At 56.9% G+C, this 52,022-nt stretch carries 59 protein-coding genes and 1 tRNA gene (1 of these 60 only partly in view); 41 read left to right on the top strand and 19 right to left on the bottom strand.

The window, feature by feature from the left end; translation table 11 throughout:
- Nucleotides 1–234: 234 nt before the first annotated feature.
- From EI185_RS18500 to EI185_RS01085, 8 genes are all read left to right on the top strand, one after another.
- Nucleotides 235–459 (top strand): helix-turn-helix domain-containing protein, encoded by a 225-nt coding sequence (locus EI185_RS18500; RefSeq protein ID WP_124703260.1) that lies wholly within the window; start codon nucleotides 235–237, stop codon nucleotides 457–459.
- On the top strand, nucleotides 456–644 hold the full coding sequence (locus EI185_RS01115) for a hypothetical protein (protein WP_124703259.1): 189 nt from the start codon (nucleotides 456–458) through the stop codon (nucleotides 642–644). The genes EI185_RS18500 and EI185_RS01115 overlap by 4 nt, the downstream gene beginning before the upstream one ends.
- A 22-nt stretch (nucleotides 645–666) precedes the next feature.
- Nucleotides 667–1,311, top strand: a complete 645-nt coding sequence (locus tag EI185_RS01110) for an LvrA C-terminal domain-related protein (RefSeq protein ID WP_124703258.1) — start codon at nucleotides 667–669, stop codon at nucleotides 1,309–1,311.
- Entirely contained in the window at nucleotides 1,308–1,691 is a 384-nt protein-coding gene (locus EI185_RS01105; protein WP_124703257.1) for a hypothetical protein, read from the top strand. The genes EI185_RS01110 and EI185_RS01105 overlap by 4 nt, the downstream gene beginning before the upstream one ends.
- Nucleotides 1,688–2,611 carry an AAA family ATPase gene (locus tag EI185_RS01100; RefSeq protein ID WP_124703256.1) on the top strand — a complete coding sequence of 308 codons (924 nt, stop codon included), beginning with the start codon at nucleotides 1,688–1,690 and terminating at the stop codon, nucleotides 2,609–2,611. The genes EI185_RS01105 and EI185_RS01100 overlap by 4 nt, the downstream gene beginning before the upstream one ends.
- 152 nt (nucleotides 2,612–2,763) lie before the next feature.
- On the top strand, nucleotides 2,764–3,864 hold the full coding sequence (locus EI185_RS01095; protein WP_124703255.1) for a phage baseplate assembly protein: 1,101 nt from the start codon (nucleotides 2,764–2,766) through the stop codon (nucleotides 3,862–3,864).
- Between the two features lie 24 nt (nucleotides 3,865–3,888).
- Entirely contained in the window at nucleotides 3,889–5,442 is a 1,554-nt protein-coding gene (locus tag EI185_RS01090) for a hypothetical protein (RefSeq protein WP_124703254.1), read from the top strand.
- A 255-nt stretch (nucleotides 5,443–5,697) separates the two neighbouring features.
- A complete protein-coding gene (locus EI185_RS01085; RefSeq protein WP_124703253.1) occupies nucleotides 5,698–6,573 on the top strand; it encodes a hypothetical protein in 876 nt (291 codons plus the stop codon).
- Between the two features lie 116 nt (nucleotides 6,574–6,689).
- Here EI185_RS01085 and EI185_RS01080 read toward each other — a convergent pair.
- From EI185_RS01080 to groES, 5 genes are all read right to left on the bottom strand, one after another.
- A tRNA-Phe gene (locus EI185_RS01080) sits at nucleotides 6,690–6,765 on the bottom strand.
- Nucleotides 6,766–6,888: 123 nt separating this feature from the next.
- Entirely contained in the window at nucleotides 6,889–8,916 is a 2,028-nt protein-coding gene (locus EI185_RS01075; protein WP_124703252.1) for a solute symporter family protein, read from the bottom strand.
- A 4-nt stretch (nucleotides 8,917–8,920) separates the two neighbouring features.
- Nucleotides 8,921–9,241: a DUF485 domain-containing protein gene (locus EI185_RS01070; RefSeq protein ID WP_124703251.1), complete on the bottom strand. Its 321-nt coding sequence runs from the start codon at nucleotides 9,239–9,241 to the stop codon at nucleotides 8,921–8,923.
- Between the two features lie 172 nt (nucleotides 9,242–9,413).
- Nucleotides 9,414–11,069, bottom strand: a complete 1,656-nt coding sequence (groL, locus tag EI185_RS01065; protein WP_124703250.1) for a chaperonin GroEL — start codon at nucleotides 11,067–11,069, stop codon at nucleotides 9,414–9,416.
- A gap of 50 nt (nucleotides 11,070–11,119) precedes the next feature.
- Nucleotides 11,120–11,407, bottom strand: coding sequence for a co-chaperone GroES (gene groES, locus EI185_RS01060; protein ID WP_124703249.1), 288 nt, complete (start codon nucleotides 11,405–11,407; stop codon nucleotides 11,120–11,122).
- Nucleotides 11,408–11,565: 158 nt separating this feature from the next.
- Here groES and bioA point away from each other — a divergent pair, with 158 nt between their 5' ends.
- The 4 genes from bioA (at nucleotide 11,566) to EI185_RS01040 (ending at nucleotide 16,439) form a co-directional block, all read left to right on the top strand.
- Nucleotides 11,566–12,870: an adenosylmethionine--8-amino-7-oxononanoate transaminase gene (gene bioA, locus EI185_RS01055; RefSeq protein ID WP_124703248.1), complete on the top strand. Its 1,305-nt coding sequence runs from the start codon at nucleotides 11,566–11,568 to the stop codon at nucleotides 12,868–12,870.
- A 219-nt stretch (nucleotides 12,871–13,089) separates the two neighbouring features.
- Nucleotides 13,090–14,496 (top strand): MBL fold metallo-hydrolase RNA specificity domain-containing protein, encoded by a 1,407-nt coding sequence (locus tag EI185_RS01050; protein WP_124703247.1) that lies wholly within the window; start codon nucleotides 13,090–13,092, stop codon nucleotides 14,494–14,496.
- 34 nt (nucleotides 14,497–14,530) lie between these two features.
- Nucleotides 14,531–15,280 carry an MBL fold metallo-hydrolase gene (locus EI185_RS01045; RefSeq protein ID WP_124703246.1) on the top strand — a complete coding sequence of 250 codons (750 nt, stop codon included), beginning with the start codon at nucleotides 14,531–14,533 and terminating at the stop codon, nucleotides 15,278–15,280.
- An 82-nt stretch (nucleotides 15,281–15,362) separates the two neighbouring features.
- Nucleotides 15,363–16,439, top strand: coding sequence for a phospholipase A (locus EI185_RS01040; protein ID WP_124703245.1), 1,077 nt, complete (start codon nucleotides 15,363–15,365; stop codon nucleotides 16,437–16,439).
- 21 nt (nucleotides 16,440–16,460) lie between these two features.
- On the opposite strand, the gene EI185_RS01035 is transcribed toward EI185_RS01040, so the two are convergent.
- Nucleotides 16,461–17,252: a S1 family peptidase gene (locus EI185_RS01035; RefSeq protein ID WP_124703244.1), complete on the bottom strand. Its 792-nt coding sequence runs from the start codon at nucleotides 17,250–17,252 to the stop codon at nucleotides 16,461–16,463.
- Between the two features lie 149 nt (nucleotides 17,253–17,401).
- Here EI185_RS01035 and EI185_RS01030 point away from each other — a divergent pair, with 149 nt between their 5' ends.
- The 5 genes from EI185_RS01030 (at nucleotide 17,402) to EI185_RS01010 (ending at nucleotide 21,759) form a co-directional block, all read left to right on the top strand.
- Nucleotides 17,402–18,682 carry a nucleotide sugar dehydrogenase gene (locus EI185_RS01030; protein ID WP_124703243.1) on the top strand — a complete coding sequence of 427 codons (1,281 nt, stop codon included), beginning with the start codon at nucleotides 17,402–17,404 and terminating at the stop codon, nucleotides 18,680–18,682.
- Between the two features lies 1 nt (nucleotide 18,683).
- Complete coding sequence (locus tag EI185_RS01025; RefSeq protein WP_124703242.1) at nucleotides 18,684–19,718, top strand: NAD-dependent epimerase/dehydratase family protein; 1,035 nt, start codon at nucleotides 18,684–18,686, stop codon at nucleotides 19,716–19,718.
- Between the two features lie 61 nt (nucleotides 19,719–19,779).
- The gene (locus EI185_RS01020; RefSeq protein ID WP_223247595.1) at nucleotides 19,780–20,427 is read left to right on the top strand and encodes a DarT ssDNA thymidine ADP-ribosyltransferase family protein; all 648 of its coding nucleotides are present in this window, start codon (nucleotides 19,780–19,782) and stop codon (nucleotides 20,425–20,427) included.
- 26 nt (nucleotides 20,428–20,453) lie between these two features.
- Entirely contained in the window at nucleotides 20,454–21,158 is a 705-nt protein-coding gene (locus tag EI185_RS01015; protein ID WP_124703241.1) for a DarT1-associated NADAR antitoxin family protein, read from the top strand.
- Nucleotides 21,159–21,309: 151 nt separating this feature from the next.
- Nucleotides 21,310–21,759, top strand: a complete 450-nt coding sequence (locus tag EI185_RS01010) for a J domain-containing protein (protein WP_124703240.1) — start codon at nucleotides 21,310–21,312, stop codon at nucleotides 21,757–21,759.
- A gap of 541 nt (nucleotides 21,760–22,300) precedes the next feature.
- On the opposite strand, the gene EI185_RS01005 is transcribed toward EI185_RS01010, so the two are convergent.
- The 3 genes from EI185_RS01005 to EI185_RS00995 all read right to left on the bottom strand — a co-directional run bounded on the left by EI185_RS01005 (nucleotide 22,301) and on the right by EI185_RS00995 (nucleotide 24,778).
- Nucleotides 22,301–22,720: a DUF3761 domain-containing protein gene (locus EI185_RS01005; RefSeq protein ID WP_124703239.1), complete on the bottom strand. Its 420-nt coding sequence runs from the start codon at nucleotides 22,718–22,720 to the stop codon at nucleotides 22,301–22,303.
- Nucleotides 22,721–23,297: 577 nt separating this feature from the next.
- On the bottom strand, nucleotides 23,298–23,711 hold the full coding sequence (locus EI185_RS01000) for a hypothetical protein (protein WP_124703238.1): 414 nt from the start codon (nucleotides 23,709–23,711) through the stop codon (nucleotides 23,298–23,300).
- Between the two features lie 323 nt (nucleotides 23,712–24,034).
- The gene (locus tag EI185_RS00995; RefSeq protein WP_124703237.1) at nucleotides 24,035–24,778 is read right to left on the bottom strand and encodes an SDR family oxidoreductase; all 744 of its coding nucleotides are present in this window, start codon (nucleotides 24,776–24,778) and stop codon (nucleotides 24,035–24,037) included.
- Nucleotides 24,779–25,020: 242 nt separating this feature from the next.
- Between EI185_RS00995 and EI185_RS00990 the strand changes: the two genes are divergently transcribed.
- The 13 genes from EI185_RS00990 to EI185_RS00935 all read left to right on the top strand — a co-directional run bounded on the left by EI185_RS00990 (nucleotide 25,021) and on the right by EI185_RS00935 (nucleotide 33,723).
- Entirely contained in the window at nucleotides 25,021–25,926 is a 906-nt protein-coding gene (locus tag EI185_RS00990) for a sulfotransferase domain-containing protein (protein WP_124703236.1), read from the top strand.
- Nucleotides 25,927–26,144: 218 nt separating this feature from the next.
- Complete coding sequence (locus EI185_RS17910; protein ID WP_189836223.1) at nucleotides 26,145–26,825, top strand: PEP-CTERM sorting domain-containing protein; 681 nt, start codon at nucleotides 26,145–26,147, stop codon at nucleotides 26,823–26,825.
- A gap of 226 nt (nucleotides 26,826–27,051) precedes the next feature.
- Complete coding sequence (gene ahr, locus EI185_RS00980; RefSeq protein ID WP_124703235.1) at nucleotides 27,052–28,053, top strand: NADPH-dependent aldehyde reductase Ahr; 1,002 nt, start codon at nucleotides 27,052–27,054, stop codon at nucleotides 28,051–28,053.
- Nucleotides 28,054–28,175: 122 nt separating this feature from the next.
- Entirely contained in the window at nucleotides 28,176–28,430 is a 255-nt protein-coding gene (locus tag EI185_RS00975) for a DUF504 domain-containing protein (RefSeq protein WP_124703234.1), read from the top strand.
- 157 nt (nucleotides 28,431–28,587) lie between these two features.
- Complete coding sequence (locus EI185_RS00970; RefSeq protein WP_124703233.1) at nucleotides 28,588–28,971, top strand: Crp/Fnr family transcriptional regulator; 384 nt, start codon at nucleotides 28,588–28,590, stop codon at nucleotides 28,969–28,971.
- Between the two features lie 50 nt (nucleotides 28,972–29,021).
- The gene (locus EI185_RS00965) at nucleotides 29,022–29,684 is read left to right on the top strand and encodes a DUF1614 domain-containing protein (protein ID WP_124703232.1); all 663 of its coding nucleotides are present in this window, start codon (nucleotides 29,022–29,024) and stop codon (nucleotides 29,682–29,684) included.
- 136 nt (nucleotides 29,685–29,820) lie between these two features.
- Nucleotides 29,821–30,102, top strand: coding sequence for a DUF4389 domain-containing protein (locus EI185_RS00960; protein WP_124703231.1), 282 nt, complete (start codon nucleotides 29,821–29,823; stop codon nucleotides 30,100–30,102).
- A gap of 286 nt (nucleotides 30,103–30,388) precedes the next feature.
- On the top strand, nucleotides 30,389–30,907 hold the full coding sequence (locus EI185_RS00955) for a cupin domain-containing protein (protein ID WP_124703230.1): 519 nt from the start codon (nucleotides 30,389–30,391) through the stop codon (nucleotides 30,905–30,907).
- Nucleotides 30,908–31,018: 111 nt separating this feature from the next.
- Nucleotides 31,019–31,453: a VOC family protein gene (locus EI185_RS00950; RefSeq protein WP_124703229.1), complete on the top strand. Its 435-nt coding sequence runs from the start codon at nucleotides 31,019–31,021 to the stop codon at nucleotides 31,451–31,453.
- The gene (locus EI185_RS17905; protein ID WP_189836222.1) at nucleotides 31,437–31,670 is read left to right on the top strand and encodes a hypothetical protein; all 234 of its coding nucleotides are present in this window, start codon (nucleotides 31,437–31,439) and stop codon (nucleotides 31,668–31,670) included. Before EI185_RS00950 ends, EI185_RS17905 begins: the two co-directional genes overlap by 17 nt.
- Entirely contained in the window at nucleotides 31,624–31,968 is a 345-nt protein-coding gene (locus EI185_RS00945; protein WP_124703228.1) for a type 1 pili tip component, read from the top strand. Before EI185_RS17905 ends, EI185_RS00945 begins: the two co-directional genes overlap by 47 nt.
- Nucleotides 31,969–32,282: 314 nt before the next feature.
- Nucleotides 32,283–33,218: a PDC sensor domain-containing protein gene (locus EI185_RS00940; protein ID WP_124703227.1), complete on the top strand. Its 936-nt coding sequence runs from the start codon at nucleotides 32,283–32,285 to the stop codon at nucleotides 33,216–33,218.
- 196 nt (nucleotides 33,219–33,414) lie between these two features.
- Nucleotides 33,415–33,723, top strand: a complete 309-nt coding sequence (locus tag EI185_RS00935; protein ID WP_124703226.1) for a DUF202 domain-containing protein — start codon at nucleotides 33,415–33,417, stop codon at nucleotides 33,721–33,723.
- A gap of 73 nt (nucleotides 33,724–33,796) precedes the next feature.
- On the opposite strand, the gene EI185_RS00930 is transcribed toward EI185_RS00935, so the two are convergent.
- A complete protein-coding gene (locus EI185_RS00930; RefSeq protein ID WP_124703225.1) occupies nucleotides 33,797–35,011 on the bottom strand; it encodes an IS256 family transposase in 1,215 nt (404 codons plus the stop codon).
- 298 nt (nucleotides 35,012–35,309) lie between these two features.
- On the opposite strand from EI185_RS00930, the gene EI185_RS00925 reads away from it, so the two are divergent.
- From EI185_RS00925 to dacB, 7 genes are all read left to right on the top strand, one after another.
- Nucleotides 35,310–35,585 (top strand): glutathione S-transferase N-terminal domain-containing protein, encoded by a 276-nt coding sequence (locus tag EI185_RS00925; RefSeq protein ID WP_124703224.1) that lies wholly within the window; start codon nucleotides 35,310–35,312, stop codon nucleotides 35,583–35,585.
- Between the two features lie 5 nt (nucleotides 35,586–35,590).
- The gene (locus EI185_RS00920; RefSeq protein WP_124703223.1) at nucleotides 35,591–36,193 is read left to right on the top strand and encodes an SGNH/GDSL hydrolase family protein; all 603 of its coding nucleotides are present in this window, start codon (nucleotides 35,591–35,593) and stop codon (nucleotides 36,191–36,193) included.
- A gap of 104 nt (nucleotides 36,194–36,297) precedes the next feature.
- Nucleotides 36,298–36,525 (top strand): hypothetical protein, encoded by a 228-nt coding sequence (locus tag EI185_RS00915; RefSeq protein WP_124703222.1) that lies wholly within the window; start codon nucleotides 36,298–36,300, stop codon nucleotides 36,523–36,525.
- Nucleotides 36,526–36,816: 291 nt separating this feature from the next.
- Nucleotides 36,817–37,332, top strand: a complete 516-nt coding sequence (locus EI185_RS00910) for a DNA-deoxyinosine glycosylase (protein ID WP_124703221.1) — start codon at nucleotides 36,817–36,819, stop codon at nucleotides 37,330–37,332.
- Between the two features lie 70 nt (nucleotides 37,333–37,402).
- Nucleotides 37,403–37,702 (top strand): DUF1840 domain-containing protein, encoded by a 300-nt coding sequence (locus tag EI185_RS00905; protein ID WP_124703220.1) that lies wholly within the window; start codon nucleotides 37,403–37,405, stop codon nucleotides 37,700–37,702.
- Nucleotides 37,703–37,753: 51 nt separating this feature from the next.
- Nucleotides 37,754–38,710, top strand: coding sequence for a DMT family transporter (locus EI185_RS00900; protein ID WP_223247593.1), 957 nt, complete (start codon nucleotides 37,754–37,756; stop codon nucleotides 38,708–38,710).
- Between the two features lie 52 nt (nucleotides 38,711–38,762).
- Nucleotides 38,763–40,184 (top strand): D-alanyl-D-alanine carboxypeptidase/D-alanyl-D-alanine endopeptidase, encoded by a 1,422-nt coding sequence (gene dacB / locus EI185_RS00895; RefSeq protein WP_223247592.1) that lies wholly within the window; start codon nucleotides 38,763–38,765, stop codon nucleotides 40,182–40,184.
- Here dacB and EI185_RS00890 read toward each other — a convergent pair whose 3' ends face one another.
- From EI185_RS00890 to EI185_RS00855, 8 genes are all read right to left on the bottom strand, one after another.
- The gene (locus tag EI185_RS00890) at nucleotides 40,185–42,020 is read right to left on the bottom strand and encodes a DEAD/DEAH box helicase (protein WP_223247591.1); all 1,836 of its coding nucleotides are present in this window, start codon (nucleotides 42,018–42,020) and stop codon (nucleotides 40,185–40,187) included.
- Between the two features lie 76 nt (nucleotides 42,021–42,096).
- Nucleotides 42,097–42,597 (bottom strand): hypothetical protein, encoded by a 501-nt coding sequence (locus EI185_RS00885; RefSeq protein WP_124703219.1) that lies wholly within the window; start codon nucleotides 42,595–42,597, stop codon nucleotides 42,097–42,099.
- Between the two features lie 148 nt (nucleotides 42,598–42,745).
- Complete coding sequence (locus EI185_RS00880; protein WP_124703218.1) at nucleotides 42,746–43,315, bottom strand: bifunctional pyr operon transcriptional regulator/uracil phosphoribosyltransferase PyrR; 570 nt, start codon at nucleotides 43,313–43,315, stop codon at nucleotides 42,746–42,748.
- Entirely contained in the window at nucleotides 43,315–44,778 is a 1,464-nt protein-coding gene (ubiD, locus tag EI185_RS00875; protein ID WP_124703217.1) for a 4-hydroxy-3-polyprenylbenzoate decarboxylase, read from the bottom strand. Before ubiD ends, EI185_RS00880 begins: the two co-directional genes overlap by 1 nt.
- The gene (rfaE2, locus tag EI185_RS00870) at nucleotides 44,775–45,272 is read right to left on the bottom strand and encodes a D-glycero-beta-D-manno-heptose 1-phosphate adenylyltransferase (RefSeq protein ID WP_124703216.1); all 498 of its coding nucleotides are present in this window, start codon (nucleotides 45,270–45,272) and stop codon (nucleotides 44,775–44,777) included. The genes ubiD and rfaE2 overlap by 4 nt, the downstream gene beginning before the upstream one ends.
- Nucleotides 45,273–45,277: 5 nt before the next feature.
- Nucleotides 45,278–45,847, bottom strand: coding sequence for a BON domain-containing protein (locus EI185_RS00865; protein WP_124703215.1), 570 nt, complete (start codon nucleotides 45,845–45,847; stop codon nucleotides 45,278–45,280).
- The gene (locus tag EI185_RS00860) at nucleotides 45,847–46,437 is read right to left on the bottom strand and encodes a phosphoheptose isomerase (RefSeq protein ID WP_124703214.1); all 591 of its coding nucleotides are present in this window, start codon (nucleotides 46,435–46,437) and stop codon (nucleotides 45,847–45,849) included. The genes EI185_RS00865 and EI185_RS00860 overlap by 1 nt, the downstream gene beginning before the upstream one ends.
- A 239-nt stretch (nucleotides 46,438–46,676) precedes the next feature.
- On the bottom strand, nucleotides 46,677–47,012 hold the full coding sequence (locus EI185_RS00855) for a YraN family protein (RefSeq protein WP_124703280.1): 336 nt from the start codon (nucleotides 47,010–47,012) through the stop codon (nucleotides 46,677–46,679).
- A gap of 88 nt (nucleotides 47,013–47,100) precedes the next feature.
- On the opposite strand from EI185_RS00855, the gene rsmI reads away from it, so the two are divergent.
- From rsmI to cydB, 4 genes are all read left to right on the top strand, one after another.
- Nucleotides 47,101–47,934 carry a 16S rRNA (cytidine(1402)-2'-O)-methyltransferase gene (rsmI, locus tag EI185_RS00850; protein WP_306308267.1) on the top strand — a complete coding sequence of 278 codons (834 nt, stop codon included), beginning with the start codon at nucleotides 47,101–47,103 and terminating at the stop codon, nucleotides 47,932–47,934.
- 88 nt (nucleotides 47,935–48,022) lie between these two features.
- On the top strand, nucleotides 48,023–49,066 hold the full coding sequence (gene pyrC / locus EI185_RS00845) for a dihydroorotase (RefSeq protein ID WP_124703212.1): 1,044 nt from the start codon (nucleotides 48,023–48,025) through the stop codon (nucleotides 49,064–49,066).
- A 165-nt stretch (nucleotides 49,067–49,231) separates the two neighbouring features.
- Nucleotides 49,232–50,650, top strand: a complete 1,419-nt coding sequence (locus EI185_RS00840) for a cytochrome ubiquinol oxidase subunit I (protein WP_124703211.1) — start codon at nucleotides 49,232–49,234, stop codon at nucleotides 50,648–50,650.
- A complete protein-coding gene (cydB, locus tag EI185_RS00835; protein ID WP_124703210.1) occupies nucleotides 50,650–51,678 on the top strand; it encodes a cytochrome d ubiquinol oxidase subunit II in 1,029 nt (342 codons plus the stop codon). The genes EI185_RS00840 and cydB overlap by 1 nt, the downstream gene beginning before the upstream one ends.
- A gap of 58 nt (nucleotides 51,679–51,736) precedes the next feature.
- Here cydB and EI185_RS00830 read toward each other — a convergent pair whose 3' ends face one another.
- Nucleotides 51,737–52,022: the 3' end of a GGDEF domain-containing protein gene (locus EI185_RS00830; RefSeq protein WP_124703209.1), read on the bottom strand. Its footprint extends 344 nt past the window's final position; only the last 286 of its 630 coding nucleotides appear in the window; its start codon lies beyond the right edge, outside the window; it ends in the stop codon at nucleotides 51,737–51,739.

The following is a 52,022-nucleotide window of genomic DNA, read 5'->3' as shown; positions in this document are numbered from 1 at the left end:
GAGATGTCATGTCGTTGATAGGCATCAGCCATTCGCGTCCACCGCAGTTTATGTAAAAAACTATTTTAACATATCACGTGACGACACTGTCTAGATTTGCTAAAAAAATATTTAAGCAACACCTAAAACACTAGATGATTTTGGTGATGTATCGTGAGTGTCTTATGTTGATTATTGCGTCATTGCGATGCCGCGCACACCAGCGCTACCGCAATCCGAAAGGAATGACGCACTATGAACAGCGCCAAAATCACATCAGCTCTGGATCTCATTGCGGAAGGTAGAGATACCCTTTCGACCGACGAAGCAGCGCGATACCTGAATCGCAAACCCCAAACCCTTAGAAAATGGGCCGCATTCGGGGTCGGGCCGATCCGCCCAATCCGAATTTATAGACGACTCGCATGGCCGGTCCGTGACCTTCAATCCCTGGCATCAGGCGAGGCGGTGGGGCGTTGATCGTGGTGGTAAAAAAAGCCTATCACCAACGCTCCGTGCGCACGGCCACAAAGAGTCGTCATTTCGGCAGCAAAGATGCGCTCTACGAAAGCCTCAAGCGCGACTGGATTGCTCGAAATCCAAACGCCAGCAGCGCCGATTACCAAGCGGCGATGATCAAAATCGCGCGGAATGTCGGTTTTTAACGTGGCCGATCCAGCCTTCTCCATGGTCCCAACCGAAGCCTTTAGCGACAGACGCCTATCGCTCGAGCAGCTGCGCGTCCTGGGTGCGCTGTGCTCATGGCGCAAAAGCAAAGATGACTTTCTCGTGTGGGCACGTCGCGAAGAAATCTCCAAGCGGTGCGGTGGCATGGCCCCATGCAAAATATCCGAGGCAACCTCTGCTCTGGAGGCATTGGGATGGCTCACCAAGGATGGCCGCGGAGGTTTCAGCAAGGCAACCCGGTACATGATAACGGTTCCCCAATCGGTAACGGTTCCCCAATCGGTAACGGTTCCCCAATCGGTAACGGGGGGGGTTACCGATTGGGGAACACGCATGGGGGTTACCGATTCGGTAACGGGCAAAGAAGAGAAGATTAAAACCTTAGAGAGGGGAAATTCTCGATTTGAGGAATTCTGGTCTGCTTATCCGAAGAAAGCCGGCAAGAAGAAAACCCAGGAAATCTGGAAGTCGAAAAAACTCGACTCTCTGGCTGACTCGATCTTGGCAGGACTGAGCGAATACAAAACCGTCTGCAAGCCGGGTTTCATCCGTGACCCCGAACGGTTCCTGAGAGACGAACGCTGGAACGATGATTACGGCACGGGATCACCAGGCGCCGGCAACCCGTTCGAGGGGGCGATATGAAGACTTACCCGCTCAACGCCCAGCAGATCATGGAGCTACGTCGCAAGCGCCAGCGTCCTGCCGAGATGGTCGTGATCGGCGTGGACTTCGCACCAAAGTGGGAAGGTAACCCGGTGCTGATCGTGCCTGCCGGTATGCCCCTGGCAGACCTAGAATTGCGTTACCTCGTTGGGCTGGAAGTGCTCCTGCTGGTAACGCCCGAGACCGACGCCGAACGGCTTATCGTGCTGGCCGATGCCGTCCTGCAAGCCCGCCCTGCGTACCTTGGCGCAACCAACGTGGAAACGCACGAAGGCATCACGCTGCTGGACGGTGACGAGCGCCAGTTCCGCGAATGGGACGAAGCGGATCTGGAAATCGTATGGGGAGCAGCAGCATGAAAATCATCCCGGATACCATCGACTTCGACGCCTATCTGAACAAGTCCGAGCACTCCGCACACGTCAAGTCTGCCAGCGAATACACCAGCTCAATTATCGACCTGTTCAACATCGAAACCGTGGACGTAACACCGACGCTGCCCTGGTCAAAAACGTTCAGCAACGTGCGCTTGCGCCCCGGTGAGGTGTCGATATGGCACGGCATCAACGGGCACGGTAAATCCCTGCTACAGGGCTTCGTTGACCTGAGCCTGATGCAGCAGGGCGAGAAGGTCTGCATCGCCTCATTCGAAATGAAGCCAGTCCGCACCCTGGCGCGCATGTGTCGCCAGGCGGCCGGATGCGAAGAGCCATCCACCCGCTTCATCAACGGCTTCGGGAACTGGACGGACGGCAAGCTGTGGATGTACGACCAGCAGGGCACCGTCACTCCCGACCGCGTGCGCGGCGTGCTGGCCTACTGCCATGCCGAGCTTGGCATCACCCATTTCGTAATTGACAGCCTGATGAAGTGCGGCATTCGCGGAGATGACTACAACCGGCAAAAAGACTTCATCGACGAATTGACCGCGTTTGCACGGGATACCGGAATGCACATCCACCTGGTTGCTCACTCCCGCAAAGGAGATGACGAAACCAAGCCGCCGGGCAAGATGGACGTGAAAGGGGCCTCTGAGATCACCGACCAGGTGGACAACATTTTCAACGTGTGGCGCAACAAGCGCAAAGAGGCGGAATTGCGCAAGCCGGAATCGAACCAGTCCAAGGAAATTCTGGATCAGCCGGACCAGCTCATCCTGGTTGACAAACAAAGAAATGGTGAATGGGAGGGCACGATCGCACTCTGGTTCGACCGGGCAAGTTTTCAATACCGTGCGCATAGCCGCGAGGTTGTGCTTGATTTCGGAGTGCCATTCTGATGGGCGCGGCCAAGCCGGTAGTGGCTGAAAAACACCGGCAATCGCAGGGGTGCTTCTTCCGCCTTGAAGCGATCGATTGGCTCACGATACGAGCCACTTTTCGACAAACAACCACCACGGCAAAGGCCGGGCTTTGAGATGAAGGAAAAATTATGACCGACGACCTATCCCTGATCATAAACGGCGCCGTGATTTCCGGCTGGGAGACCATCCGCGTGACGCGCGGCATTGAGCGCTTCCCGTCGGATTTCTCCGTTGAAATGACCGAGCGCTACCCAGGCGAGGCGCAAAGTTACTTCGATGTGATGCAGTCCGGCGATGCGGTGACGGTCAAGCTTGGCGCCGATACGGTGCTGACCGGGTACGTGGACCGGTTCATCCCGACCTACACCCCCAATCAGCATTCCATCACCGTCACCGGACGCAGCAAGTGTGCGGACCTGGTGGACTGCTCCGCCGAGTATCCGAATGGGCAGATCGTCAACGCCACCGTCAAGGAAATCGCCACAAAGCTCGCCGCGCCTTACGGAATCAAGGTCAAGCAGCTCACCCCGGAACTCGTCGTGCATGATTATGCTGGCAAGGGCAGCACCACCATTATCCCTCAGATCAATATCAATTTCATCGAGACACCCTACGAGATTATCGAGGAGATATGCCGTTACATGACCCTGCTGGCATATGACTCGGTGGATGGTGATTTGATTCTGTCGCAAGCCGGGTCTGGGAAGATGTCGAGTGGATTCAAGGAAGGCGTCAACGTCCAGCGCGCAACCATGTCCTTTGCGATGGATCAGCGGTTCTCGGATTACCAGGTGATCCTGAACAGCTTCTGGCAATTCGGTGATCTTGGCGATAGCGGAAATCTGGTGACCACTTCGAAGGACCCCAGCGTCATCAGGCACCGATTAAAAAACATACTCTCAAATGCCAGCGCAGCCGGCATAGAAATCGGCAAGCAGCGTGGCGACTGGGAATCAGCGCGCCGCTACGGACGCTCGGAAGTATTGACCCTCAAGTGCGATTCATGGCGCGATGCAGCGGGCACGTTGTGGGAGACGAACACCCTGGCACCGGTCGATCTGCCGGGCATGAAGCTGCATAACAAGATGTTGCTCATCTCCGAGGTGACCTACTTCCGCGACAACCTGGGAACGTCGGCTGATCTGGTGCTGATGCCGCCTTCTGCATTTACACCGAAGCCGGATTTTATCCCGGTGCCGCTCGATTTGCTGCCTGTAAAACCGTCATGACCCAACCGTTGAAAGGATCAAGCCGTGTCAAATAAATTCACAATTACAATCCATGCGGTGGATAAGGCCACGGCTATCGTCCGCAAGATCAACCGCTCGACGGCCGAGATCACCAGGCCTATTTCCCTGATCAGCAAGTCCATCACCTCGATGGGCAAGGAAGTAAAGCGCAACTCCATTATCCAGTTCACCGAGAAGATCGGTAAAAGCGCGCTGGGTGCGGCGGAATCCATCGCCAAGGTAGCTTCTCCGTTCGGCACATTAGTAGGCGGCGCAGCATCCATTGGCGGCATTGCTGCCCTGGCGGATGCTTGGGGAAAGTCCGGCATCGCCATCGAATACGCATCGCGTCGCACCGGTATCGCGGTGGGCACACTCCAGCAATACCGCGCTGCTGCTACCGCCGCCGGACTTTCCGCCACCGATATGCAATCCGCCCTGGTTGGGCTTGGATCGACGTTGCAGGATGTCGATTACGGCCGTGGCGATGCAAAAGTGAAACGGGCGATACTGCGCACGATGGGCATGGACAAGATCCCTCGCACCAAGGCTGGTGCCGTCGATACCACGCGCGCTCTGGGCGACATAGCCGACTACATCAGCAAGCTCAAGGATCCAAACGCGCAAGCCGAAATGGCCGATCTGTTCGGACTGGGGTCCATCCTGCCCCTGCTGCAAGAGGGCCGCAAAGGCATCCAGAAATATCTTGACAAGGTTAAAAAGGCTGGTGCAGACAATGAGAAAGCGGCTGCCGCCAATAAGCAGCTTGGCGACTCGTGGAATAGCCTGAAGGTTGAGATCGACGGGGTATCAAACTCCCTCTCTCAAAGATATTCCCCGTCTCTGACGAAGGCCATCGACAACACAACTACTTTGATACAGAAGATTCGAGATGGATCTACGTTGAAGGAGGCATCGAAGCCCATGCTTTCTGATGTGGCGAAGGAATCTGAAAAACACCCCCTGTCGAAAATGATACCGGGCATCGGCATCATCGATTACCTGTATGGATCAGACTCATCGGGCCGCACAGCATCCGGAAAAATCAGGTTCAAATCAAGCATCCCCGGCGCAAACGGCAAGCCTCGCGACCCGCTCGGCATCCGCAGCAACAATCCGTTCAACTTGCAGCCTCGTGGCAAGGAACTGACTTTTCCGTCGGCGGACGCAGGCATTCTTGCCGGCACGCGCAACCTGATCAAGAACTACCGCGGCATGAGCATCGCGCAGATGGCGCACAAATACACACCCGACGGCGCGCCGGGGAATCCGGTCGGTACCGAAGCCGCATGGGCTGCCAGCGTGGCAAAAAATTCTGGCATGTCACCCTCGGACATTCCGGACTTGAGCAACCCCAAATCTCTGGCACCGTTACTGTCGGCCATCATCAGGCACGAAAACGGCAAGAACCCCTACAGTAAAGACCAGATCGAGGCAGCCGCGCAGAAGGTAACGGTCGAGGTGATGGTCAAGGGTAACACCCACGGCGTGACTGCCACGGCACGCAGCGATGGCAGCGGCACCAATGTGCCCACGCCTCGTGTCTTCTACCCAATGCCAAATGGAGATGATTCGTGAGCCATAGGATCATACCCAAAGCGCCACGGCGCCCGCGCAATGCCTCCTGCGCGCATCCTGGGCGGTCATGACCATGGGGAAATCGCGGGTCCTTCCTGGGGGTTCTGCAGCGCGGGACATTGCGCACCGCGCTCTTCGGCTAGATATGAAATTTAAAATTCAGGTAACGGGTAACAGGTAACGCACAGCACCCGAATGAAATCACCGCGGCAGTTGCCGCACAAACCGCCATTAATGGCACACAGGAGAACTACCATGAGTAAGAAACCCCAAGCAACGAACGCCAGCATTCTCGACACTCTGGCAATTCCCTCTCAAGTAATGGACGCCATCGTCGCCGCTGATGCTGCGCTGGCCGCTGGCCCGAAGATCTCTGACGCCATCGCCAAGAACGCCAAAGACATGGAAACCGCCAAGGCTGAGTTTGAGCAGGCCGCTGACGCACAGGCCCATGCGGAAGCCGCGATGTGCCTGATTGATGATGTTGCCGAGGCCAAGCGCATGGAAGATGCCGCCGTCGCAGCCGGCGTGTTGGCTGAGGAAAAACACCGTACCCTTGACCGCCTGCAGCGTGTCGGCAACGCCCTAAAGGAGAAATCCTCAACCGTCGACTTAGAAGTCAGACAGGCCCGCGAATGGCTGATTTCCGAAACTGCAGCCCTACGCGAAAATGCCGTGCGCGCCATCGCGCAGGAAATTGCTGATGCCGCCCAGCCTCTCCTGGCCGTCCTTGCCAAAGCGCACGCCTTAATGCGCACATTGCCTCATCGGGACTTGGGCATGGCGCTGGCAGAGGTTCGCATCCCCAACGTTCTAGATTTTCAAACTCCATTCGTAGATGGTGACAGGCTGATTTTCGATGGTGTCGCTAAATCCCTGGCTACGACCTGGCGGGACGATCCTGCAGCTCTTGCCATCTTCGAGGCCCTGAAACCGATCGCGGAAGCCAATCAACGCCTTGGCAAACATCAGCCATATCAAACTTCCCAGAAGGCCACAGGCAGTGGTTACATTACACATGGCGCCGGTATAAGTAGCAAGAAGGTCGCGTCGATTCAAGCGCACCGGCCGCAGGGTGCAGGCCAGGAGTTGAACATGGAAGCGGTGTTTGGCGGCGACTTGGCAGCGTAACCAACTTGCCGGTGCCGGGCTTTGGTCTGGTACCTGCAAAACCTACACAGCGCCTACATGGAGATATAAAAGCAAAAGGCTTGCGGGCCATAAACCTTGCAAGCCTTTGTTTTGTCTGGTGGCCAGGGGCAGAATCGAACTGCCGACACGCGGATTTTCAATCCGCTGCTCTACCAACTGAGCTACCTGGCCGTGAAGCCCGCCATTAGACCCTGAGCGAGCTATTCCGTCAAGTTTTTTCCGGAACTTGGGCGTAAAAAAGCCGCTGACTCAAGCTGAGCCAGCGGCTGGTGTAGCGGGTTTATATTCTGCGTTTTAGTGAGCGTGTATGCCGGTGTTCTGGCGCACATATAGTTCATCCCACATTTCCGCCGCATGCGGGTCGCGATACAGCAACGAACCCAGAATGACCATCAGGAAACCCAGCGGGATGGATATCAACCCGGGGTTCTTGAGCAGGAAGAAGGGCTTTTCCAGGCCGACGAGGCTGGTGGTCTTTCCCTCATACTGTTTCAGGTCCTCCTGGGCTTTCTTAACAGACAAATCCAGCTTATCGATTTCGATTCTGGTTTTGGCAATTTCCGCAGGGTCGGTCATGCTGGCCAGTTTGGTGTTGAGTGTTGCCAGTTTTTCCACGGCTCCTGGTGTGGCTGGTTTGGCCAAGGTTTCCGGTTTGGCAGGCTCAGCCTTTTTACACACGGCAAACAACTCGCACACGAAACCATCTCCATGCTGTGCTGGCACGGCTGGTTTGGCTTCTACGGCGGGCTCGCCCTGCAACACCTTGTTGGCGGCTTTCACCACGTCTTTGGGGTAGGTCATGTTGGGCGAAACCATGACCAGGGCAATCGCCGAAATCGCTCCCGCCAGCATGCCCAGGATGATACCGCCCGTATTGCAGCGTTTCCAGTGCAGGGTGAGGAGCACCGCCGGCAGGTTGCTTGAGGCAGCCACGGCGAAGGCCATGCCTACCAGGTGCGCGATGTTCTGGCCCTTGGCGGCGATGCCGATGATGATGGCGACAATACCCACGATTACCGACGCAATGCGCGCCGCTTTCATCTGTTCACCTGGCGTCGCATGGTCGCCGCGGATGACACCCACGTAGATATCGTGAGCCATCGCAGAAGCGGAAGCGAGTACCAGGCCCGCCACGACCGCAACGATGGTAGCGAAAGCGACAGCCGCCACAAAGGCAAGGAAGAAATTGCCGAGCATGGAATCTGCACCGCCACCCAGGTACTGGGCCAGGATAGGTGCGGCCATATTGCCGCCCTTATCCAGTCCGGCGATGTTGGCAGGCCCCACGTTAATTGCCGCGCCCAGACCCAGGAACAAGGTCAGCACATAGAAACCGCCGATGATGACCATGGCCCACATTACCGATTTACGTGCTTCCTTGGCATTCGGCACCGTGAAAAAGCGCATCAGGATATGCGGCAGGCCGGCAGTACCCAGCACCAGCGCCAACCCCAGCGATATCTGGTCAATCGGACTCTTCAGGAACAGACCGGGCTCCAGGAAGCGCTGCCCCAGTTCTGCCGGGGTCATATTGGACGCCGCGGAACCCAGCAGTTTGGCGACCTGCTTCTGCACGCCCTCATTATTCACTACGCCGTCCAGGAAACCCGGCAGGCTGAAACCGTACGGCGTCCACACCAGTACCACCAGCACGATGGATGCGATCACCAGCAGCACGGCTTTGACGATCTGCACCCAAGTCGTGGCGACCATGCCGCCAAACACCACGTAGGCCAGCATCAGTAAGCCCACCGCGATAACCGACACTTCATAATTGATGCCGATCAGGGTTTTGACCAATATTCCGCCCCCTACCATTTGTGCAGTCAGGTAGAAAATGGATACGGTAATGGTGCTGAGGGCGGCAATGGCCTTGGATTTTTTGGGTTCATTGCGGAATGCCAGGATGTCGCCCAGGGTGTACTTGCCGATATTGCGGCAGGGTTCGGCAATCACCAATAGCACGGTGATGTAGGCCACCAGAAACCCCACGGAATACATGAAGCCATCGTAGCCATACAGGGAGATCAACCCCGCAATGCCCAAAAAAGAGGCTGCAGACAAGTAATCACCGGCGATTGCCCAGCCGTTCTGAAAGCCGGAAATGGAACGGTTGGCCGCATAAAACTCGGCGGTGGTATGGGTGCGTTTGGCGGCCCAGTAGGTAATGGCCATGGTAAGCGCGATGATGCCGCCGAAGACCGCGAAGGTTATCCATTTGTATTCAGCGGCGACGGCGCCTTCTGCAGAAAATGCAGCATTGCTGAAAATGCTAAGCAGGATGAATCCCAGCCATTGGGGCCGATTATGAAGAATTCGCATGGTGTCAGGCTCCCAGGTTATGCGCGTCGTTGACGATGTCTTGTGCCATGGAATCGAATTCAGCGTTGGCTTTGCGCGAGTAGATAAAAGCTATCAGCCACGCCACCACAAATTCGGATAATGCGAACAGGAGGCCGATGTTGACTGGCCCCCATACCTTGATTTTGAATAAATCCTGAAAATACGCTGCGCCGATCGGCAGCAGAAAATAATAAACCATTGAAAAAATCATCAAGCCCCATAAAAACCGGCTTTTTTTGCGGTGCAATGCCTGGAAGCGGGGATCAGCATCTATCGCCCGCCAGTTCATTTTGGTTGTGGTCATGCTGCCTCCTGTGACGGTTAAGCATGGCTTCGATTGAGCCGGTGCCATTATTATTGGTGGAACACCCGTCGGAGCCGGGTGCAACGTGATGCTACTACCGTCATACAGGTTCCTGCAAATGAAAAAAGCCCCTGCCAAAGCAGGGGCTTTCGGGGTTTGCCGAGAGGCAGGATTACATCATGCCGCCCATACCACCCATGCCGCCCATACCGCCCATGTCGCCCATGCCAGCACCGCCACCGGACTTGTCTTCCGGCAGTTCAGCTACCATCGCGTCGGTGGTCAGCATCAGGCTGGCCACGGAAGCGGCGTTTTGCAGCGCGGTGCGGGTCACCTTAGTAGGATCGAGCACGCCCATTTCCACCATGTCGCCGTACTCGCTGGTCGCGGCGTTGTAGCCGTAGTTGCCCTTGCCTTCCAACACCTTGTTGACGACTACCGAGGCTTCATCGCCGCAGTTGATGACGATCTGGCGTAACGGTTCTTCGATCGCGCGCAGCACGATCTTGATACCGGCGTCCTGATCGCTGTTGTCGCCTTTCAGTTTGTTGGTGCCCATCTTGGCGCGCAGCAGTGCTACACCACCGCCGGCGACGATGCCTTCTTCCACTGCCGCACGGGTCGCGTGCAGTGCGTCTTCAACGCGCGCCTTCTTCTCTTTCATTTCGACTTCGGTTGCCGCGCCGACCTTGATCACTGCCACACCGCCGGCCAGTTTGGCCTTGCGCTCCTGCAGTTTTTCCTTGTCGTAGTCGCTGGTGGCTTCCTCGGCTTGACGGTTGATCTGGGCGATACGACCCTTGATGGCGTCATCCTTGCCGGCGCCGTCGATGATGATGGTGTTGTCTTTACCCACCTCGATGCGCTTGGCCTGACCGAGTTCGGCCAGGGTGATTTTGTCCAGCGTCAGACCGACTTCTTCAGCGATCACGGTGCCGCCGGTGAGGATGGCGATGTCTTCCAGCATGGCCTTGCGACGGTCGCCGAAGCCAGGGGCCTTGACAGCACAGGTCTTGAGGATGCCGCGGATGTTGTTCACCACCAGCGTAGCCAGCGCTTCGCCGTCCACATCTTCGGCGATGATCAGCAGCGGGCGACCCGCTTTGGCGACTTGCTCCAGAGCTGGCAGCAGGTCGCGGATGTTGGAAATTTTCTTGTCATGCAGCAGCACGAAAGGATTGTCCAGCAGGGCGATTTGCTTGTCTGCGTTGTTGATGAAGTAAGGGGACAGGTAACCGCGGTCAAACTGCATGCCTTCCACCACGTCCAGCTCGTTTTGCAGGCCGGAACCATCTTCCACGGTAATCACGCCTTCTTTACCGACCTTCTCCATGGCTTCGGCAATGATGTCGCCGATGGAACTGTCGGAGTTGGCAGAGATTGAACCTACCTGGGCGATTTCCTTGCCGGTGGTGCAAGGCTTGGAGATTTTTTGCAGTTCAGTGATGATGGCAGCGACAGCTTTGTCCATGCCGCGTTTCAGATCCATCGGATTCATTCCGGCGGCGACAAACTTCATGCCTTCCTTCAGCATGGCTTGAGCCAGTACGGTTGCAGTCGTGGTACCGTCACCGGCTACGTCGGAGGTCTTGGAGGAGACTTCCTTCACCATCTGTGCGCCCATGTTCTCAAACTTGTCCTTCAGTTCGATTTCCTTGGCGACGGAAACGCCGTCCTTGGTAATGGTCGGTGCGCCGAATGCGCGATCCAGCACCACGTTACGGCCTTTAGGTCCGAGGGTCACTTTAACGGCGTCGGCCAGAACGTTAACGCCGATCATCATTTTTTGGCGCGCTATGTCACCGAATTTTACGTCTTTTGCAGGCATTTTTAGCTCCTAATTCTTCGAATCAATTGATATGCTTTGGCAGGCCGAAATTACTCGACGATACCCATGATGTCTTCTTCACGCATCACCAGAACTTCGTCGCCATCCAGCTTGACGGCCTGGCCAGCATATTTGCCGAACAACACGCGGTCGCCGACTTTCACATCCAGCGCACGCACTTTGCCGTCGTCACTGACTTTGCCCTTGCCCACGGCAAGCACTTCGCCCTGGTCGGGTTTTTCAGTAGCGCTATCTGGAATCACGATGCCGGAAGCGGTCTTGCGTTCTTCTTCCATGCGTTTGACAATCACGCGGTCATGCAGCGGACGAATTTTCATTGCTCTATCTCCTGGAAAAAATCGCTGAATCAAGGCCTGCATCAAACAGTGAAGCAAGCCAAAAATGGATTCAGCCGAGATTGCTGTTGATTGCTGTTAGCACTCTTGGCTGAGGAGTGCTAATAATAGGGGCGGAAGCTGCTAATTTCAAGGTATACATGAAAAATTCATATTGGTTGACGCGGAGCCGGGAGGCAGTTTGGCACCCCTGCACGCAGATGAAACAGCTCGAAGACTACCCGCCGGTGCCGATTTCGCGTGGCGAAGGGATATGGTTGTATGACTTCGAGGGACGGCGCTATCTGGATGCGGTGTCGAGCTGGTGGGTGAATCTGTTCGGCCATTGCAACCCGCGCATCAATGCGGCGCTGCGTGAGCAACTGGAACAAATCGAGCACGTCATGCTGGCTGGTTTTACACACGCACCGGTAATTGAGCTCTCCGAGCGTCTGTCACGCCTGACCGGCTTGGGCCACGCATTTTATGGCTCGGATGGCGCATCGGCGGTGGAAATTGCATTAAAAATGAGCTTCCACTATTGGTGCAACAGCGGTCAGCCGGGCAAGACCGAGTTTGTCAGCCTGCAAAACAGCTATCACGGCGAAACCCTGGGTGCGCTTTCGGTTACCGACGTTGCGCTGTTCAAGGATACCTACGCGCCCTTGCTGCGCCACAGCGTGCAGGTGCCGAGTCCCGACTGGCGGCTGGCCGAGCCGGGAGAAACACCTGAGCAATATGCGCTACGTGCTGCCGAGTCACTGGAAAACCATCTCGCCAAACACCATGCGACGACCGCGGCATTCATTGTGGAACCGCTGGTGCAGGGGGCGGCGGGCATGGGCATGTATCATCCCGTGTACCTTAAAAAGGCGCGAGAGATTTGCGACCGCTACGGCGTGCACCTGATTGCGGACGAAATTGCCGTCGGGTTCGGGCGTACCGGCACCATGTTTGCCTGCGAACAGGCAGGCGTTACAGCTGATTTCATTTGCTTGTCCAAAGGCATCACGGGTGGATACTTGCCGCTGTCGGCAGTATTGACTACCGACACCATTTACGCCGCATTTTATGACGACGCCACCGCACGCGGCTTCCTGCATTCGCATTCTTATACCGGCAATCCGCTGGCCTGTCGCGCGGCACTGGCAACGCTGGACATTTTCGAACAGGACGACGTGCTGGCCGCCAACCGCAACAAGGCGGCCTATTGCAATCGTGTGGCAGCGCCGCTGCGTGACCATCCACGCGTCAGAAATTTCCGCAACGCAGGCATGATCTGGGCATTCGAAATCAGCGACGCCCCCGCGGATTTTGCCCGCCGCTGTTACCAGCGCGGACTGGAGGCCGGCCTGTTGCTGCGTCCGATTGGCAATACGGTGTATTTCATGCCGCCTTACGTGATATCGGAGGCGGAGATCAACTGGATGATGGAAGTCAGCTATAGATTAATTGATGCTGTCTGATTCGAAATGGCTAACTGCTTGCGCGCACTCAGCCAACAGATGCCGACTGCCGGGCTGGTACAGGCCGGGCATACGGTTACAATCATCAGTATGCAGCTCTGAAAATGTACAGACAGGATGCGCGCACAGTTGCGTCGTTCGAGACTTCGCACTCGATTCTGAGTGAATTCCGTGTATTGCCCACCGCCGGTTGAGTCCACAATGCTGAAAGATCACAAAATGAAACTCACATTCCTCGGCGCAGCGCAGGAAGTCACTGGCTCATGCTATCTGGTGGAAGCGGCCGGGGCGCGCTTTCTGGTGGAGTGCGGCATGTTTCAGGGCGGGCGCGAAACGCGCATCAAAAATCGCGACGCCTTCGATTTCGACCCGGACACCATCGACTTCGTACTGCTGACCCATGCCCACATCGACCACTCCGGCCTGTTGCCGCGGCTGGTGTCATTCGGCTTCAAGGGGCCGATATATGCGACAGCGGCGACCTGCGACCTGCTTACAGTGATGCTGCCGGATTCCGGTCACATCCAGGAAAAGGAAGCCGAGTGGGAAAACGCCCGGCGCCATAAAACCAGCAGGAAATCCCACGCGGATAGCGCACCGCTGTACACCGTGATCCAGGCGCAAGCCAGCCTGAAACGGCTGCGCCCGGTGGAATACGGGGATGAAGTCAATCCGGCGCCCGGCGTGCGCTGTCGGTTCCGCGATGCCGGGCATATTCTCGGCTCTTCCATCATTGAATTGTGGCTGGATGAAGCAGGTAAGATGCTCAAGCTGGTGTTTTCCGGTGATCTCGGCCAGCCTGGTCACCCGCTGGTGCGCGACGCGACGCCGATTGAGGAAACCGATGTGCTGGTGGTGGAATCCACCTACGGCAATCGCCTGCACAAAAGCTTGCACGACACCATCGAAGAGCTGGTGTTTGCCATCCAGGATACCCTCAAACATCGGGGTGGGAATGTCATCATTCCCGCCTTCGCCGTGGGGCGCACCCAGGACATGCTCTATCTGCTGGCCGATCTTACCCGGCAAGGCCGGCTGCCTGCGCTGGATATCTATGTGGATTCACCCATGGCCACGGCGGCCACCGGCATTACGCTCAAGCATCTCGATCTGCTCGACCCCGACGCGCATTTGCTGGTCGACGGGCATGGGAACAAAAAGGGGCAATCGCGCGTCCATTTTGTCGAGGATGTGGAAGCATCCCAGGCCTTGAACGGAGCGCGCGGCAAGATAGTCATTTCTGCCAGCGGCATGTGCGATGCCGGCCGCATCAAGCATCATCTGCGCTACAACTTGCCGCTGCGCGAGAGCAGTGTGCTCATTATCGGCTTCCAGGCTGCCGGCACGCTGGGGCGCAGGCTGGTGGACGGCGCCAGAATGGTGCGCATTTTTGGCGTGGAGGTGCCGGTGCGCGCGCGTATTTTTACCATCGGCGGATTGTCCGCCCACGCCGATCAGGCCGGACTGCTGGGTTGGCTCGGTCATTTTCGCGCCCCGCCGCGGCAAACTTTCGTGGTGCATGGCGAAGCGGCCACGGCAACCGGTTTTGCCGCGCATATTCGTGACACGCTGGGCTGGCGCACGGAAGCGCCCGTGGCAGGGGAAAGCAGCGCGATAGACTGGTGACGACAAATGGTTAATAGCGAATCGAGGAGGCAGCATGATTTTCCGGCAATTATTTGAACCTGTTTCCAGCACCTATACCTATTTGCTCGGTTGCGAGCAAATAGGGCAGGCCATTCTGATAGACCCGGTATTGCCGACCTGGCAACGCGATCTGGCCGAGATCAACGCGCTTGGGCTCAAGCTGGCTTACACCGTGGATACGCATATCCATGCCGACCATCTCACGGCGGCGCGCAAGCTCAAACAGGAGGCCGGCAGCCGCATTGCGCATCCGGCGCTGGACCAGTTGTCCTGCGCGGATGCAGCGCTGGAAGACGGCAAGCCGTTCACGGTTGGGAGCATCACCCTCGCACCTTTGCATACGCCAGGCCACACCGACCATCATTTCGCCTATGCCGTGGATGGCCGCGTGCTGACCGGCGATGCGCTGCTGATTGATGGTTGCGGCCGTACCGATTTTCAGAACGGCGACGCGCCGACCTTGTACCGCAGCGTGCATGACAAGCTGTTCACACTGGCCGAGGATACGCTGGTCTATCCGGCGCATGACTACCAGGGGCGGCGCGTATCCAGCATCGGCCAGGAAAAAACCCGCAATCCGCGTCTGGGCGACAACAAGCCATTAGTGGAATTCGTCGGGATCATGGCCAATCTGAAACTCGCCTATCCCAAATTCATCGATTATGCAGTACCCGGCAATCGTGAATGCGGGCAATGCCCGCCCGGCGTGCCGGAGGATCTGCAACAATATTGCGAGCAGGTGAGGAACAGCCACCAGGGCTAATCTGCCTGTGCATTCCGCTACTGCCCGAAACGGCCGTTTGGTTTAATTAATCAGTTTTGACTTTTTTGCAGCAAGGGATGGAATGGAACAGTTCAGGAAGTGTCCAGGCGTAAACGAAATTATTGTGGCGTGCGGGTGCCTGCTGGGCGGGATTCAAACGGCGCATGCCGAACCTGTCGTACCGCAGTTAGGCACGTGCCCAACCATAAAAAACGACGCACAGAGGCTCGCCTGTTACGACAAATTGTCCGGCACGATTCCGCTTCCCCCTTCACCGGAACAGACCAAGACGGCAGCGCTGCCTGCCGCTGCTCCCGTCCCACCCGCCCCCGCAGCACCAGCACCTGAATTGGCGAATAATTCGCTGTTATCGCGCGAATGGGAACTGGACGACAAGGACAAGCACGGCACCTTCCTGTTCCGTCCTTACCGCGCCAGCTATTTTCTGCCGATCAAGTACAACGACTCGCCCAACAATGCGCCGTTTCAGGGTAATTTGCTGCAATCCTCGGAAAAACTGGATTCACTGGAAACCAAGTTGCAGTTGAGCGTGAAGACCAAAGTGGTGGAAGGGCTGTTCAATAAAAACGCCGATTTATGGGTGGGCTACACCGTGTCGTCCTACTGGCAGGCCTATAACCGCGGCGTTTCAGCGCCGTTTCGCGAGACCGACTACGAGCCCGAGGCGATGCTGGTGTTTCGCACCAACTATAATGTTTTCGGCCTGACCGGACGTTTCATCAATCTGGGTGCGGTGCATGAGTCCAATGGCCGCTCGGTGGCCCTGTCGCGCAGCTGGAACCGGATTTATGCGCAGTTCGGATTCGAGCGTGGCGATTTTTCGCTGCTGATCCGGCCGTGGTACCGCATTCCGGAAAGCGCAGCCAATGACAATAACCCCGATATCCAGGATTACCTGGGCAGGGGAGATGTGGTGGCGACCTACAACAACGGCGGCAATACCTATTCGCTGCTGGTACGCAACAATCTGAAGCGGTCCCCCAACCGCGGCGCGGTGCGGGTCGACTGGAGCTTTCCGCTGTATGGCCGCCTCAAAGGTTACATGCAGTATTTCAACGGCTACGGCGAATCGCTAATCGACTACAACTACAAGCAGCAATCCCTGGGCATCGGCGTGAGTCTGGCTGACTGGATGTAAGCGAAGCGGCAGTAGCGTTCGTCACGGTTCCAGACCTGCCTTCTGCATCAATGCCTTCACATAGCGGCTGGGAATGGCGTAGGAAATGGCGCTGGGGTCTTTCAACACGTTTTCCTTGGTGCTTTTGATAAAGGTGCTGTTGACGGTGCCGTACACCAGCCCGGTCTGCGGATCGTATACCGGGCTCCCGCTATTGCCAGGGTAGGCAATGCCATCCAGCTGAAATATGTTGAACGGGTCCGATTCCTGACGCAGGGTTTTGGCGTCCAGATAATGCGTATTCGGTACAGGACGCACGATAGGGGTGATCGACGAAATGCCGGCGCGGATGGAGGAGGGATGCAGCCCCAGCACACTGCCAATCGGGAAGCCGGTGAAATACATCACCATACCTTCCTGAACAGCATTCGAGTCGCCCAGTTTCAATACAGGCAGCGGTGCGCCGGAAAACTTCAGCAATACCACATCGTGTGCGGGATCGCTCAGTTCCACCTGCGCCGGACGAAACTGGATGGTTTCACCCTCGCCGGTAAATATGCCAAGCACCTCTTTATGTTCGATATCAAGCACCGGCTTGACCACATGATAATTAGTGATCGCATGGAGGCCGTCGCCGACTACATAACCGGTGGCGCGAAAATCTCCGCGCGGTTGCCGGGTGGGCTGATAGGTGCCTATGGCCACCACGGAACGTTTTACCTTCTGGATGGTTTGCGGCAGCGTGTCCGCCTGTGCGCCGAGCACGGGCGACAAGGCCGTCAATACGATACCGATCAATATCCCATGCAGCGCGTGCGAAATAACAGGTTTCATTGTGCTCCCCTACTCATGCCGGAACAGGCATCATGCCTACAAGCCGATGATTTGCAAAGTCCCGCGCTTTCAGGGGCGTTCAAGTTTCAGTAGAATGCCTTGGCACAGAAATGGCTTAGAATCGCGCATTACAATTCAGGGAGACAGGCATGAGTGTTGTTGCAGTAGTGGGTCTGGGTTACGTGGGGCTGCCGCTGGCGGTGGAATTCGGCAAAAAAATGGAGACCATCGGCTTCGATCTTTCCACTGCCAAGGTGGAAAGCTACAAGACTTATTGCGATCCCACCGGCGAGGTTTCGACGGATGACTTGAAAGCCGCCGATAAATTGACGGTGACCACCGACCCCGCCCAGCTGGCGCGTGCCGATTACATCATCGTCGCGGTACCCACCCCGGTAGGCGATGCGCACCAGCCGGATTTCTCGCCGCTGATCGGTTCCAGTACCTCGGTCGGGCGCCATCTGAAAAAAGGCGCGATCGTGGTGTACGAATCCACGGTCTACCCCGGCGCCACTGAAGAAGTGTGCGTGCCCATCCTGGAGCGCGAATCCGGCCTGAAATGGAAGCAGGATTTCCATATCGGCTACTCGCCTGAGCGCATCAACCCCGGCGACAAGGAACACACCCTCACCACCATCCTGAAAGTGGTCTCGGGTGATGATGCGGAAACCCTGGAAAAAGTCGCGCAGCTGTATGAAACCGTCATCAAGGCCGGCGTGCACCGCGCCAGTTCGATCAAGGTGGCCGAAGCCGCGAAGGTGATCGAGAACACTCAGCGCGACCTCAACATCGCGCTGATGAACGAGCTGGCCATCATCTTCGACCGTATCGGCATCGACACGCTGGAAGTGCTCAAAGCCGCCGGCACCAAGTGGAACTTCCTGCCGTTTCGTCCCGGCCTGGTGGGCGGCCACTGCATCGGCGTCGACCCGTACTATCTGACGCACAAGGCCGAAATGCTCGGCTACCATCCCGAGGTGATTCTCGCCGGCCGCCGCATCAACGACGGCATGGGCAAGTTCATTGCCGAGCAGACCGTCAAGCACATGATCAATACCGGCAGCCCGGTGAAAGGCCGCAACATTCTCGTGCTCGGCCTCACCTTCAAGGAAAACTGCCCCGACCTGCGCAACTCCAAGGTCATCGACATCATCAGCGAACTGCAAAGCTACGGCGCGAATGTCATCGTGCACGAACCGCTGGGCGAGCCTGCCGAAGCCAAGCATGAATACGGCGTGGATTTGACTGCGTGGGACGCCATCCCGGAAGTCGACGCCATCGTCGCCGCTGTTGCGCACAATGAATATCTGGCGCAACCGCTGGCCGCACTGACTGCCAAACTCAAATCCGGCGGCGTGTTCATCGACGTGAAATCCGCCTACGACCCGGCAGCAGTCAAAGCCGCCGGTTACGTGCTGTGGCGCTTGTAGCATGAGCTGCTACGCGGAAGTCTGCGCGCAACTGCAAGCCGCGCCGAAAACCTGGCTGGTCACCGGCGTGGCCGGTTTCATCGGCTGCAACCTGCTGGAAACCCTGCTCCAGCTCGACCAGCACGTGGTCGGTCTGGACAGCTTCGCCACCGGCCACCGCTACAACTTCGACAAGGTGCAGGCCAGCGTCACCCCCGAGCAATGGACACGCTTCAACTTCATCGAAGGCGACATCCGCACGCTGGAGGATTGCAAGGCGGCGTGCAACGGCGTGGACTACGTGCTGCATCAGGCCGCGCTGGGCTCGGTGCCGCGTTCGCTGGAAGACCCCATCACCACCAACGGCGCCAACATCGACGGCTTCCTCAACATGCTGGTGGCCGCGCGCGATGCACAGGTGAAACGTTTCGTCTACGCCGCCTCCAGCTCCACCTACGGCGACCATCCCGGCCTGCCCAAAGTCGAAGACAAGATCGGCAAGCCGCTGTCGCCTTATGCCGTCACCAAATACGTCAACGAACTGTACGCCGACGTGTTCTCGCGCTGCTACGGCTTCCACACCATCGGCCTGCGTTACTTCAACATCTTCGGCCGCAGGCAGGATCCCGAGGGCGCCTACGCCGCCGTCATCCCGAAATGGGTCGCCAGCATGATCGCCAATGAACCGGTCTACATCAACGGCGATGGCGAAACCAGCCGCGACTTCTGCTATATCGACAACACCATCCAGGCCAACATCCTCGCCGCCACTACCGACAACGCCGAGGCGGTGAACCAGGTCTACAACGTCGCGGTCGGCGACCGCACCACGCTGAACCAACTGTGCGAACACATCCGGCGTTTGTTGGCGCCGCGCTTTCCACATCTGGAAAATTTCAAACCGACTTACCGCGATTTTCGGGCGGGGGATGTCAGGCATTCGCTGGCGGATATTTCCAAGGCGCAGCGGTTGCTGGGGTATGAACCGTCGCACCGGCTGGGGGAGGGATTGGCGGAGGCGATGGAGTGGTATGTGGGGGATTTGGTGGGGGGCTAGTGATGGCTTATAAGCCGTCTTTTAGGATGCCTACTATGTTGGATTTATTGGGGCAACCGGCGTGGTATCAACTCATCAACAACTAATTTATGCAATTTCAAAACGGCTAAAAGTGCCGTATTTGGTTCACTTCACTCGTGCTAAGAACCTTGAGTCTATTATCACGAACGGCATCTACCCTGTTAGCCGCGTTCATGAGGTTGGCGCTACCCCGGAGGTAAATGATAATCTTCGCCTGGATGGTCGCCGTGATAGTACGTCGATCTCAGTAGCATTCCCAAACTGCCAAATGCTTTACAAGTACCGTATGGATAATCAAGGATCGGAGTGGGCCATACTTGTGCTTCAAGCATCTATTCTCTGGGTTAAAGATTGCGCATTTTGCAAACACAATGCTGCTGATGCTCGAATTAGCCGTCAATCAATAGAATCACTAAAAACGCCGCGGTCATTCTTGGAACTGTTCGGTGAAATACATGGGCTAACATCACGGGCAGAACAGCACCTGAAGAACTTCGACCCAACTGATGTTCAAGCAGAGGTTCTTGTTTTTGATGTCATTGAGCCACCGTTAATCGCAGGTGTAGTCTTCGACTCAGCCACCACGAAAGCAAAATTTGTTGGGGCCATTGGTGATCGCAAGGCATGGATTAATACTAACAACAAAGGCTTATTTGCTAGCCGCAGTTACGTGCGTAAATTTTCTTGATTTAACAGAACTGGAAATAGGAATTTATGGCTGAGCGCCCAATTTACATTCCAACAATTGAGGGACCTACGCTCGTTACTACTCGGCACGTCGAATTTCAGTGGGTTCCTGGTATGGCCGTTAGTCAAAAACAAAAAGCTATTGACTCACTTCATGCATCAGCTATGCAGCTACCTGACATAATTAAAGTCTTGGAAATTTCTAGTAAATCACGTGAACCTATCGGGGTTGCCCTCAGTGCTTTCAACCTGATGATCAGCACCGTAAAATTCCATAGAACATTCAGCGTTGAATCAGCATATCAAAGCAGTAAGGTTTTTGAGTGCGGCGGGCCATTTCCAGACATCTTAGAAAAGACCTCCCGAGATGCTAAGAAAGACCCCAGAATACAAGCTTCTGGAAGGCTTCTGGGTTTCAGGTTTTTCGGCGTTGACTGGGAACTCGAACCGCTGACTGCCTTCTACGATTGGCTGTACATAAACGCTTTAAAGAAGCATCCAGCCTACTCAGATCAAATACGTGAGTACTCTGCATATACGGACATTGAGTTTAACCCAAAACGATCAATTAACTGCCAAGCATATTCCGTCGCACTTTTTGTATCCTTGCAACGGCGCAATTTGCTTGATCATGCAACCTCATCAAAATCGGCATTTATTGAGGTCGTAACAGGATCCGTAATTAGCAACGCACGGCAAGATGAAGTTGTTCAAGCAGGGCTGCGGTTTTGAAATTAATAAATAAAAATAAATAAGAAAAACAAATAAGAGACAGACCACGGTTTCTTCTGCATAAACAGTAATAACGCAAGAGTCAAGGCCTGTGAGCTATATTTTGTATTTTATCGTGATCCAATTCATTTTCTTTACAGAATAAAAACATATGGCGCGCACACGAACTCATTACGACAATCTGCAAGTTTCCCAATTAGCTTCTGCGGAAGTTATACGGGCTTCATATCGTGTCTTGTCACAAAAATATCATCCTGATAAGTGCGAAGTTGGGAAGCTCCTCGCCGAGTCACGGATGAAGATCATCAACGAAGCTTACGCTGTGCTATCCGATCCTGAGAAAAGGCGTTCTCACGACGTGTGGATTGCTGAGGCAATTAAGCAGGAACCAAAACCCGAAACAAAATTCGAGCCGAAAGTGTCTGCGGAAGTGTGCTCGCCGTACTCGCCACCAGTAAAGATGGCCGCCGCTAAAGTGTTTAGGACCAACTCGCAGCCCGTCAACGACGGAGTTACGTTGGGCGGCTTCATGCGCGGCCTCTTCGGCTTAGGATTTGTGATCTTATTGATGTATTTATTTGCAGCCATGGTAATAGGGTAAATAGGGTCAGACACTCATGTCACTCGGTTAAGCCGCTAGCGCCCGGAATTGGGGTGGGCTGAACGCTTCTGGTGGTAGGCTTTCGAATGCCAGGAATGCCAGGGTCAGAATGCCAGGGTCAGGCCTTGACTCTTGCTTGAGAAATCCAGGTTCTTGTTTCAACAAGACTCTGGTTTGGGCAAGTCCGGCCGGGGTTGCCCGGCGGCAAGTTCTTTCTTTGCTCGTGCAAAGAAATGAACCAAAGAAAGCACGCCCCGCCTTGCAGGCCTTCGGCTTCCCCCTGGCGTCAGGCCAAAAACCGGTCGGGACGGGAACTCGCCTGCGGCTCAAACAGCCGTCCCGCCTGATCGGTTTTTGGCCTGACGCCAGGGGCTGCTGCAGAGGGGGGAACGTCCTGGCGCTATCAGCCTGCAGCGGTGCAGTTAAAACTTGTATCGCCCCTTCATTGGGCGGCTGAAAACCTGACTACTTCTCGAGTTGAAAAAATAAAAACGGCGCCATTCGCATGGCGCCGCTTCGATTTTGGCAAAACTGCCTGGACTTATTTGCAGGCTTTACCGTGGTCGGCGTGCGCGCCTTTGGCTTTGGCTTCAGCCTCGGTCATGTAGGCACCTTCCTTGGTCTTGCCGTAGTACTTGGTGCCCATGCAGTGGTAAGTATTGGATTTGGTATTGACCCACACTTTACCTGCACCACCGCCAGCTGCGGGTGTGGTTATCGGTGCGGCTTTCGATGTGGTCTTGGGTGCAGTAGCAGCTGGCGCGGCAGCCTGGCTGCCCCAAGTCTGGACGCCTTTGTGACCTTTGCAGGCGCCTTTTCTGGTTTCGCCGGAGAAATTGGTGCCATCTTTGCACACGGCAGTCACTGCCCCGGTAGCCGGTGTGGTGGCTGGCGCCGGTGCAGCAAAGCTCGGGCTTGCGATGAGCGCGCAAAGGGTAAGAAGCAGGCTTGTGAATTTCATTGTGTGTGCCTTTCTGCTGTCATTGCAGCGGTTTGGTGGGTACATCAATTTCCATGCTTGTTTCAAGAAGATGTTTGCTACATCGTTGCTGAAATGCACGATGCGTTCAGATAACGCCTGCCAGCATGCAATGGTTGACCTGCAAGTGGCTGATTTGTAATTTCTGCATAATGGTTCAGATATGGGAATACGCCCACAAGTTGAGAAGCAGGGCTTTCGTCATCCCATTCAGGCCCGCCACTCAGCCTATTGTCTACAGTACGCAAGCTGCGATAGACCCGTGTTGTCCGGCGGCAAGTCCTTTCTTGCTCGTGCATAGAAATGAACCAGCGAAAACACTCCCCACCTCGCAGGCCTTGGGCACCTGGGCCATGGTGATTATTCAGGAATTACGGAGATTGCCGGGGTTGTTAGTCTCGGTGATGCTGTTGGGTAGCTCGGTCGCAATCGTGCCAGAAGAATTGCTTAACGGGTGCAAGTCCTGCGACCAGGTTTTCGCCGGGTCGATGCTGTACCATCACGACCTAAACCGAAAGTCCGGCTTTCGGCTTTATTGCTGAGATAGTGGACGGCTGCCTCAGGGGCAACCGGTGGCGCCGGTCTTGAAGGTAGCGCCGCTTACAACTACGGAACCACCAGGTGCTGTACAGAAGCTATACGTGCCGCCGCCATCGTCATAGACGCTGTATGTAAAGCTAGGGCCGCCCGTATAGGCGTACGTAACAGTGTCCGCAACGATAGTCCAAGTTCCGACCTTCTTCGTTGGATCGACTGGATCGGATGGACCTTTCTTGAAATCCCAAAGTTCACCGCCGCTCCGATGCTGTTCCTGCCACTTGTCGGCACCCTGCGTAGCGCAGACCGTGTTGCTTGAGATCAGTGTTGTAAGCGCGGCACCTGTAACTTGGATGGCTGGTGTAGTACAGGCCGCCATTGCCTCCCCTGCAATCCCTGCGAGCAAAACCATACTGGTAGCTATCAGACGCTTCATAACTGTTTCTCCTTTAGAGGGCATAACAATCGCCACAAGCTGTTGCCTGGAAATTGGACTCGATAGGAAATTTGAGCAATTTTCGCACCACTTATAATTTTTCTTTGTCTATCAATAAGATATTTTGTATCTTGGATCGACTGGCGTTATAAGTGTAAACCTTTTCGACAAATTCCTGATTCTTACGATATGGCGATATGGAATGAGTCTGAGTGGCGGCAGATTCCGAATCGCTCATGTTGCAAGGCAGGGTGATCGACATGAAGAAAAATAGAACAGGGTCTGACGTGCCTTTGGAAGGCTGTGTGCAAATACGACCTCGGTCATATCTCCTGAAGGGTTGGCCTGAACAGGATTTCATTCACGTCGATGTCGTCCGGCTGGCTCATGGCAAAGGCCACGGCTCGCGCGAACGAATCGGCAGGGATGGCGATTTCATAGATTTTGCGGACGTTGTCGGCGATATCCGGTTCGGTCACGCTGTTGGGCAGTTCGGTATCAATTGCGCCGGGTGAGATGACGGTGGTGCGGATGTTGTAGGGCTTCACTTCCTGGCGCAGGCCTTCGGACAGGGCCAGAACCGCGTGCTTGGTCGCTGCATAGACGGCGCTGGCGGGGCGGACTTTATGGCCGGCGACCGACGAGACGTTGATGATGTGCCCGGATTTTTGCTTTTGCATGTAGGGCAGCGCCGCGGCGATGCCGTACAGCACGCCTTTGATATTCACGTCGATCATGCGGTCCCAATCGTCGATCTTGAGGCGATCCAGCGGGGAATGCGGCATCAGGCCGGCGTTGTTGATCATCACGTCGATGCGTCCGTATTTTTCCACCGCGGTATCGACCAGATTTTTGACTTGCTCGTATTGAGTCACATCGGTTTGCACGGCGATGGCTTTGCCTTCGTTGCCTGCCAGTTCTTTTGCCAGCGCGTTAATGCGATCAATACGTCGTGCACCGAGTACGACGGTGGCTCCCTGTTCGGACAGATGTCGTGCGGTCGCCTCGCCCAGCCCGCTGCTGGCACCGGTGATGACGACAATCTTGCCTGCGATGTTGTTGCCCATGCGAACCTCCGGAAAAGTGGATTTATAATGGATTGCGACGTCCTCGACCCACATTTTCTGGCGAAAATGATGAGGTATGTGCAATATGAGAGCCTGCGTGAACGCAAAAGTTGCGGGTAACGCAGCGCGAATAATAAAAGCGCGGAAAGGAACGGCTTGTTTCCTTGCGCGCATGCTCCTCAATACTCATGAGGGGCCCGGCAGATGTTGTGACACTATTACTTGCTTAACAGGGGGAAATCATGTCTGTCAATATTGCCTGGCCGGTCAAGTCCAGAGAGCTGCACAGCCACCACTTTGATTCAACCATCTGGAACGATTTCAAGTTCCGCAACAACGACATCATCATCGCCACCTACGCCAAATCCGGCACCACCTGGATGCAGCAGATCGTGGCGCAGATGTTATTCAGCGGCGACCCGGATCTGGCGGTGGCGGAAATGTCACCCTGGCTGGATTTGCGCGTGCCGCCCAAGGAAGTGAAATTGCCGCAGGTGGAGGCGCAGACGCACCGCAGAATCATTAAAACGCATCTTCCGCTGGATGCGCTGGTTTACTCGCCCAAGGCGAAATATATCTACATCGGCCGCGATGGCCGGGATGTGCTCTGGAGCATGTATAACCATCACCTCAACGCCAATCAAGCCTGGTATGCGGCGCTGAACGATACGCCCGGCCGCGTCGGCCCGCCCATCGAACCGCCCCCCGCAGATATTCGTCAGTATTGGCGCGACTGGATGGACCGGGATGGCCATCCTTTCTGGTCGTTCTGGGAAAATCTGCGCGCCTGGTGGAAAATTCGCGAACTGCCGAATGTCCTGTTCATTCACTTCAACGATCTCAAGCGCGACATGCCGGGAGAAATGCGCCGCATAGCCCGATTCCTCGATATTCCCTTGGACGAGGCGCGATGGCCCGCGATCCTCGAATACTGTTCCTTCGACTGGATGAAAAAGAACGCAGCCAAGAGTGTGCCGCTCGGCGGCGCGTTTTGGGATGGCGGCGCCGAGGTATTCATCAACAAGGGGATAAATGGCCGCTGGCGGGACACGCTGACGGCGGATGAATCAGCTGAATACGAAGCACGTACGGTGCGCGAATTAGGCCCAGAGTGCGCCCGCTGGCTTGCCTATGGGCATGGCGTGTAAAGCCGCGCTGTTACGTATCGAGGTGTCGCCTGGAAGGGCCTGTTGTCTCAAGGAAATAAGTCGACGGACTTCCTGGCGAGCATTCTGCCCCAATGGTTTTGTTCTCCCTGTAAGCTTTTTTTCAGTCACCTGGAATAAAGCCTTCCCTTCGTCTGTTTATGTTGATGCAACCACGCCTGTGGCTTTGCATTCAACCCATTCAGACCAAGGAGTGCATCATGTTGAATTGCCCGTTGTGCCGTGCGGGGCTTGTTGCCCTAGCCGCTTTCAGCATCAACCCCGTTCACGCCAGTGTCATTACCGATGCGACCAACGACTTTCTGCCCAGCTTCACCGTCGCACCCCACAACAGCGATCTGGACGTCGTCAGCGCCGCCGGTTTCTATAACACAAGTGCTCAGCAATTCACTTTCAGCGCCACGCTGGCCGGCGCGCTGGGGCAGACTCCCGGTGCGCTGTATGTCTGGGGTCTGGATCGCGGCCAGGGTACGCAACGCTTCCTGAATGGATCGCCACCAATCGGTGCTGGCGTATTCTTCGACTCCGTGCTGATTCTGCGTCCCAACGGCACCGGCGTGTACAACGACTTCATCAACAACACGATGACCAACCTGGTCGCCGGCAGCGTGCAGTTGAACGGCAATACCATCACCGGTGCGGATCTGCCGCTGTCGCTGTTCCCGTCCACCGGTTTCCAGCCGGGTGACTATACCTGGAACATTTGGCCGCGCGTGGGACTGGGGCAGAACAACCAGATCAGCGACTTCGCTCCCGACGCGGCAAATGTGCCCGTCACTTCCGTACCCGAGCCGGAGACCTACGCCATGCTGCTGTCGGGACTGGGCTTGATCGGCATGCTCCGGGCTCGCCGCAAGCGGGTTCAGCCTCAACCGGCCTGAACGCGGCTCGCCCGTCCGGGAATGTGACGGGCACGTTACCGGGCTGGAGGATTGAATTCACCGGCCGGAACAAGATCCATCCAGCTTGCTCTGCCTCAGGTTGAGCGAGGCGACTATTGTCGTCCGCAACCATTTCGATCCTGTGAACTCCAAAAAGATATACCAGCAAGAAACATAACGCTGGTATGGGGATTGAATGTTCACATTGACCAGAAGGAGAGCCAGCATGATCAAAGCGTTTGCTGCATTTGAACCACACGGAGAACTCAAGCCCTTCGAATATGATCCCGGCCAACTCAAGCCGGACGAAGTTGAAATCGACGTTCAGTATTGCGGTATCTGTCATAGCGATCTGAGCGTGATCGACAATGAATGGGGGATTACCGAGTATCCGGTGGTTCCCGGGCACGAAGTGGTGGGAACGATCGGCAAAATAGGCGCAGGCGTCAAACACCTGAAGGTCGGCCAGGTGGTGGGGCTGGGCTGGCATGCCGGGTATTGCAACGAATGCGAACCATGCAGGACAGGCGACAACAACCTATGCGCTACCGCGCAGGCGACTATCGTCGGGCATCACGGCGGTTTTGCCGACAAGGTGCGCGCGGCGGCCAACAGCGTGGTACCCATCCCGGAAGGCATTGATCCGGAGTCCGCCGGCCCGCTGTTTTGCGGCGGGGTTACGGTGTTTAATCCGCTGGTCCAGTTTGATATCACACCCACCGACAAAGTGGCGGTGATCGGCATCGGCGGTCTCGGCCATATGGCGTTGCAGTTCCTGAATGGCTGGGGCTGCGATGTCACGGCATTCACCAGCAGCGAAGACAAAAAGAAGGAAGCCCTGGAACTGGGCGCGCACCATACCTTGAACTCGCGCGACCCGAAAGAAATCGAGGCGGCTGCCGGACGTTTCGACATGATCATTTCCACGGTCAATGTGAAGCTGGACTGGAATCTCTACCTTGGCACACTGAAGCCGCGTGGCCGTTTGCACTTTGTCGGCGCGACGCTGGATCCGCTCGATATCAATGTGTTTTCGCTCATCATGGCGCAACGTTCGATATCCGGTTCCCCGGTCGGCAGCCCTTTAACCATTGCCAGGATGCTGGAGTTCGCCAAGCGCCACCACGTCAAGCCGGTCATCGAGAAATTCAGCTTTGATAATATCAATGAGGCTATCAAGCGATTAAGGAGCGGCCATGCGCACTATCGCATAGTGCTTCATCGCTAATGGTATGCAACGGATGTGGACAGACCATGCGAAGGTAGAAACGGGGTCATATGTCTGATATTTGATAATGAATCCATTTGTACACCACGGTGTTTCTGCCTCGCTGCAACCTGAGCCTCCCTATGCTCCCCATTCATGAACTGCTCAACCGGCTTCGCTGGGATAGCGCATTCGCACAAGGGGATTTCGTGATCGGTTATTATGATCGCGTGGAAGGAAAGATCATTCAGGTACCGTTGCAGCGGGTGCACATTACCCCGGGCGATCATTTTTCCTGCCAGGTCACGGATGAGGATGGTTATGCTCACGACGTTCCCTTGCATCGCATCAAGGAAGTCCGCAAAGACGGTCAGCTGATCTGGCACAGGGAGCATTGAGCACATAGGGAAAATACGGGTGGGCCCATTTATTTTCGTTATTGTTGTACAGTCACGTTTTGCCGGGAAGCCAGCCCATCCAGCTACCTCGGATAATGGCCACTGAAGCTTCCGGCGAGCCTGAGTCTTTAACCCATTTTCATATCAACCCGACACCATGAACCTTATCGAACTCTTTCGCCACGAAACCGACGTGGCAGCCATTCCGGCCGGACAGGCCGTATTCCGTGCCGGAGAACCAGGCAATGTGATGTATGTCCTGATCAGCGGCACGGCGGACGTGATGGTTGGGGATGTCGTCGTCGAGCGGGCTGAACCGGGTGCCCTGCTTGGGGAAATGGCGCTGGTGGAGCATGCTCCCCGCACGGCGACGGTGACTGCCGTTCGCGACTGCGTGCTGGTGCCGATCGACGCTGCACGCTTCCATTTTCTGGTCCAGCAGACGCCTTATTTCGCCACGCACGTGATGAAGGTCATGGCCGAAAGGCTGCGCAAGATGGACTTGCGCCTGCTCGAAGCCCAAGCGAAAAAGCCGGGCTGACGGCCGCACTGAAACCGGAAAACTTCCACCCCCGCCGCTGATGCGCTTGTATGCCTACTCCTCCTCTGCGCCTACTGCTGCTCCTGGCTGTCCTGATCGCCCTGGCGACCTTCATCCAGATCGGGGTGGTGACCACCGCATTCGACAAGCTTGGGCTTTCCCCGGAATCGGCGTTGCTGTTGCTGTTCACGATGCTGATAGGCAGCATGATCAACCTGCCGCTGTTCAGCATGGCGGCGGACGAGCCGCCTCCCGGCGAACTGCCGCCTCCCTTGCGCCAACTGTTCGGAGCGCGGCGCATGCCGTTCACCGGCAGGACGGTGGTGGCGGCCAATGTGGGCGGTTGCGTGACGCCGGTGGCTTTCTGCATTTACCTGCTGCTGCACAACCCGCTCAACCCGTTGCAGGTGCTGGTTGCGGTGGCGCTGGTGAGCCTGGTGAGCTATTCTTCCAGCCGCCTTGTTCCGGGGCTGGGCATCGGCATCCCGGTGCTTATCGCGCCCCTTACCGCCGCCTTCGTCGCCATCGCCCTCAACCCGCAGCAAAGCGCTCCGCTGGCCTATATCTGCGGCACATTGGGGGTGCTGATCGGTGCGGATATCCTGCGCCTCAAGGACATTAAAAAACTGGGGGCGCCGATCGCTTCCATCGGCGGCGCCGGCACCTTCGACGGGATTTTCATCACCGGCATCGTGGCGGTGCTGCTGGCCTGACCCGTGTTTCTGGTACGTGTTTGGTGCTTGGCGCCGGATTTGCCATGTGAGCCCGACCCGTTTCGGCCGATAAAATGAACTATTGTTCAATACTGTAGCGACCTCTACGGGCCAAATTATTCGGAAGGGACTGAATATGAATCAGGATCAAATTATCAGCAATGGCACCAAGCGCAACATATGGGTTCGCGGTTTGTTCATGCTGTTGATGGGGCTGGCCTACCAGGTGACCGGAACCTTGCTGTGCATCGTTACGGTCATCCAGTTCGTAATCAGCTTGCTGAGCGATGCGCCCAATGCCCGATTGGTTTCATTTGGCCGCAGCCTGGGGCGTTATTTACAGCAAATTGCATATTTCCTTACCTTTGCCTCCGAAGACACGCCTTTTCCTTTCAGCGAGTGGCCATCAGACGCCTGAAGAAGCGGGTGGCCGCGCTACGCTATTCGATCTCCCAAATCCGGAGATCGAAACGCGTCGAATGAGCATAACCAGACCGCACGGCCGATGTTGACGACGCTGGTACAAATCGATGCCGTCGGGTATAGAATTTCATTCGGTGTCTCCTTTCCACCACTGCCGGTATCGTGCCTTCAGAATGGCGGGCTTGGCTGCCAAACCCGCGGAAATGGGACTTCAATAGGTATCAGGCCATACCAGCCATCGCCAGAAACAAAAACGGCGTGCCTGGAAAACAGGAGGCAATATGATCAAACCCATTATCAATATCTCCGAAGTCGAACTGCTGCCGCGTCCTGCGGCGTTTGCTGCCACCGGTGAGGCTGCCCAACGATTTGATGCCCGCATGGGTTTTGTGGCGTCACTCATAGGCGCGCAGAAACTCGGGTACAACATCACAGCTGTGCCGCCAGGCAAGCGTGCTTTCCCGTTTCACAACCACCGCGTCAATGAGGAAATGTTCTTTATTCTGGAAGGCAGCGGTGAAGTGCGAATCGGAGAGGCGGTTTACCCGGTCAAGGCGGGTGATATCGTTGCCTGCCCGCCGGGCGGCAAGGAAACAGCGCATCAGTTTATTAATACGGGGGCTGCCGAAATGAAATATCTCGCGGTGAGCACCCGATTGTCGCCCGAAATTGCGGAATATCCCGATTCGGGAAAGTTCGGCATTCTTGCGGAGTTTCCCTCCGATGCGGGCAATGCGCCGCAAACGTTCCGTTTTGTCGGAAGAGAAAGCAAAAGCATCGACTATTGGGAAGGCGAATAGTCATTGGGAAAGCCTGTTGGTTGCCCCAACAAAACAAAAGGCATAACCAGGCGGGATCGATATCGTAGGCGAACCTGGTAATCAGCCCTCCACACAATCGAGAAATCCGTTATGCCTGAGATTACCGGAATTGATCATGTCTACATTACCGTGTCAGACCTCGAGAAATCGGAGTGTTTCTACGACCAGGTTCTCCTGCAGACGCTGGGCTTTCGCAAGAACAAGTTCGCACTGGCTGGCGATCCGCACATTCAGTACTTCAACCGCCACTTCGGTTTCGCCCTGCGCCCCGCGCGAGTCATTGCGGCACATGACGCATACTCGCCCGGGCTGCATCACTTTTGCCTGCGGGTGGATTCAATTGCCGAGGTGGAAAGTGTCGCCGCGCAACTCCGCGCCGCAGGAATCGCCGCCACCGAAGCGCGGCTATACCCGGAATATGCGCCTGACTACGCCGCGACATTTTTCTCCGACCCGGACGGGATTCGTCTTGAAGTGACCAACTATCGTCAGGAGCGTCGCGAACGCCATGACAACTGGCAATAGCGGGCTTGCTCTTCGTAAAAAAGATAGCTGGCCCTCCGCCGGAGAGATAGCCACACCAAATCTGCAACAGTATCGATATGCGAGCCCGCAGATGATCGCGTTGGATATCGCTTTTAAACCTGGGTGCTATATTGATCGCAACCAGAATTGTATGGAGCGCGGAAAAAATTATGAATATTACGGATTTGCTGAAGGCATGGGAAAGTTCGGCGAGTAGGCAACTGACTGCCAAAGAATACCGCATCCGTTTGCCGCTTCATGATGCTGCGAAAATAGCGGCCTTGGCAGAAATGTATTCGCGTCGTAATGAAACGGAAATCATCAGCGAATTGTTAACGGCTGCTTTAACCGAGCTTGAGCGCGCCATGCCTTATGTTCAGGGTGACAAGGTGATTGCACGGGACGATCAGGGTGATCCGATTTATGAAGATGTCGGGCCTACTCCCGGATTTATTGCGTTGAGCAAGAAATACATGGTGGCGCTGGAAAAGGATTTGGGAGCACGCGCAGAATAATCAGGTTGTAGCATTTACGAAGTATGGTACGCGCAGGCTGGTTCAAGCTTTGTCTAAATGTGCGCAAGGGCAGTTGAGGGGGCATGAGGCTTTTCCATAGTGTTTCTGGATGGATGTTGTTGTAATCCGATAGACGGGCTGGTCTAATTGAATCCGATTGGACGATTCGGCAGGGGCCCTGCTAAAAGTCATGCATCCGGAAACCATTTTCCAGGATGCCATATCTAAAAGCTCACTCGACTCATACACAGCATGTATGCCATGCACTGTTATAAATTCTTTTTAATTTCGCAAAGTAATATTCGGCAGAACATATGAAAAGTTCATGGAAAGAAAGTATTTATTTGCAGCGGGAAGAACTGGCCAAAAAGTTGCGCGAGCCACTCGCGCAGCTGGCCGAACAGTGCGCTCCGGCATGGGGCGATCGCGAGCAACTGAATGAGATTCTTGCTCAAAGTTTTGCCAGCGTGCCTTATTGCTCTTTTTTGTATTGCCTGAATACCGATGGTACCCAGATTTGTGACAATATCGGTCACGAGGGGCCTGCACCGGAACATTACGGGCGCGACCGCTCCCAGCGCCCGTACATGAAGGAAGCCGTGCCGGCGTGGGGTTTTTTGCTTTCTGATGCATACATCAGCCTGATGGGGCGCCGGCCATCGCTCACGGCGCTACAGGTGGTGCGCTCGGACTCCAACATGCTGGGCTATCTGGGTGCCGACTTTGACCTGCGCGATCTGCCGGTAACGTCCGAACTCTACGAAGAGCCGGGTTATTGGCGGCAGGTGAAGGGCGACCCGGCCATTCGCGGCACTGTGTTTCAACAATGTCGCGTGGACAGCCCCATGGACCGTAATCTGGAGCAGGCGTTTTCCATCCTCGAGGAATTGCTGACCCTGCGCGGCGTATTTCAATGCCAGATACATTTTTCCAGCAGCCAGGCGACCATCTGGACCGTGGATGACCCGTTCCGCTATCGCATTCTGGATCATGAGGCATTGAGCGATCCGGACATCTGCCTGGTATTCCCGCCGCGCCCTTACCCGAACGATGCGGCCATTCCGCCGCAGGATATCGCACGAATTTTGAGTACTATGCAATCCTTGCGCTTTGCCGATCCAACCATCTATCTGCGCACGGCCTCGATCAACATTTTCAACGGCATGATCAGCCTGACCTTCTCCTGCGATGGATCGCACTACATGTCCTATGTTGAATTTTTGCTGAAGGATACGTCGTTCTGGTTTTGAATGCGGATCGAGTGATCAGCATACCTGCGAGCACTGAATTCCCCGCCAAACCCCACACCGCGGCTGGTAAGTTTATAATGGCCGCCCATGGCGCCTGACAGCTCATATATTCCCGATCCCCAACCTTGCGGTGCTTTGTACTGCAATTGGGGACTTTTCATTTCTAACTATCTTCATTCAAGGAGACCCTGGCAAGATGGAACACGGCCCCTATTCACGGTTTGAGGCAGCAGAGCTGATTTTGAGAGATCAACTGGCTATTGATCGTACGCTGCTGGCGAATGAGAGAACCTTCCTGTCGTATCTGCGCTCAGCTGTCGCATTGCTCATTGCCGGCGTATCGATTATTCATTTCTCGCATCAGAACTGGTTCACGGCTGTAGGCATTATCTGCATCCCGAGCGGCGTGTTGACGGGTATGTTCGGTTTCTGGAGATTCAAAAAGATGAACAATGCCATCGCGGTGGTACGCGTGGGGTTGCGCAATATTTCGATACCAAATTAACCTAAAAACGGCGATTTATCCACGAAAGACACAAAAGGGGGGTGTTCGGAATTTTGTGTAAACGGGATTTCGTTTAACATTGTGGCATCCGGTCATCGAACTGGATAGCAAACCGGTTTAGCGCAGCCTTCCAATCCCGGATCGGCATGGTCCACTTCTGGCTGATGTTTTGCAGGGCAAGGTAGAACAGTTTCAGCAAAGCCTCATCGCTTGGGAATGACCCCCGGTTCTTGGTAATCTTCCTCAGACTCATGTTCACCGATTCGATGGCATTGGTGGTGTAAATGATGCGCCTGATTTCCGGCGGGTAGTCAAAGAACGGGATGATACGGTCCCAGTTGCGCCGCCAGGACTGGACAATGGGTGGGTAATCCTTACCCCATTTCTCCTCGAACTCGGCCAGTCTGGCTTCAGCTTCCTCGACGGTGGCAGCCGCGTAGATGGTTCGCAGATCAGCGGCCACCGCCTTGCGCAGTTTCCAGCTCACGTAGTTCAGGCTGTAGCGCACCATATGGACGATGCAAAGCTGGACGGCGGTTCTGGGGTAAACGGCTTCGATGGCTTCAGGGAATCCTTTCAGTCCGTCCACGCAGGCGATGAAGATGTCCTGCACACCACGATTCTTGAGCTCGGTTACGACTTGCAGCCAGAACTTGGCGCCTTCGGTCTGGGCAATCCAGATGCCCAGCAGTTCCTTTTCGCCAGCCAGGTTGATGCCCAGCGCCAGATACACGGCCTTGGCCCGCACCGCGCCGCTATCACGTGCCTTGACGTGAATGCAGTCGAGATAGACGATGGGATACAGCGCATCAAGCGCTCTGGATTGCCAGGCTTTGGCATCGTCAATGACCGCGTCCGTGATCGATGAAATCAGCGATGGCGAGACTTCGGCGCCATACATTTCTTCCAGGTGGCCTTGAATCTCCCGCACCGTCATGCCACGAGCGTAGAGCGACAGGATCTTGTCGTCGAAGCCTGTCCAGCGAGTCTGGTGCTTGGGGATCAGCTGCGGCTCAAAGCTGCCGTGGCGGTCGCGGGGAATTTCGATCGGCAGCTCGCCGAATTCGCCCTTGAGCGTCTTCTTGCTCTTGCCATTGCGGGTGTTGCCGGTGGGATTGGCGACGGGCTCATGCTTGGCGTGACCCAGATGCTCGGCCATCTCGGCTTCGAGTGCCCGCTCCACCAGTTTCTTGGTGAGCTGCTTGAGCAGCCCATCCGCTCCAATCAGGTCTTCCGGTTTCTTGTAATCAGGCAGCAGGCTGTCCAACAGTTCGCTGCTTACGGTCATTACAGCTCCTTCGTCCAAGGCGGCAGTTTCCTGCCAAATGACCGTTTACACAAAAATTCTTACACCCTCCACAAAAGACACGAAATAAAAAAATATATTGCATTGATTCAGTCATTCACCCTTTGGTGATGGTCTACAGCTTGTTATCTCTTTGAATATTTTCGTGCTTTTTGTGTTTTTCGTGGACCAACTGCTTTTTCTAGGATTAATGCGATAAACCATCCGCTACAGGCGCGGCAACAAGCCTCATCGCGCGCCTGATCACGGTGTTTGGGTCAGTCAAGCAAGGGGCGGTGTGATGATTACTCTTTACGAGCTGCATTGGTCGCATTATTGCGAGAAGATCCGCCTGACGCTTCACTACATGGGCCTGGAATGGCGCATGGTGGGCATTGACGCCTTCAGCAAGAGGCAATTACGCGAACACCCGTTGCCTTCGTATCTGCCCAGCCACACGGTGCCGGCTATCCATGACGCACGCACCGGCAGGTTCGTCATGGATTCGACGCCGAACTTTGTCAGTTTGCGAAGCAGGAAGGTACGTCAGTATCTCGCCACTGCAAGCGTGAGGTAGCTGCCATGCACTGGAACCATTTTGTGGCCCTGGGCGACAGCATTACAGCCAGCGTAGGGAACAGTGTTCCGGGCATTGAATCACTGCGCTGGGCGGACCGTATTGCTCTTGCATTGCGCCGGATCAATCCCGGCCTGCGTTATGATAATCTGGCTCGACATGGTCATACCACGCAGGATGTCCACACCCGGCAGTATCCCGAAGCTGCAGCGCTGCGTCCGGATCTGGTCAGCATTCTGAGCGGCGGAAATGACGTCCTGTCTCCGCACTGGTCGCCGCCGCAATATCGTGATGCGCTGGAAGCGCTGTTTCGCGCATTCAGGAAGCAAGGCTCGACTGTGATCTCCTTTACCTTACTGAATCCGGCTTCTATCCTGCCTGCCCGGCTTGCCGCACGGACCTGCGCGCGCCTGCAAGAGGCACACGCCATTATTCGGGATTTAAGCGGGCGGTACCAGTGCATCTGTGTGGATTGCTGGCATCTGGCGAGCACTCATGACCCGCGGATATGGAGCGCAGATCGCAAGCATCCGAATGCGTTGGCCCATCAATTGGTCGCGGCGGAGGTCGAAAGATGTTTGCATCTGGCCACCGGTATCCCCGCGTGAATTGAAAGCCCTCCAGAAGCGTGGCTCCGGCCGAGGTAGCGAGACAATCAGGTAATGTTGTAGCATTAAAATGTCTTTTTCCATTAATTCTAGGATGAATTGCGATGAGAAAAACGCCTGATGAGGAGTACCTCGAAAAAGCCAAGCTTTTGACTGAGGAAGAAACGGAGCGCCTGTTGTCGAGAATGCGTACAAAGTTAATGCGCAGACTCGAAGATAAAAAACTGAGCGCCCTGGAAGTTGTGGCGATTCAGCTTGAGATAGAGGACAAGGAACTCAATGAATGGCGCGAGAGGATGGCTGAAATAGCGAAAAGGACGAAGAGTAAATAGCCTGATCATCACTTTGCCGACGACAAGCGCTGGTTCGAGTCATTGCAGATCAAGCGGTAACGTCCGTGGCTAAAAGTTGTGGTAAACGGATTTTGAATCGGGATAACGGATGATTCTGGCGCCTTGCGCCCACACTGGCGCCGGACGAAATAGATAGGCATGAGGCAAAATGGGTAACGTGGCAACCTGCTAAAGCAATCTTTGCACACCAAAAACCGCCCCAGGTTGAAAAATCCGCGAACGCATTGCGAACGATGCACTCTATAGGGGAATTGTCCCATCCGTGTTGCCATGTCCCAAGTCCATAGTTTTTCCCCAATTGCCGATGCGCAGGCGCGCGTGCTGATTCTGGGTAGCATGCCCGGCAAGCTTTCACTGCAGGCGCAGCAATATTATGCCCATCCGCGCAACGCGTTCTGGCCGATATTGGGTGAATTGGTGGGCGCCCATGCAGAGCTGCCATACCAGGCCAGAATGCAGGTGCTGAAGGCCAATGGCATCGCGCTATGGGACGTGCTGAAGTCCTGCACGCGCGAGGGCAGCTTGGATTCCGATATTGACGATGCATCCATCATTGCCAATGATTTCGCATCGTTTCATCGGGCGCATCCGGATATCGCCCATGTTTTTTTCAATGGCGCCAAGGCGGAAGCCTGTTATCGCAAACATGTATTGCCAAGCCTCAGCATGGCAGCTCAGCTGCACTATCAACGCCTGCCCTCTACCAGCCCGGCGCATGCTTCGTTGACGCGCGCGCAGAAGCTCAAGGCATGGGAAGTCGTCAAGCTGAAGGCGCTGGTTTTGTGATTCCGTTTACCGGTGGGCCCAAGGATATAATGGGTCTAATTCCGGCCAATCCAACTTCAAGGACATCATCATGCTCATCACCTTTCGTACCGACGCGTATGCGGATATCACCATGTTCGGTGATGTGGCGCTTGGCCTGCTCAAACTGATGGGGCACAGCGCCACGGTGCCGGGGGCGATTCTGGCCGCCGATGTGCCTGACGCGCTACAGCGTCTGCAGGCGGGCGTGACAGCGGCGCCGCAATCCGGCGCAGCAGCCGATGACAATGCCGACGAACCCTCGGTGAGTCTGTCGCACCGCGCTTTGCCGCTGATCAAGTTGCTGGAGGCGGCAGTGGCGACGAAATCCGACGTGATGTGGAATCAATAATCGCGTTCATCAATTTGTCTGCGATCAATTCAGATCAAATAAGCTAAGGCCATGACTCAACAGCGCAACCCCGGGCTTTTCACAGGCATGCTGGCCTTGTTGCTGGCCGCAGTGTTGTGGGGCGGCATGTTCCCGGTGGCCAAATCGGCACTGGCGACGCTGGATGCATTCTGGCTCACGCTGATTCGCTATGGCAGCGGCGCGCTGTTGTTTGTGGCCTTGCTGGCTGCAATCGAGGGGCGCGGCATGCTGCGTTTAGAGTCACGCGTTCTATCGCTATGGGCTTATGGCACGGCAGGTTTTGCCGGGTTCAGCATCCTGGCGTTTTTGGGTTTGTCGCGCTCGCAGCCGGAGCATGGCGCCATCATCATGGCGCTGATGCCGCTATTGGGTGTACTGGTGAATGCGCTGTGGCGCGGGGTACGCCCCACACCATTGAATATGGTTGCGATCGTACTGGCTCTGGGTGGTGTTGCGCTGGTCATTACCAAAGGGCATCTGAGCGCGCTGCTGCACGGCGGTGAGGTGGGGGCGGATTTGCTGATTCTGGCCGGTGCGCTGTGCTGGGTGATCTACACGCTGGGCGCGCAGGATTTCCCCGGCTGGTCGCCGCTGCGTTACACCTCGCTGAGCTGCCTGATGGCCGTGCCTAGCATCGCGGGGATTACCTTGCTGGCTACGCTGGCGGGCATCGCGCATGTACCTTCGGCGGCTACGCTGGCCGGACTCTCCGGCGAATTGATTTATATGATCCTGTTTGCCGGCGTGGTCGCGGTGCTGGCGTGGAACATGGGCATCAAGACACTCGGCGCGGGCGGCGTGCTGTTTATCAATTTTGTGCCGGTCACCGCTCTGATCATCGGCTGGTTGCAGGGCCATCGCCTGAGCGCCGCAGAACTGACCGGCGCGTTGATCGTCATGGGTGCGCTGGTGCTGGGCAATCTCGGCCGGCGTCCTGCGGCGCGTGCACCACAATCTACTCTGTGCCGTTGCGATGCAGGAGAGTAAGCGCGCCTTTTCATCCTTGCACAGGCTGCGATCAGCCGTAAGCTGTCTGCCCATGCGTACGATGATTTTGCGTGTTCAGTGGCTGGTTTTATTGCTGGTATGGAGCACTGCATGGGCGGGCAATGGCGCCTTGCCGGCATCGGTGCAGGCTGCACTGCGCCAGGCCAATATTCCGGCCAGCCATGTCGGTGTGGTGGTATGGGAAGTAGGCAAGCCTGCACCGTTGCTGAGCCATGATGACAGGCTGTCCTTTAACCCCGCCTCGACCATGAAACTGGTGACCAGCTATGCCGCGCTGGAACTGCTGGGTCCCGCCTATACCTGGAAAACCGAGGTCTATACCGACGGCAGTCTGGTCGATGGTGTGCTCACCGGCAACCTCTACATCAAGGGCTATGGCGACCCGCAACTGACCCTGGAGCGTTTCTGGCTGCTGCTGCGCGAGTTGCGTAGCCGTGGCGTGCGCGAGATTCGCGGCGATCTGGTGCTGGACCAAAGTTATTTCAGCTTGCCCGCCGCCGACCCGGCAAGTTTCGACGGCGAACCGGGGCGTGCCTACAACGCGGTTCCAGCCGCGCTGATGGTCAATTTCAACAGCACGGCACTGCGCCTCACGCCCGTATCCGGCGGCGTGGCTGTTTACGCCGACCCGTTGCCGCCGGGCATGCGTCTGGTCAACAAACTGCAACTCGACAATGCACCATGCGGCGAATGGCGCGACCGTATCGATTTCCAATGGCTGCCCGGCAACGGCAATAGCCGTCTGGTGCTGAATGGCAATTACGCTGCGGCTTGCGGGGAGAAAAGCACCGCGTTCAATCTGGGTGACGCCAGCGTATCGGTGGCGGATGCATTCCGCATGCTGTGGCAGGAATCCGGGGGACGTTTCACCGGTAACTGGCGTACAGGCGAAGTGCCTGCCAGCGCGCAACGTCTGGTCGTATTCGAGTCGCCGCCGCTGGCCGAGGTGGTGCGCAGCCTCAACAAATTCAGCAATAACGTCATGGCGCGCAGCCTGTTTCTGAGCCTGGGCGCAGTGAAGAATGGTGCACCCGGAAACACACAAAAATCGGCTGACGTGGTGCGCGACTGGCTGGCCCGCAAAGGCTTGCATTTTCCCGAACTGGTGCTGGAAAACGGCTCCGGCCTGTCGCGCATCGAGCGCATCAGTCCGCGCAGCATGGCGCAATTATTACTGGCCGCCCACAACAGCCCGGTGTTTGCCGAGCTTGAATCCGCGCTGCCTATCGCCGCTGTCGACGGCACCATGAAGTCGCGCGGCAAGGACACCCCGCTGGCAGGCCATGCGCACATCAAGACCGGCACGCTGGAAGGCGTCAAAACCATCGCCGGTTATGTGTTCGACCAGACCGGCAGGCGTTTTGTGGTGGTGTTTGATATTAACGATACGAATGCGGCGGCAGGCGGTGCGGCGCAGGATGCGTTGCTGGAATGGGTTTATGGTGGGCGATAGTTAAGCAGCAAGCTGCTGGCAGGCCGTTTCGAGTTGCTCGGTGAGCGGGCTGACGTGGCTATAGGTCAATAACAGCGCGTCGGTCGCGCGCGTCATGCCGACGTAAAGCAGGCGAGCCTGGTCGCGTGCGACAAGGTCTTTCAGCGGATAGCCTGCGCTGGGGATGGCAACCAGGGGGAATTCCAATCCCTTGCTGCTGTGCAGGGTGATGACCTTGACGCTATCGTGCATGTTTTTGAATTGGCGGCTAGTGCGGTTTTGGGTGAGCCAGTCAACCGGTATCTGCGCCCGCGTCAGCGCTGCCTGCGTTTTTTCACCGACAAAATGGCTCGGATATAGCACCGCCATGTCGCCCCAGGCGAGGCCATTATCGTGCGCTTGTTGCAGTCGGCAGACGATGACATCGAGTTCGTGCTGCAGGCTGGGCAACCTGATGACTTCGGGCAGCTTGCCATGACGTCCGGCGCCGGTCGGTTGTACCAGCGGAATGCCATCTTCTTCGGCGTCTTCCGCGCGCAGCAGTTCGTGGGCAAAGCGCGATGCCAGTTGCAGGATCTCGTCGGTGTTACGGTAGTTGATACGCAGGATGGTGGTGCGCCCCTGTGCCTTGATGCCGACCGAAGAGAAGCTGAAACGCCGACTGTGAGAACGCTCGTAAATCGACTGCGCATCGTCGTATAGCACCAATAGGGCATTCGTTTCCGGATTAACCATCTGGCTGACGAGCTTCAGCCATGCTGGTTGGAAATCATGGCCTTCGTCGATCATCACGGCACCGTATTGCCCGGCTGGAATCTGGCCGGACTGCACACCGTCAATCACGCGTTGCACTTGCGTCTCGTGGTGAGCGACGCCGTCTACCGGCGGGCAAGCCACTTGGTAGGTGCGCAGTTGTTCGCTGCACCAGGCGTGAAAATTGTACACTTTGACCTGTTCGCCCAAACCCTGTTCGTGCAGCAGATGAGCCAGCCTCGTTGCGAGGGTGACGTTGTAACACAGCACCAGTATCGGCTGGCTAAGTTGCTTGGCCAGATGCAGGCAACGATAGCCGAGGATCAGAGTTTTGCCCGAGCCGGCGACGCCGTGAATGATGCGATGACCTTCGCCCAGGCTGCGTGCCAGCTGTTCCTGCTGCAAATCCATCACGCGCAATAAATCCGGCAGGGTGAAATCGGCGGTGTCAGAGGTGGCAAGATCGAGTTGGGTACCGATACGAATTTCAGGAAACGGGTGCCAGCGCACCCGATCCAGTTGCGGCAATGACAGGGGCTTGCCGAAGCGGTAGGGCAGCATTGCCCACAGGCGCTGCTGGAACGCTTCAGCGTCGACCGCCTCGGTCATCTCATCCATGCAAATGACACGCTGAGGATCAATTACTTCGCCCAGATCAGTGTCGTCAAACCCTTTGCGGGTAATACGCGTGAGCACTACGCCGTAACTATGCGGTATCAGCAAGCGACCATGCTGTGCTGATCCAGGCGGTGCAACTAATAATGGGTCGCGTTCGAGTTGCGCCGTCACACTGTGCAAGTATTGACGCGCCTGTTCCAGCGGATTGCTGACGCGCTTGATGCCGTTGGGGGTAATCAGTGAAGCCTGCAGGCGGTCTATGTCGTGCAGCGTATCAAGTGTCCAGTCTTTGACTTCGAGTATCAGCAGGCCACGCAAGGGGTGCAGGATGATGAAGTCCGGATGTAGCTGCTTCGGGCCGACGGCCACGTCATACCATAGCAGATAATCGTCTTCGAGCTTTTGCTCAAGGCGGTTGGTAACGCGTTTTTCGCCACCGGTTATGCGTCGCAGGCAAGTTGATAAAGTGGGAATGAGGGTAGCCAAAAGGTGTGAATCCGAATAAAAAAACCGCCGCTAATACTGTATTAACGGCGGTTTTGTGGCGGACTTGAAACTGGGTTCAGTCGCCCCGGTTGCCGTGGCCGTTGCCATGCCCGTTACCGCGGTCGCCATGATCGCGCCCCTTGTCGCCGTGATCTTCCCCGTGTCCGCGGCCGTGATCCCGTTCGTTGTCATAGCCGTGATTGCCACGGTTTTCATAACCGTGTTCCCTGCCCCGGTCACCATGCTCCTCGCGGTAACGCGGCGCATACACGTCGTTGTACCAGCTATCGCGGACGAAATAGACCGGCCGGCCACAGGCATTGTATTCGTGGCAGTGTTTGCGCCAGTGTTTGGCGTGGCCGGGCGGCACGCGCAGATAAATCGGTTGCAGCGACGACCGATGGCGCTCAATCACGATGGGTTCAGGGTAGATTAGCAAAGGTCGAGGATAGGTGTTGCCAATGTTGATCTGCCCATAAAAACCGGGCTGGCCGATACTGACCGAGACGCCGACATCGGCAGCGAGCGCCGGGCTGGCGGCGATGGCTATTAGCGTTGTTAGCAGGAAGCGTTTCATGCGTGGACTCCTTCTTGAGTGATTGTTATGCGGTGCTGGAGCTTGTCGACTTACCGACAGGACATGATAAGTATAGTGGGATTGTTGCGTATATAGGTGTTATGTCAGGTGCAATCGCCGAAGCGAAGAGCATTGCTCCCACCCTGCTTTAATCGGCGGGCGTTTGCGGTTGCATCAGGTCGATGCGGAAATGTTCCTCGTAGGGCGGCACGTTGCATTCGATGATGTCGGAAGGCGACACATCCAGGCGCATGCCGACGATGTCGGTGCGCACCGGCAGTTTGGCTGCGCCGCGATCCACCAGCACCACGGTACGGATTTCCGCAGGCTGCTTGCCGGCCAGGTATTCCACCGCGCGCAGCATGGAATGACCGCGATACATCACGTCATCCACCACCAGCACGGTATGGCCGGAGAGATCAAGCGCGGCGTGTTCGGGGTTTTCCGTGAGGCGGGTTTCCGGGTAGAGCAGGGTGAGGTCGTCGGCGTAGCGCTTGATGCGCAAGTCCAGCCGGGTGATGCCGGTGACGTGGTAGTCGGATACCAGCCGCGCGTGCAGCATGTCCGCCAGGGGCGCACCGCGGCGCAGAATGCCGACCAGCGCGACGCGGGTGCGCCCGGTCAGCAACCCTGCCGCCTGGCGTGCCATGTCGCCGATGATGGCGTCGAGCTGTTGGGTGGAGTAAAGACAGGTGCGCCGGCCCGCGGATTTTTCCATCACAGTCCCAAATCCTGCCACATCGCATCCACGCGCTGTTTCACGTCGGCGTCCATGACAATCGGTGTGCCCCATTCGCGTGCGGTTTCTCCCGGCCACTTGTTGGTAGCGTCCATGCCCATCTTGCCGCCCAGGCCGGACACAGGACTGGCGAAATCGAGGTAATCAATCGGGGTGTTTTCCACCAGCAGCGTATCTCGTACCGGATCCATGCGCGTGGTGATCGCCCAGATCACTTCCTTCCAGTCGCGGATGTTGATGTCGTCGTCCACCACCACGATGAACTTGGTGTACATGAACTGGCGCAGGAAGCTCCATACGCCGAACATCACGCGCTTGGCGTGGCCGGGGTAGCTTTTCCTGATGCTGACCACCGCCAGCCGGTACGAGCAGCCTTCCGGCGGCAGGTAGAAATCGGCGATCTCGCTGAACTGTTTTTGCAGCAGCGGCACGAATACTTCGTTGAGCGCCACGCCCAGTACCGCGGGTTCGTCGGGCGGTTTGCCGGTGTAAGTGCTGTGGTAGATCGGGTCGCGGCGCATGGTGATGCGCTCGATGGTGAACACAGGGAAGCTGTCCACCTCGTTGTAGTAACCGGTGTGGTCGCCGAACGGGCCTTCCTGCGCCATTTCGCCGGGATGGATGACGCCTTCCAGCACGATCTCGGCGCTGGCGGGCACCTGCAAATCGCTGCCGAGACATTTCACCACTTCGGTTTTTGCGCCACGCAGCAGCCCGGCGAACTGGTACTCGGACAGCGAATCCGGCACCGGCGTCACCGCGCCGAGAATGGTGGCCGGGTCGGCGCCCAGCGCGACGGCGACAGGAAACGGTTTACCCGGATGTGCCAGCTGGAACTCGCGGAAATCCAGCGCGCCGCCGCGATGCGCGAGCCAGCGCATGATGACCTTGTTGGGCGCGATGACCTGCTGGCGGTAGATGCCCAGATTCTGGCGTTTTTTGTGCGGCCCGCGGGTGACGGTGAGTCCCCAGGTGATGAGCGGCCCGGCGTCGCCCGGCCAGCAGGTCTGGATGGGCAGCTTGGACAGATCCACATCGGCACCCTCCCAGACGATGTCCTGACATGGGGCGCTGCTCACTTCTTTGGGCGCCATGTTCAGCACCTGCTTGAATACCGGCAGCTTGTCCCAGGCGTCTTTCAGGCCTTTGGGGGGTTCCGGTTCTTTCAGGAAAGCCAGCAGCTTGCCCACTTCGCGCAGCGCTTCGACCGAGTCCTCGCCCATGCCCAGCGCCACCCGGCGCGGCGTGCCGAACAGGTTGCCGAGCACCGGCATGGTATGACCAGTGGGATGCTCGAACAGGATGGCCGGCCCTGCGGCTTTCAGCACACGGTCGCATATTTCCGTCATTTCCAGGCGTGGATTCACTGGCGTGCCGATGCGCTTCAACTCGCCGATTTTTTCCAGTTGCGCAATGAAATCGCGCAGGTCTTTGTATTTCAAGCAAGCCCCCGGATGCGTGTCAAAGTCGCGGTCGTGGATGTAGTGTGCAGGAATGGAATGGAATGTACCTGCCCGCCCCAGCCGAGCACTTCGCGGCCACCGACCATGGCCTCCACCGGCCAGTCGCCGCCTTTGACCAGCACGTCGGGATGAATCAACTGGATGAGCGCCAGCGGGGTATCGTCGTCGAAGCCGATCACGCCGTCGACCGAGCCGAGTGCGGCCAGTACCGCCATGCGGTCCTCCAGACAATTGATGGGGCGATCCGCACCCTTGTTCTGGCGTCGTACCGAGTCATCCGAATTGACCCCGACAATCAGCGCCGCACCCAGCGCACGCGCTTGCGCCAGATAGGTGACGTGTCCGCGGTGCAGGATATCGAAGCAGCCGTTGGTGAACACCAGCGGGCGCGGCAGGCGAGCCAGCAGGTCGGGCAGCGTGTGCAGCGTGGCAATGCTGGCCTCGAAATCAGGTAACGGGTAGGCGGATTTCAACGCGATTACTGAACGATCTGGAACATTTTGACCACTTTCTTCACCCCGCTGGTGGTGCTGGCGAGTTGCGCGGCGTCATCCGCTTCTTGTTGAGTGACCAGGCCCATCAGATACACCACGCCGTCTTCAGTGACCACTTTGACGTAGTTGACCTGGAAACGTTTGGCGTCGAGAAAGCGCGCTTTGACCTTGGTAGTGATGTAGGCGTCGTTGCTGCGCGAGGAGAACAGCGACACCGGGCCCACCACGGTCTGGTTGTATACCTTGCGTACATTACCCACGCCCTGAGCGATGTCGGTGATTTTTTGCTGAGCTTCGGCAGTCGGCACTTCGCCGGTAAGCAGCACGTCGTGGTTAAAGCTGGTGACATTGACATGTGTGTCTTTTGGATAGGCCTCGCCGATGCGGCTGCCGGCACGCAATTCGATTTCCTGGTCTTCGATGTAGGCGGCGGAGCTGCGGCGGTCTGCCGCCATCAACGCGCCGGCGCCGACGCCGGTTGCGACCAGCGGCACGCAACCCTGCAATTGCAATAGTGCCAAACCCAGTGCGGCAACAATCAATGTAGTACGCATTATTCGACTCCTAAAATTAAACAATCAATTCCATCGCACAGGCAGTGGATGGTGAGCAGATGGACTTCCTGAATTCGTGCCGTGGAAGTCGCAGGTACGCAGATGTGGACGTCATCGTCGCGCAGAAGTTCGTCGATCTGCCCGCCGCCGTTGCCGGTAAGCGCCACGACACGCATGTCGCGAGCGTGGGCAGCGCGAATCGCTTCGATCACATTGCGCGAATTGCCGCTGGTGGAAATCGCCAGCAATATGTCGCCCGCGTGACCCAGTGCGGCGACCTGTTTGGAAAAAACCTGGCTGAAATCGTAGTCGTTGGCGATCGAGGTCAGGATCGATGTGTCGGTGGACAGCGCAATCGCGGCCAGACCGGGACGCTCGATCTCGAAACGATTGACCAGCTCGGAGGAAAAATGCTGTGCGTCGGCTGCGGAACCGCCATTGCCGCAGGACAGGATTTTGCCGTCCGCGAGCAGGCATTCGCTCATGTGTTCCACGGCCAGTGCGATGGGCACGGCGAGCGTGTCCATGGCGTCCATTTTGAGACGAGCGCTGTCGCCAAAGTGTTCAGATATACGTGCGATTAGATCCATAAACTAAATTATCCTAAAACCCGCGATTCAAGCCACAGAGAACACAGAGAACACGGAGATGAAGCGGATTCCACCTATTTTTCCGGTTCACCTGATGGGTGAAGCCAATATTCACGGCAACCAATTGTTTTGCGAGTTGGGCGGCGAATCGCCCATCCCTGCGAATCGCGTTGCCTCTGTGAACTCTGTGTTCTCTGTGGCGAACTGATGTTTTTCAGGATTATGACACACGCCATGCACTATGCACCGAAGGCGTCGGGTATCCATTCGATCTCTTCGCCTTCAAACAGCAGCGCGTCAAACCGGCATGGCGGGGGTTTTCCGAGTTGGCCCAGATAGTGTTGCGCGGCGGCGATGAGTTTGCGCTGCTTGGTCGCATCGATACTGGCGCCCGCGCCACCGAAAGCGCGCGAGCGGCGGCTGCGTACTTCCACGAAGACCAGTGTGGCACCGGCGCGCATGATCAGATCGATTTCACCAAAGCGGCAGCGATAGTTTTTTTCCACCAGCACCAGCCCGTGCCGGATCAGATACGCAGCCGCCGCCTGTTCGGCCTGCAGCCCGCTGGCCGGCATCAGGATTTGCTCCGGCAGGCTGTGGCGGCGACAATAGCGGGATTGGTCAGCGGCGGTAAACATGCATACATGCGGGACATTATATGTGGTGGCAACCCCCATCGGTAATCTGGGTGACATTACCCAGCGTGCGCTGGAGGTGTTGCGGTCGGTTGACCTGGTCGCGGCAGAAGATACCCGCCACAGCGGCCAGTTGCTTACCCGGCTGGGTATTCAGGCGCGTTTTGTCGCGCTGCATGAACACAATGAGCAGCAGATCAGCGCGCGTCTGGTAACGGACATGCAGACCGGCAAGAACGTGGCGTTGGTGACGGATGCAGGCACCCCGGCGATCAGCGATCCCGGTACATTGCTGGTGGCGGCGGCGCACGCGGCGGGAATTACGGTAGTGCCGGTGCCGGGCGCGAGTGCGGTGATCTGTGCGCTATCGGCAGCCGGGGTGGTTGCGCCGCACTGGCTGTTTTACGGATTTCTGCCGGCCAAATCCTCGGCACGACGCAATGCCTTGGCTGCCCTTGCCCGCCTGCCGTATGTGCTGGTGTTCTACGAAGCCCCGCATCGCATTCTCGACTGCGTGGTGGATCTGGCAGAAACTCTGGGCGGCACGCGGCGCGTGACTCTGGCGCGCGAGCTGACCAAGCTGTTCGAATCCATTCACAGCTTGCCGCTGGGTGAGGCGCAGGACTGGCTGGCAGCCGACCCCAACCGCCAAAAAGGCGAATTCGTGCTGATCGTGGAAGGCGCACCCGTGGCCGATGCGGATGAAGACGCACTGCACCTGCACGACACGCTGGCCGTGCTGCTGGAAGAACTGCCGGTGAAACAGGCGGCGCAACTGGCTGCCAGACTCACCGGCCAGAAGAAAAATGCCGCCTACGAGCTGGCTTTGCAAATGCGCGATGCCTCGGCAGGCCACGAATGAAAAATCCATAACCCTGGCCACAGAGACCGCGGAGCGATTTTTCTCTGTGCCCTCTGTGGCTAATATGTTTTCACAGGAATGAATGCACATGGACACACTTATCCTCACCCGCCCCGACGACTGGCACCTGCATCTGCGCGACGGTGCCGCCATGCAATCGGTATTGCCCGACACCGCAAAGCGCTTTGCCCGAGCCATCGTCATGCCCAATCTCAAGCCGCCGGTGCGCAGCGTGGAAGAGGCGCGCGCCTACCGCAAGCGCATCCTGGCGGCCCTGCCTGCCGGGTCGGATTTCCAGCCGCTGATGACGCTCTATCTCACCGACAACACTGATCCCGGCGAGATTGCCCGCGCCCAGGCCAGCGGCTTCGTCCACGCCGTGAAATATTACCCGGCGGGTGCCACCACCAATTCAGACATGGGCGTGACCGATCTGTCCCGCTGCGATGCAGTGTTTGCCGAGATGGAACGCCTCGGTGTACCGCTGCTGCTGCACGGTGAAGTCACCGATGCCTGCGTCGACGTGTTCGACCGCGAGGCGGTATTCATCGAACGCCATCTGATCCCGCTGACGCGAAAATTCCCCGCCCTGCGCATCGTGCTGGAGCATCTCACCACACAACAAGGCGTCGAGTTTGTAAACGCCGCACCCGCCAACGTGGCCGCCACAATCACTGCGCACCACCTGCTGTACAACCGTAACGCCATGTTCCAGGGCGGCATCCGGCCGCATTACTTCTGCCTGCCCATATTGAAGCGCGAACAGCATCGCCAGGCCTTGATCGCCGCCGCCACCAGTGGCAGCCCGAAATTTTTTCTCGGCACCGATAGCGCCCCGCACCCGGTGGGCGTTAAGGAATCCGCCTGCGGTTGCGCAGGTATCTATACGGCGCATGCCGCGCTGGAACTGTATGCCGAAGCTTTCGATGCGGTGGGCAAGCTGGACAGACTCGAAGGCTTCGCCAGCCAGTTCGGCGCGGATTTCTACGGCCTGCCGCGCAATAGTTCACGCGTTACGCTAAAGCGTGAAACCTGGGCGGTGCCAGCCATGCAGGGGTTGGGCGAATACAGCCTGGTGCCGTTGCGGGCGGGAGAAAATGTGCGGTGGACGTTCGCAGGCAGTGTGGATTAAAAGCCGCACAGGGCATGAAATAGAAATATCGGTTTAATAAATCCCGCGCACCGGGAACAAATCAGCAGCAGATATGCCTTACCAGCAGCCTAATAAATCAGTAATTGCTTATAAACTGATATTTTGGGTTTTACGACACTGCTATTGCTGGTTGAGGATTTCCCCATGGATCTGTTACACAACCCCGAGTTTCTCTCGCGCGCGCAATTCGGCTTCATCGCCTTGTTCCATATTCTATGGCCGCCGCTGACCATCGGTCTGGCGCTGATCCTGTTCGCGCTGGAAGCCGCCTGGGTCAAGACGCGCAAGGGATTCTATTACCAGCAGGCGCGGTTCTGGACCAAAATCTTCCTGATCAACTTCGGCGTCGGCGTGATCAGCGGCCTGCCGATGGAGTTTTCCTTCGGCACCAACTGGGGACCGTTCTCCATCGCCAGCGGCGACTTTTTCGGCAATATTCTGGGCTTTGAAACCGCCATGGCGTTCATGCTCGAGGCGGGTTTCCTCGGCATCATGCTGTTCGGCTGGAAGCGCGTCAGCCCGGGCATGCATCTGTTTGCCACCGGCATGGTGGCATTCGGCAGCACGCTGTCGGCATTCTGGATCATGGTCGCCAATTCGTGGATGCAGACCCCCGCCGGGGTAACGATGCAGCATGGCAAGTTCGCCATTACCAGTTACTTCGACGCGGTTTTCAATCCCGATCTGGCGCACGGCTTTAGTCACATGTTCATGGCGTGCATCGAGATTTCGCTGGTGGTGATCGCGGGCGTGAGTGCTTATTATCTATTGAAGCAGCGCCACCGCGAGTTCTTCCTGCCGTCGTTCAAATGGGCGGTGATTGCCCTGGCGGCAGTGGCGCCGCTGCAAATCTTGATTGGCGATTCGGCCGGCGGCGCGCTGGCGCAGACGCAACCGGCCAAACTGGCGGCCATCGAAGCGCTGTGGCATACCAACAAACCGGGCGAGGGCGCATCCTGGGCGATTGCTGCGCTACCCAATCAGGCGGCGCAGAAAAACGATTGGGAGATCACCGTGCCGGACGTGACCAGCCTGATTGTCACGCACTCGCTCACCGGCCAGGTGCAGGGATTAAGCGATTTCAAACCGGCTGACCAGCCACCGGTGCTGATCCCGTTTTACAGTTTCCGCGTGATGCTGGTGACCGGCGTGTTCATTGCCTTCATGGCCGTGGTGACGCTGTGGATGCTGTGGCGGCGCAAGGCGCAGATGCTGGCTGCCAGCGTGAGCAGGAACAAGTGGCTGCTGCGCGGCTGGCTGCTGACCATACCGGCGGCGTACATCGCCATCGAGGCGGGCTGGCTGGTGCGTGAAGTGGGGCGGCAACCGTGGATTGTGTACGGCATGATGCGCACTTCGCACGGCGTGGGTAACGTGCCGGTCGCGGTGCTGCAGTGGTCGCTGCTGTCGTACGTCGTGTTTTACAGCGTGATCGGCGTTGCGGCACTGGTGTTCATGCGCGGCGTGCTGCGCAAAGGGCCGGTGTTTGAAGACCCGCCCCATCCGCCGGCGCGTCACACCGGTATTCACTTTCAGCCTGCCGTTGCACAAGGAAGCCATTGATGGAAGCTGCCGCACTCGATTCTACCCACCACCTGCTGGCGACCATCTGGTTTCTCATCATCGGCCTGTTCATGGTGATTTACGTGGTGCTCGACGGCTTCGACCTCGGCGTCGGCGTGCTTTCGCTGTTCGTCGGCGACGAGCCGCGCCGCGCGGCCATGATGTCCAGCCTGGGCAGCATCTGGGACGCCAACGAAACTTGGCTGGTGGTGATCGGCGGCACGCTGTTCGGCGCGTTTCCGCTGGTATATGGCACGGTATTGCACGGGCTGTACATCCCGGTCATCGTCATGCTGCTGGGCTTCATGCTGCGCGGTGTGTCGTTCGAATTCCACGAACTGTCGACCAACAAGCCGCTCTGGAGTTTCACGTTCGGGCTCGGCAGTCTGGTCGCCGCTGTGGCGCAAGGCTTCGCGCTGGGCGGGCTGCTCAATGGCGTGGCGGTGGTGAATGGTCATTTCGTCGGCGGCGCGATGGACTGGCTGTCGCCGTTCAGCGTGTTTGTCGCCATCGGCGTGGTGGCCGGATACGCCATGCTCGGCTCCACCTACATCATCATGAAATCGCGCGGCATGATGCAGGACGCGTGCTTCGAGCGCGGCCACCTGCTGGCGCTCGCAATGATCGTGACGGCAGCCGTGGTGACAGTGTGGACGCCGATGCAGTATCCGCAGATTTACACGCGCTGGTTCAGCGTGCCCAACGTGTATTACTTCGCGCTGTTGCCGCTGGCCGCGTTTTCCAGCTTCATCATGCTGCTGCGCGCGTTGAAAAAGCGTTACGAAGTTGCGCCCTTCGTATGGACCACGCTGATCTTCCTGTTCTCGTTTATCGGCCTGGCGGCGACCTGGTTCCCCTACATCATTCCCGGCTACGTCACCATCGATGAGGCCGCTGCCCCGAACAATACGCTGGTGTTCATGCTGGTCGGCATCGGCATGCTGATCCCGGTGATGATGACCTACAACATCTACCAGTATGTGGTGTTTCGCGGCAAGGTTGACCCGGACCACGCGCATACGTACTAAGTGCCTCGTTCTGGGAGAGGCGCCGGGTCTGCGCTGGCTGGCACAGTCGTGCTGTGCGCTACGCCAAATCCATCGGCGGAAAATCCGGCAGCGCTTCCTCGATCTGCACGGTGCGGTTTCTGCCTTCCTGTTTTGCCTGGGCGAGCGCCTTTTCGGCACGCCTGACGATCAGCTCGGAAGTGTCCTTGGGCGCATTGGTGGTAATCCCGGCGGAAAATGTCACCGCCCGACCCGGGGCGATGCCGGCCCAGTCGCACCCAGCCACAGCGTTGCTCAGCCGACCCATGGCAATCAGGCCCTGATCCAGCCAGGTGGCCGGTAACACGATGCCGAACTGATCACTG

The organism is Sulfuriferula multivorans (genome assembly GCF_003851125.1).
Taxonomy (GTDB): Bacteria; Pseudomonadota; Gammaproteobacteria; order Burkholderiales; family Sulfuriferulaceae; genus Sulfuriferula; species Sulfuriferula multivorans.
This window is presented reverse-complemented; position numbering and strand designations above follow the sequence as displayed.

Coding starts and splice junctions, on each gene's coding strand:
- EI185_RS00930 (WP_124703225.1), bottom strand. CDS start 35,011: ATGACCGTAAGCAGCGAACTGTTGGACAGCCTGCTGCCTGATTACAAG.
- EI185_RS00965 (WP_124703232.1), top strand. CDS start 29,022: ATGCCTACTCCTCCTCTGCGCCTACTGCTGCTCCTGGCTGTCCTGATC.
- EI185_RS00995 (WP_124703237.1), bottom strand. CDS start 24,778: ATGGGCAACAACATCGCAGGCAAGATTGTCGTCATCACCGGTGCCAGC.
- EI185_RS18500 (WP_124703260.1), top strand. CDS start 235: ATGAACAGCGCCAAAATCACATCAGCTCTGGATCTCATTGCGGAAGGT.
- EI185_RS00905 (WP_124703220.1), top strand. CDS start 37,403: ATGCTCATCACCTTTCGTACCGACGCGTATGCGGATATCACCATGTTC.
- EI185_RS00855 (WP_124703280.1), bottom strand. CDS start 47,012: ATGCCGGCCAGCGGGCTGCAGGCCGAACAGGCGGCGGCTGCGTATCTG.
- pyrC (WP_124703212.1), top strand. CDS start 48,023: ATGGACACACTTATCCTCACCCGCCCCGACGACTGGCACCTGCATCTG.
- EI185_RS00955 (WP_124703230.1), top strand. CDS start 30,389: ATGATCAAACCCATTATCAATATCTCCGAAGTCGAACTGCTGCCGCGT.
- EI185_RS01100 (WP_124703256.1), top strand. CDS start 1,688: ATGAAAATCATCCCGGATACCATCGACTTCGACGCCTATCTGAACAAG.
- EI185_RS01095 (WP_124703255.1), top strand. CDS start 2,764: ATGACCGACGACCTATCCCTGATCATAAACGGCGCCGTGATTTCCGGC.
- EI185_RS00970 (WP_124703233.1), top strand. CDS start 28,588: ATGAACCTTATCGAACTCTTTCGCCACGAAACCGACGTGGCAGCCATT.
- EI185_RS00935 (WP_124703226.1), top strand. CDS start 33,415: ATGGAACACGGCCCCTATTCACGGTTTGAGGCAGCAGAGCTGATTTTG.
- ahr (WP_124703235.1), top strand. CDS start 27,052: ATGATCAAAGCGTTTGCTGCATTTGAACCACACGGAGAACTCAAGCCC.
- EI185_RS00865 (WP_124703215.1), bottom strand. CDS start 45,847: ATGCGTACTACATTGATTGTTGCCGCACTGGGTTTGGCACTATTGCAA.
- groES (WP_124703249.1), bottom strand. CDS start 11,407: ATGAAAATTCGTCCGCTGCATGACCGCGTGATTGTCAAACGCATGGAA.
- EI185_RS01050 (WP_124703247.1), top strand. CDS start 13,090: ATGAAACTCACATTCCTCGGCGCAGCGCAGGAAGTCACTGGCTCATGC.
- EI185_RS00920 (WP_124703223.1), top strand. CDS start 35,591: ATGCACTGGAACCATTTTGTGGCCCTGGGCGACAGCATTACAGCCAGC.
- EI185_RS01085 (WP_124703253.1), top strand. CDS start 5,698: ATGAGTAAGAAACCCCAAGCAACGAACGCCAGCATTCTCGACACTCTG.
- EI185_RS01005 (WP_124703239.1), bottom strand. CDS start 22,720: ATGAAATTCACAAGCCTGCTTCTTACCCTTTGCGCGCTCATCGCAAGC.
- cydB (WP_124703210.1), top strand. CDS start 50,650: ATGGAAGCTGCCGCACTCGATTCTACCCACCACCTGCTGGCGACCATC.
- bioA (WP_124703248.1), top strand. CDS start 11,566: ATGAAAAATTCATATTGGTTGACGCGGAGCCGGGAGGCAGTTTGGCAC.
- EI185_RS00940 (WP_124703227.1), top strand. CDS start 32,283: ATGAAAAGTTCATGGAAAGAAAGTATTTATTTGCAGCGGGAAGAACTG.
- EI185_RS01025 (WP_124703242.1), top strand. CDS start 18,684: ATGAGCTGCTACGCGGAAGTCTGCGCGCAACTGCAAGCCGCGCCGAAA.
- EI185_RS01040 (WP_124703245.1), top strand. CDS start 15,363: ATGGAACAGTTCAGGAAGTGTCCAGGCGTAAACGAAATTATTGTGGCG.
- EI185_RS01035 (WP_124703244.1), bottom strand. CDS start 17,252: ATGAAACCTGTTATTTCGCACGCGCTGCATGGGATATTGATCGGTATC.
- EI185_RS01010 (WP_124703240.1), top strand. CDS start 21,310: ATGGCGCGCACACGAACTCATTACGACAATCTGCAAGTTTCCCAATTA.
- EI185_RS00990 (WP_124703236.1), top strand. CDS start 25,021: ATGTCTGTCAATATTGCCTGGCCGGTCAAGTCCAGAGAGCTGCACAGC.
- EI185_RS00950 (WP_124703229.1), top strand. CDS start 31,019: ATGCCTGAGATTACCGGAATTGATCATGTCTACATTACCGTGTCAGAC.
- EI185_RS01015 (WP_124703241.1), top strand. CDS start 20,454: ATGGCTGAGCGCCCAATTTACATTCCAACAATTGAGGGACCTACGCTC.
- EI185_RS00960 (WP_124703231.1), top strand. CDS start 29,821: ATGAATCAGGATCAAATTATCAGCAATGGCACCAAGCGCAACATATGG.
- EI185_RS01070 (WP_124703251.1), bottom strand. CDS start 9,241: ATGACCACAACCAAAATGAACTGGCGGGCGATAGATGCTGATCCCCGC.
- EI185_RS01045 (WP_124703246.1), top strand. CDS start 14,531: ATGATTTTCCGGCAATTATTTGAACCTGTTTCCAGCACCTATACCTAT.
- EI185_RS00840 (WP_124703211.1), top strand. CDS start 49,232: ATGGATCTGTTACACAACCCCGAGTTTCTCTCGCGCGCGCAATTCGGC.
- EI185_RS00910 (WP_124703221.1), top strand. CDS start 36,817: ATGTCCCAAGTCCATAGTTTTTCCCCAATTGCCGATGCGCAGGCGCGC.
- EI185_RS00925 (WP_124703224.1), top strand. CDS start 35,310: ATGATTACTCTTTACGAGCTGCATTGGTCGCATTATTGCGAGAAGATC.
- EI185_RS00900 (WP_223247593.1), top strand. CDS start 37,754: ATGACTCAACAGCGCAACCCCGGGCTTTTCACAGGCATGCTGGCCTTG.
- groL (WP_124703250.1), bottom strand. CDS start 11,069: ATGCCTGCAAAAGACGTAAAATTCGGTGACATAGCGCGCCAAAAAATG.
- EI185_RS01030 (WP_124703243.1), top strand. CDS start 17,402: ATGAGTGTTGTTGCAGTAGTGGGTCTGGGTTACGTGGGGCTGCCGCTG.
- EI185_RS00885 (WP_124703219.1), bottom strand. CDS start 42,597: ATGAAACGCTTCCTGCTAACAACGCTAATAGCCATCGCCGCCAGCCCG.
- EI185_RS01000 (WP_124703238.1), bottom strand. CDS start 23,711: ATGAAGCGTCTGATAGCTACCAGTATGGTTTTGCTCGCAGGGATTGCA.
- EI185_RS00880 (WP_124703218.1), bottom strand. CDS start 43,315: ATGGAAAAATCCGCGGGCCGGCGCACCTGTCTTTACTCCACCCAACAG.
- EI185_RS01075 (WP_124703252.1), bottom strand. CDS start 8,916: ATGCGAATTCTTCATAATCGGCCCCAATGGCTGGGATTCATCCTGCTT.
- dacB (WP_223247592.1), top strand. CDS start 38,763: ATGCGTACGATGATTTTGCGTGTTCAGTGGCTGGTTTTATTGCTGGTA.
- EI185_RS00860 (WP_124703214.1), bottom strand. CDS start 46,437: ATGGATCTAATCGCACGTATATCTGAACACTTTGGCGACAGCGCTCGT.
- EI185_RS17910 (WP_189836223.1), top strand. CDS start 26,145: ATGTTGAATTGCCCGTTGTGCCGTGCGGGGCTTGTTGCCCTAGCCGCT.
- EI185_RS00915 (WP_124703222.1), top strand. CDS start 36,298: ATGAGAAAAACGCCTGATGAGGAGTACCTCGAAAAAGCCAAGCTTTTG.
- EI185_RS00975 (WP_124703234.1), top strand. CDS start 28,176: ATGCTCCCCATTCATGAACTGCTCAACCGGCTTCGCTGGGATAGCGCA.
- EI185_RS00945 (WP_124703228.1), top strand. CDS start 31,624: ATGAATATTACGGATTTGCTGAAGGCATGGGAAAGTTCGGCGAGTAGG.
- EI185_RS01105 (WP_124703257.1), top strand. CDS start 1,308: ATGAAGACTTACCCGCTCAACGCCCAGCAGATCATGGAGCTACGTCGC.
- EI185_RS01110 (WP_124703258.1), top strand. CDS start 667: ATGGTCCCAACCGAAGCCTTTAGCGACAGACGCCTATCGCTCGAGCAG.
- EI185_RS17905 (WP_189836222.1), top strand. CDS start 31,437: ATGACAACTGGCAATAGCGGGCTTGCTCTTCGTAAAAAAGATAGCTGG.